Origin of the sequence: Haloferula sargassicola (assembly GCF_040362925.1) — a bacterium.
Lineage (GTDB): Bacteria > Verrucomicrobiota > Verrucomicrobiia > Verrucomicrobiales > Akkermansiaceae > Haloferula > Haloferula sargassicola.
In genome coordinates, this window is record NZ_BAABRI010000030.1 from 1 (window position 1) to 52,787 (window position 52,787).

The following is a 52,787-nucleotide window of genomic DNA, read 5'->3' on the forward strand; positions in this document are numbered from 1 at the left end:
CTCACCCGTGCGCCACTAGGAACTTCTCTAGCAAGCTATCAAAGTCCCCCGTACGACTTGCATGTCTTAAACACGCCGCCAGCGTTCGTTCTGAGCCAGAATCAAACTCTCCGTAAAAAACGTAGCTCCATGTTTCCATGAAGTTTAAAAATTAATCGGACCTAGAAATGACCCGGAACAGGATTTCTCCCACTCCGCCCATTCCAACCGCGCGAATCAAAAAGCACTTTTCAGAGCCCTTTGCGCGCGGCGCACGATTCAACCTTTTCCATTCCACCCGGACTCTTGCCGTTTTTCGGAAACCCACCGAAACTTCGTCGCAAGCGACTCGTTCCCAGTGCTTTCCGAACCTCAGGCGTCCGGGCCAGTGCTTTGAAAGATCTTTTTCGAGGGGACTAAAAAGCCGATCGAACCGTCCCAGGCGACCCTCAGGCCCGACCCAGAAGCTCCGATCGACTTTCGTCTCTCGTGTCGCGCACCGTGGCGCGGCGGGCAGGAACCTACACGGGCCGACCCCCCGGTCAACACCTTTCGACACCTTTTTTCAGAAAAGTTTTTAGAGGGCTTCTGGCAGCGATTCCGAAGTTCCGCGCGGCCGGACCTTAGATACTATATTCCTAGTAAGAAGGAGGTCCGCGTTTGGCAAACGAACTGGAGGTGGCTCCATGGAAAGGGCAGGACGCCTCCTACTTCCGCCTGCCCGATGGGAGGAACGACCGATTCCCGCAGCGGCCGGCATTCCGCTTTGCGACGTGGAAGCGGCTATGCCAGCCTCTGCCCGGAGATGGCGATGGACCTTGAGTTTCGATTCCTCGGCACGGGCACCTCGGTAGGAGTGCCGGTGATCGGATGCCGGTGTGAGGTGTGCACCTCGGCCGATCGCCGCAACCGCCGGACACGGTCCTCGGCCCTGATCCGGACCCGAAGTCATGCGCTCCTGATCGATTCCGGGCCCGATCTTCGGGAACAGTCTCTGCGGGAACAACTTACGGAGATCGATGCGGTCCTCTACACGCATTCCCATGTGGACCATGTGGTTGGATTCGACGAGCTCCGTGCGTTCTGCTGGCGCCGCAGCGAGCCTCTTCCTCTTCATGCCTGTCCGGAAACGCTTGGGGTCCTGAAGCGGATGTTTTCCTGGGCCTTCCTGCCGGACAACACCTACCCGGGCTACGTCAAGCCACTGGCCGTGCCGTTCTCCGGGCCGTTCAGTTACGGCGACCTTGCGATCACGCCCCTGCCGGTCACTCATGGGTCGGTCGATACCCACGGTTTCCTGTTTGAGCATCCCATGGCTCCCTCGATCGCCTACATTCCCGACGTGAAAGCCCTGCCGCCGACCACTCGAGAGCGTCTTCAGGGTATCGACGTTCTGATCCTCGATTCGCTGCGGCCGCGCAGCCACCCGACCCACCTTTCCAACGACGAGGCGATCGCCTTGATTGAAGATCTCGAAGCCGGCCGGGCATGGCTGACCCACCTCGGCCACGAAAACGACCACGCCGCCTTCGAGGCCATCCTTCCCGACCATATCCGCATCGCCCACGACGGCCTGACCCTTCCCCTTTGAACCATGTTCCGTTTGCTCGCCCTGCTCGCTTTCCTCGCCACGCTCGTCTCGGCGGACGAGATCGACGTCAACCGCGTGGTGGTGCTTTTCAACAGCCGCCTTCCCGAATCCCGCGAACTCGCGAAATACTACGCCGCGCAGCGAGACATCCCGGCCGAGCAGCTGCTGGGGCTGGAGCTGCCCGACAAGGAGCAGATCTCACGAGACGAGTTCAATTCCCTGCTGCGCGACCCGCTCATCAAGGAGTTCGACCGCCACGCCTGGTGGACACGGCGGCGGCTTCCCAGCGGGGAAAAGCAATTCGTCGCCACACGGGTCCGGATCATCGCGTGCATGCGCGGCGTGCCGAGCCGGATTTTCCAACCGGAACCCAAGGAACCCGAGCGGAAGGCGGGTGAAAAGCCCGATCCCCAAGCCAACCAGCGGCGGATGATGATGACTTCCAGCGCGGCGGTGGACTCGGAACTGACCCTGCTCGGCATCCCCGAGGCGCGCCTCGAAGGCCCGCTCGACAATCCCTACTTCAAGAGCATGTCCCCTATCGGCGTCGCGCAGGTGCCGATCCTCCTCGTGGGCCGCATCGACGGGCCCAGCTTCGACCTCTGCCGCCGCATGATCGACGACGCCGTGGCCGTCGAAAAGACCGGCCTCTGGGGATTCGGCGTGGTCGACATCGCCAACAAGTCCGATCCGCGCGATCCCAGCGGCGACCCGTGGTTCCGCACCGCGGCGGAGGATCTGGAGAGCAAGGGCATCCCGGTGCTTGTCGATCGTTTCAACCAAACCCTTCCGGACCGCTTTCCCCTCCCGCCCACCGCCATCTACTACGGCTGGTATGCCTGGAACGTGGACGGCCCCTTCGCCAGCAAGGATTTCCGCTTCAAGCGCGGCGCCGTGGCCGTCCATCTCCACTCCTTCAGCGCCGCCCAGCTCCGCAAGGGAAACGCCAACTGGTGCGCCCCGCTGCTCGCCCGCGGAGCCGCGGCCACGCTCGGCAACGTGTTCGAGCCCTTCCTTCACCTCACCCACCACCTCGACATCTTCAACGACCGGCTGCTCGCTGGAAACACCCTCATCGAGTCCGCCTACATGGCCATGCCCGCGCTTTCATGGCAGGGCGTGGTGCTGGGCGATCCGCTCTACCGGCCGTTCGCCCACCTTGACGGATCCGGGGAAAAGCAGGACGCCGACCGGGTTTTCCGCGCCCTGCGGATTGCCAAGATGCGCTGGAAGGACGACGCCGAACGCCGGCTGGAGCTGAAAAAGGCCGCCGTCCGCATGAAGAGCGGCGAGATGACCGAGGCACTGGCCCTCGAGTGCGCCGAAAGCTCATCCGAGAACCTCGCCGCGACCCTGTTTCGCGATGCGGGCAATCTCTACAAGGATCGCTCCGACCAACTGAGGATGGAGCTGATGGTGGTGAAGCTGGATCGGGAACGGAAGCTCGACGACGCCGCCAAACAGGGCCTGCGCATCGCCATCGAGCGCTACCCCGACCTGCCCGGCAGAGCTGCCGCCCAAGCTTGGCTGAACGTCCTCGATCCGCCGCCGAAGCCGGCCGGGAAAAAGTAGCCGCCCCGGTTTCCCGCACCGCAAGCCGCACTCCGGCATTGCTCATGCGAACAGTTTGAGATCACCATCGCGCCGCCATGGGCGACTATCTCCAACTGCTCCGGGAAATCCGCGGTGGCATCGCCGAAACTCCCCCGCTGCCCCTGCCCGCCGAGCTCGAACTCCAGGCCATCTGGTTCGCTGGCGGCTTCGGGCGCGATTTCACCACCACCGAAGGGAAGCGCGCGCGCATCGTCCAGTTCGGCGAGTGGAACCGCTCGGCGGGCCCGGATTTCCTCCATGCCGTGGTCGAACTCGAGGGCATCGCCCACGTCGGAGCCATCGAGCTCGACCCCGATCCGACCGACTGGGAAACGCACGGCCACGGTGCCGACCCTGCCTTCACCGGCGTGGTCCTGCACGTCGCCTTCCATTCGCCGCGGCTCGATGTCTTCACGCGGGATGCCGAACACCGGCGCATCCCGCAGGTCATCATCGGCCCCACCGACCTCGCCGAGGCGCTGCAACGGCCGTTGCGAGCCACCGCCATCGCCCGGCCCGGGCGCTGCGTGCACCCGCTGGCCCACCTGCCGGAAGCCGCCACCCGCGCACTTCTCGAACAAGCCGCCCGCCACCGTGCCGCCCTCAAAGCCGCCCGTTTCCTCCGCACGGCGGATGCCCACGGTCGCGATGCCGCCCTGTTCCAGGCCACCGCCGAAACCCTCGGCTACCGCGCCAACGCGCTGCCCATGCGCCTGCTCTCCCAGCGCGCCGCCATCACCCCCCTGCGCGAGTCCGGTGCCGGAGATGCCATCCTTTTCGGCATCGCCGGCTTCCTCGCCCCCGGCCTCCACCACACGGCCCCACCCGACACCCGCGACCACCTCCGCCAGCTGTGGGACCTGTGGTGGAAACACCGCGCCACCTGGGAAACACGGCATCTCATCCCGTGGAAGATGCACGGCCAGCGCCCTGCCAACCACCCCCACCGCCGGGTCGCCGCCCTCGCCGCGCTGGTGAAACAATGGCCCACCTTCCGCCGGCGCGCCCTCGCCCGGCCCTTCCACCCGCGGCCGCTGGTCGAGTTCCTCGACCAGCTCGACGATCCCTTCTGGTCCCACCGGCATACCCTTTCCTCGATCCGCTCAGCCAAACCCATTGCCCTCTTCGGCAAGGCCCGCGCCACCGAGCTGCTGGCCAACCACCTGATCCCGCTCGCCCTCCACGAGGATGACCGGTTCGGCTTCGACGCCTACCTGCAGCTTCCCGCCGGCGCCAAAAACGAGAAAGTCCGGCGTTGTGCCATCCGCCTCTTCGGCAGTGAGGAAAAGGCCCGCCCATGGCTGAAAAAAGCCGCCCATCACCAAGCCCTGCTGCAGATTTACCATGACTTCTGCCTCGAGGATCTGACCGACTGCCACGACTGCCCCTTCCCCGAGCAGCTCTCGCAATGGCAGTAATGCTTCCCTTGTCCGACCGCCCGATGATCGAACCCCTCCTCTCCCTCAACGCCCTCCCGAAGATCGGTCCCGTCCGCATCCGGCGGCTCCTCGACCACTTCGGCTCCGCCGAAAAAACACTCGCCGCCTCCAAGGACTCGCTGCTGCGGGTCGATGGCATCGGACCCGAGCTCGCCGAGATCATCCGCCAGCACGCCTCCCTCACCGACCCCGCCGCCGAGCTGCGCGAACTGGCCGACCGCGGGCTTTCCGTTCTCACGCCGGTCGATTCCGTCTTTCCCGCCGCCCTCCGGGATTCCTACGACTGTCCCATCCTCCTCTACGTCTGGGGCGAGATTCGCGAAAGCGACCGCCATGCCATCGGCATCGTCGGCACCCGCCGCGCCTCCATGTACGGAAAGAATAGTACCAAGAAGATCGCCTTCCAGCTCGCCCGCTCCGGCTTCACCATCCTTTCCGGGCTCGCCCGCGGGATCGATACCGTCGCCCACGAGGCCGCCATCGCCGCCGGCGGGCGCACCGTGGCGGTGATCGGCTCCGGCCTTGCCCGCGTCTACCCGGCGGAAAACCTCGGCCTCGCCGAAAAGATTGCCGACGGCAACGGGGCCGTCGTTTCCGAGTTCCCGCTCCACACCAAGCCGGACAAGCAGACCTTTCCCCAGCGCAACCGCATCGTCGCCGCCTGGTCGCGCGCCCTCGTCGTCACCGAGAGCCCCGCCTGGTCCGGCTCGCTCATCACTGCCAACCTGGCCGCCGAATACGGTCGACCCGTGTATGCCGTGCCCGGCCCGATCGACAAGCCCACTTCCGGCGGCTGCAACAAGCTGATCCGCGAAGGAGCCACGCTGCTCACCGAGGCCGGCGAACTGCTCGACGACCTCGGCGGCCTCGGCCTGCCAAAATCGGAGCGCCGGCCGCAGCCGGCATGCGCGACAGAAAAGCCCGACCTCCCCGATCTTCCTCCCGATGAACAGCAGATCTTCGACGCCCTCGGTGACGGTGAGTCCGGCATCGACCGCCTGGTCGATCTCACCGGCCTCAGCGCCCCCGTTGTTTCCACCACGCTGCTCAAGCTGGAGATGAAGCGGCTCGTCCAAGCCCTTCCCGGTTTCCGCTACATCCGGAGATCATAGCGGGAAACGCTGAAAAGTTCATGCGAGCCATCCTCTCCCTGTTCCTTTCGCTCCATGGAGTTCTCCTTGCCGGACCCGCTCTCCTCGCGCAGGTTTTGATCGTCTCCGTCGGGGTCGCCACCCCGTGGCATCAAGCACCCGGTGTGCTGCATGCTCTTTACCTGCTCGTCGGATACCCGCTGGCAATTCTGCTCCAGGCCTTCGGGCACCTGATGATCCGATTTGCGAACCCAATGGCCCAAGAGGGCGCTCGTGCTTTTCCATGCGAAAAGCCTGTCCTCTGGTTCATTGTCTCCAATCTCAAGGTCTCCATCCTTGCGTTCACAGCAGGAGCCTTCTTGAGGTTGATGATCTCATTGACTCTCCCTGGAGAGGGGATTCCATGGTTGCTGGCTTTGCTCTGTCTGATCCTTATCGTCGTTTCGGCGAGAGCGGCCTTTCTCATCGATAGAATCATCGATTCCCTCGAAAATTCCGCTGCCTGGGGACTCACGGATTGGACGTGACTTGCACCTTCGAGATCGCCACCTCTCCGGTGACACCGGTGAATTCCAGCACTTGTCTGGCGGACCCGGCGACGAAAGCCCAATCCAGCGTCTTTCCATCGGACCTCGCCCCCTTGCCGGCCACCGCCGAACCATCGCATCCTCCGGCCTTGAAACCATTGCCATCGCCCAGCCCCTGAAACGTCCGACTATCGCCGTTGTCGAATGCCTGGCAGTGGTCGAAGGTGACGGCGCTGGCCGCGCTGATGCAGTCGAAGCCGTCATCGCTGTTGAACCAGGCCCGGCAGCCGCGGAAAACGTTGCCGGGACCGATCGCGTAGTGGCAACCGAAGCCATCGACATTCCTCCCGGTCCCGTCCTCGGAAGTGAAGTCCCAGTTCCGGAAGGCGTCGCAGTTCAAAACCAGATTGTCGCGCCCGCCGGCGATCCGCATGCCGATCGCCTGATTGTCGCGCATCACCAGACGTTCGAAGACATTGTGACTGCCCAGGTTCTCGAAGCAGATCGACTGCGTGTGCGTCGTGATATTCACCGGCACCCCGTCACGGTGAGGCCGCGGAAATGGAGCCAATCGCCGGTGATGTGGAACGCGTAGACCCGGTAGCCCGCCGGGTTGACGGCCGAGAAGTCGAACACCGGTTGCTCGCCCGGATACGCCCAGTAGCGGATCGGGCTCAGCTCGGTGCCGCTTTTTCCGAGCCCGAAGACCCGGGCGACGACTCCGGAAAGCTCGGTGATCTCCGTTTCCTGGATCGAATAAACGCCGCCGCGAAAAAAGACGGTGTCGCCCGCCGAGGCCTTCTCCCGGGCCCGCCCGAAGGTGCCGAACGGTTCGCGGACGGAGCCCGCACCCGCATCGCTGCCGGCGGGCGAAACATAATAGATCTCCGCACGGACGACCTCGAAACAGAAGACACCGACCACCAGGAAAAACAGAGCGGGAATCGGGCGCACCATCCCCGCCACCATGAAGAAGCGCGGGCGTTTCCTGAGATAACCCGTACGGGGAAAATGAAGCGGGATTCCGAGGCCTGAATCGCCCTGCATCCCGGGGGTCGATCATTTTCATCCCCTACGGGGATTGGTCCTGTTCATCCTGAAAGCCCTTGCCAAGCGGGCCTCGGCACGTCTAGTGCGTCGCCACCTCGACATGGGCAAGACTCTCATCATCGCCGAAAAACCGTCCGTCATGACCGACCTCTCGAAGGCCCTCGCGAAGGTCTTCGGCAAGTTCGACAAGAAAGGCCAGGGGCGTGACACATGGTTCGAAAACGATGACGCCGTGATCACCTCGGCCGTCGGCCACCTCGTCGAGCTGCGCATGCCCACCGGGCCCAGCGGGAAAAAGTTGCCCTGGAAGTTCGACGTGCTGCCGGCCATTCCGGACAAGTTCGAGCTGGATCCCATCGAGCAATCCGCCAGCCGCCTCAAACAGGTCGTCAAGCTCGCCAAGCGCAAGGACGTCGACCTCATCGTCAACGCCTGCGACGCCGGCCGCGAGGGCGAGCTGATTTTCCGCTACATCATGGACATCGGTGGCATCGACAAACCGTCCAAGCGGCTGTGGATGCAATCGATGACCCAGGGCGCGATCCTCCAGGCCTGGGAGAGGCTGCGCTCCGACGACGAAATGCAGCCGCTGGCCGATGCCGCGCGCTGCCGCTCCGAGTCCGACTGGCTGGTCGGCCTCAATGCGACCCGTGCGCTCACCTGTTTCCGCTCCCGCCACGGCGGCTTCAACATCACCTCCGCCGGCCGCGTGCAGACGCCCACGCTGGCCATCCTCGCCAAACGCGAGGCCGAGATCCAGGCCTTCAAGCCGGACGACTACCATGAGGTCCACGCCACTTTCGGCGTCGCCGCCGGCGACTACCTCGGCAAGTGGATCGACGAAGCTTTCAAGCGCGATCCCGCCAACCCGCACGCCCGCGCCGAGCGCATCTGGGATCGCTCGCTGGCCGAGCAGATCAAGGCCCGCTGCGAGGGCATGCCCGGGATCATCGAGGAAACCAAGAAACCCTCCACCCAGATCGCGCCGCAGCTCTACGACCTCACCACGCTGCAACGCGAAGCCCCTTTTTCCGCCAAGGGCACCCTGGCCCTCGCCCAGGCGCTCTATGAGAAGCACAAAATGATCACCTACCCGCGGACCGACTCCCGCTACCTGCCGGAGGACTACACCGGCACGGTCCGCAGCACCATGGGCGACATCGCCTCCTCCGACCTGCTGGTGGCCGACTACGCCCGCAAGGTGCTCGATGAGAAGGACGGGGCGAAGCTGGTGAAATCGAAACGCGTGTTCGACTCCTCCAAGGTTTCCGATCACTTCGCGATCATCCCGACCGGCCGCGTGGTGAAGCTCAGCGATGCCGAGGAAAAGCTCTACGACATGATCGTGAAGCGCTTCATCGCCGTCTTTTTCCCGAACGCCGAGTTCGAGCAGACGACGCGCCTGACGAAGATCCTCAGCTCGGGAAACACCGACGTTTTCAAAACCGAAGGCCGCGTGCTGGTCAAACCCGGCTGGCTCGCCGTCTACGGCCGCAAGCCCGGCGTTTCCTCCGGCAAGGACGATCTCACCGCCGTCGCCGAGGGCGAAAAGGCCGACACCAGGGAAATCGAGATCCTCGACGAGCAGACCAAGCCGCCCGCCCGCTACAACGAATCGACCCTGCTCTCCGCCATGGAGGGCGCCGGCAAGCTGGTCGACGACGAAGCGCTCGCCGAAGCCATGTCCGAGCGCGGCCTCGGCACACCGGCCACCCGCGCGGCGATCATTGAGGCGCTGATCCGGCAGAAATACATCGCCCGCGATGGCGATGGCGGCCGCTCGCCGCTCCACGTCACGCCCAACGGCATGCGGCTCATCCAGCTCGTCACCGAGATGGACATCGCCGGTCTCGCCTCGCCGCAGATGACCGGCGATTGGGAATACAAGCTGCGCCAGATGGAACACGGGCTCCTCGATCGGGACACCTTCATGACGGAGATCAAGAAGTACACCGGCGAGATCGTTCACAAGGCCAAGGGTCTGGCCTCCGAGATGAAAAGCCGCACCTTCCCGGATCTCGACGTCGCCTGCCCCGCCTGCGGGGCCTCGCCGCTCAAACAGACGGACGCCACCTTCGAGTGCCGCGAAAGTGGCTGCAAATTCCAGATCAAGAAGCACATCGCCGGCCGCACCCTGACCGGCGACGAGGCCAGGCAGCTCATCACGACCAAGTTCGTCGGCCCGCTGCAGGGCTTCAAATCCCGCTTCAACCAGCCCTTCGAGGCCGGCCTGGAGCTGACCGACAAGTTCAAGGTCAACTTCGTCTTCGACGAGTCCGACAAGGAAACCGCCGACGACCTCACCGACGATCAGATCATCGGCACCTTCCCGCTGGCCGATGGCCGCAAGGTCACCGTCTACGAAACCGAAAAGGCCTGGTTCATTCCCGAGCTGAAGACCAAGAAGGACGCGGATGGCATCCGTGTCGGCCGCACCATCCTGCAAAAGGAGATCCACCAGGACGAATTCGTGAAACTCCTCGGCGAGGGAAAAACCGGGCTGATCAAGGGCTTCATCTCGAACCGCACCAAGCGCCCCTTCGACGCCTTTCTCACCTTCGATCCCGCCACGGGAAAAGTGGGCTTCGAATTCCCTCCGCGCCCCGCCAAGAAAGCGGCGAAGAAGGACTGATCGCCAAGCCCTGGCATCCACAATCTATTGATTTCCATATACTAAAGAAATCCTAACTAACGACATTTTTGCGTGGGCGGTGGCCGATTTTGCTTGGAGCAACCCCCATGTTTGCGTAGGTTCCCCCCGTCCCCCCGCAAGGGAGCTTCCCCCGAGAAGGTCACCCCCAAAACGACCGACTCCCCAAGAAGTGCAGGACACCGTTTTCCCCCTAACGTGTGTGTGTGTGAGCCGCCCGGCAGGTCGTCCCCCGATCCGCCGGGCGGCTTCTTTTCAAGGCCTCCGAAAACCGGCTGGCGTGCCGCGGGCCCGACCGCCGCTGTTCCCACAAGAGCGCGGTTTCCTCAGGAAAACCATCGGGAGACCGCCTCGGCTGCCCGACGATGGGCGCCGGGGCCCCCAAGCGACTCGATGACCTCCGCCAGCCGCACCTGAAGGGCGGCCACCTCGGCGGGGTCCGTCAGCAACCGCTCCAGCTCGCGGGAAAGGTTGCACGAGTCGGCATCCGATTGGATGAACTCCTGCACCACCGTTTCTCGGGCGAGGATGTTGATCAGGCCGATGTGCTCGATCTTCACCACCATGCGGGCGATCAGGTAGGTCGGCCAGGCGAGCTTGTAGACGAGGCAGTAGGGCAGGCCGAAAAACGCCGCCTCGACCGTGGCGGTGCCGCTGGCCACCACGCCGCAGGCCGCCTCCTGCATCAACCGGTGGGCTCCGCCGTCGCGGATCTCGAGAGCCCCGCCGAGCCGGGTGGCATCCGCCATTTCCCGGATGCGGAGGGCCAGCCTCGTATTGGCGGCCGGCACGGCGAAACGCAGGTCCTTGCGCTGATAGAGCATGCGCTCGGCCGTTTCGAGCATGACCGGAAACAGCTTTTCAATCTCGGGCAGCCGGCTGCCGGGCAGCAGCGCGATGAGGCCGGGATCGCGCTCGATGTCCTGCTTCTCATCGATGAGTTCATCCACGATGGGATTGCCGGTGAAGGTGGCCTGGAGCCCCGAGCCGGCGAATACCTCCGGCTCGAAGGGCAGCAGGCAGAGCACCTCGTCGAGCACCGCCGCCATCTTCGGGATGCGACCTTTTTTCCAGGCCCAGACCTGCGGACAGACGAACTGCACGATGCGGATCTCCGGCATTTCCCGGCGCACCGCGGCGGCAAAGCGGAGGTTGAACCCAGGGTAATCAACCAGCAACAGCACCTGCGGGCGCCACTCGCGGACCTCGGCCAGCATCTCATCGAAGCTCCGCTTGAAAAACGAGTAGTGCTTCAGCACCTCCACCACGCCCATCACCGCCGCCTGATCCAGCCAGTCGCGAAGGGAACCACCTGCCACGGCGCGCATTTTCGGCCCGCCGGCCCCCCGGACCTCAAGGCCCGGACGAAGCGCCAGCAGTTCGCGCAGCAGCCCCGCCGCATGGGCGTCGCCACTCATTTCCCCCGCGACGACATACAGGCGGTCGTTCATCGGCGGCAGGCTACGAGGATTCCGCGCCCCGGATCAACCGCCGAGCCGTGCCCATTTGTCATTGATTTCCCACTAGTGGGCTCCTTAATCGCCGCCCAACCTCAGCCCCGCGCTCATGGACGAATCCCACGCCGATCCCAAACCCATCGCCGAAATCTCGCACGGTCCGTCCGCGTTCGAACAGTTCCTCGACAAGAACCAGAAGCTGCTGATCGCCATCGGAATCGTGCTCGCGATCGCCGCCGGCGCCTGGGTGGTGAAGGATGGAATCGACCGCGGGGCCCGCGAGGACGGTGGCCGGGCACTGGTCGATGCGGAAACCACCGACCAGCTCAAGGCCGTGATGGAGGAACATGCCGCCACCCCGGCGGCCGCCTCCGCCGCGGTGCTGCTTTCCGACCGCCAGTGGGAAGAGGGCCAGCAATCTTCCTCGCTCGAAACCCTGCGCGCCGAGATCGCCGGTCATCCCGATCATCCCGCGACCATTCCGGCCAAGGCCCGCCTCGCCGCCCGTCTGCACGAGATGGGGGAAACCGACGAAGCCAAGTCCACTTACGAGAGCCTCGTTTCCGACCCCCAGGCCGACTGGATCGCGCCTTACGCGCTGGTCTCGCTGGCGGAAATTGCCCGCGAGGGGGGCGACATCGATGCCGCCAAGAGCTACCTCGACGACGCCCGCGAGAAATACCCGCTGAGCGCGTTTTCCTCGACCATCCAGAGCGCGACGCGCTTCGTGGACTTCACGATGCCCAAGGAAATCGATCCGCCGGCCCCCGCGGCCACCGAGGACGCCGCGCTGCCGGACACCTCCTCGCTCCAGACGCCACCAAATCCGATGCTCGAGAACCTGACCTCTCCGTCATCCATCGAAATGCCTGCTCCGGAGGTGGAGGAATCCGCGCCCGCTGCCGAAGGCACCCCCGCGGATGAAAACGCCGCCGAGCCCGCTCCAGCCGGGGAATGACATTGACATCGCGCACCCCGAAAGGTCCTTGTTGAGCCGTGAGCGATAACATGTTCAAGAAAGTGATCGGCCGCCGCCCCGACGAGGTGCCGGAAGCCCCTGCCGCCGCGCCCGCTTCCACCCCGCCGAGCGTGTCCGCTCCCGCCGCGGGTTCACCTCCTTCCCCGGTCTCCGCGCCCGCTTCCAAGCCGGCCGCACCGGCCGGCCCGTCGCGCAACGTGCTCAGCACCGACGTCGACATCAAGGGCACCGTCAAGTTCACCAACGACCTCGTCGTCGACGGCAAGATCGAGGGTGAAATCGCCTCCTCCGGCAACCTCACCGTTGGCGAAAACGCCCGCCTGAAGGCGGAAATCAAGTGTGGCACGGTGGTCGTCTACGGCAAGGTTCACGGCAACATCGCCGCCTCCGACCGGGTCGACCTCAAGTCGAGCGCCGAAGTCGTGGGCGACATCAAGGCCAAGACGCTCGCCATCGAGGCGGGGGCGATCTTCGTCGGCAAGTCAACCGTCGGCACCCCGTCCACCCCGGCCGCCAGCGAGCCGAAGAAGGACGACAAGCCCGCCAACGCTCCGGCCAAGGCCTGATCCTACATCTTCTTTCCTCAAAACGGCGGCACCCCCCACGGGGCCGCCGTTTTTCGTTTTTGGCAAGTTCCTTGAAACTTGCAGCCCGAACCTCGAAGTTCCCGCCATGCCCGCCGCCGCCCTCGACCTCAAGGAGGCCATCCTGCAGCTCAAAAAGGAGCGCAATGCCGTCATCCTCGCCCACAATTATCAGACCGGCGACATCCAGGACCTCGCCGACTACGTGGGCGACTCACTCGGCCTCGCCTACAAGGCCAAAGAGACCGACGCCGACGTCATTGTCTTCTGCGGCGTCCATTTCATGGCGGAAACGGCCAAGATCGTGAACCCGACCAAGACCGTGGTCCTGCCCGACAAGGACGCCGGATGCTCGCTCGAGCAATCTTGCCCGGGTCCCGAGCTTGAGGCCTTCCTCAAGGACAACGCGGGCAAGAACTACTACGTCATCGCCTACATCAACTGCTCGGCCCACGTGAAGTCGCTCTGCGACGTCATCTGCACCTCCGGCAACGCCGTCCGCATCGTTGAGCAGGCGCCCGCCGAGCGGCCGATCCTTTTCGTCCCCGATGCCAACCTTGGGGCCTGGGTCATGGAGCAGACCGGCCGCAAAATGGATCTCTGGCAGGGCTCGTGTTACGTCCACGTCGAGTTCACCCGCGACTCCATCCAGCGCATCAAGGACGAGTATCCCGACGCCCTCGTCGTCGCCCACCCCGAGTGCACCCAGGCCGTCCGCCTGCTCGCCGACGAGGTCTGTTCCACCGAGAAAATGATCGCCTTCTGCAAGGAAGCGCCGGCCGACAACATCATCGTCGTCACCGAAAGCGGCATGCTCCACCGCCTGCAAAAGGAAGTCCCGGAAAAGAACCTCATCCCCGGCCCCACCGATCGGTGCGCCTGCGCCGACTGCAAATACATGAAGCTCAACACCCTGGAGAAGCTTCACGACTGCCTGGCCAAGCTCGAGCCCGAGGTCGTCCTCCCCGAGGACATCCGCGCCCGCGCCGAAGTGCCCCTGCTGCGGATGCTCGAGCAGTCGCAGTGACGCCCTCCCCGCATGGCACGCCGCATCCTGTTTCTCTGCTCTCAGAATAAACTTCGCAGCCCCACCGCGGAGGCGATCTATGCCGAACGGGCGGGCATCGAAGTGGATTCCGCCGGGCTGAACCACGATGCCGAGGTCCCGATCTCACCCGAGCAGCTCGCCTGGGCCGACCTGATCGTAGTGATGGAAAAAGAGCACCGCAGCCGCCTCACCCGACGCTTTTCCAAGCACCTCGCCGGCAAACGCATCGCAGTTCTCAACATCCCGGATGACTATGATTTCATGGATCCGGTCCTCATTGGTCTGCTCGAGAAACGCTGCCAGCCCTATCTGCCCTGAGCGGCAGGCCTTGCTCCTGCAGATCGGCTGATTTCCGCAACTTGCCACTTTGATCTTGGATGAGCGACCGCCTACGCTCCGCCCATGCCGACCGCCGATCCCCGGTTCCACGATTTCGTTCTGCTCCAAGCCCAGAATGCCGGGCTTTTCCTCGGCCAGCTGCCGAATCCGGCCACCGGCGAAAAATCGGTCAACCTGCGCGCCGCGAAGTCAGTGATCGACTCGCTCGAGATGCTCGAATCCAAAACCGCCGGCAACCTGACCGAGACCGAGGCCAAGCTGCTCCGGACCGCGCTGGACAACCTCCGCCCCCTGTACGAGAAAGTGACCGACACGCAGCACGAAGCGTGATTTCACTCAAGTCTGTCGTCTTCCCAACTGTCGTTTCCATGCACTTCGAACCTTTCCAGATCGGCTCTGTCCCCGTCGGCGGCTCGCTGCCTGTTTTCATCCTCGGCCCCTGCGCGCTGGAAAGCGAGGAGTTCGCCTGGGACATGGCGCGCTCGCTCAAGGAGATCGCCGGGAAAACCGGCATTCCGTTCATTTTCAAGGCCTCCTATGACAAGGCCAACCGCACCTCGGTGACCTCCTTCCGTGGTCCGGGCGTTGAAGAGGGGTGCCGGATCCTCGGCGAAATCGGCAAGGCGCTGCAGGTGCCCGTGACGACCGACGTCCACACCGCCGAGCAGGCGGAGATCGCCTCCGAGCACATCGACCTGCTCCAGATCCCCGCCTTCCTCTGCCGCCAGACCGACCTGCTCGAAGCCGCCGCCAAGACCGGCCGTGCGGTGAACGTCAAGAAGGGCCAGTTCCTCGCCCCGTGGGACACGGTGAACATCGCGGAAAAGCTGCGCGCGTTCGACTGCCACAGCTTTTTCATCACCGAGCGAGGCACCACCTTCGGCTACAACAATCTGGTCGCCGACATGCGCTCGCTCTACTGGATCCGCAAGGAGGGCATCCCGGTCATCTTCGATGCCACCCACTCCGTCCAGCGCCCCGGCGGCCTCGGCGGCACGACCGGCGGCGATGGCGAACTGGCCCCGGTTCTCGCCCGCGCCGCGGTCGCCACCGGCATCGACGGGCTTTTCATGGAAACCCACTCGGATCCCGCCAATGCCATGTCCGACGGGCCCAACCAGATTCCCCTTGAATTCATGGAGGATCTGCTCGTCCGATTGATCGCCGTGCACCACGCCGCGCACGGGGCCTGATCCGCCATGAACGCCCTTCCCCGGACTCCTCCCTTGCCCGCATCCCGGCTTGCCGGGCTGGCGGCGCTGGGTTTGGTCGCCGGCCTTTCCGCCCAAGGCCTCGGTTTCGCGACGCCCGAGGAAGAGGACGACTCCCCGGTTCAGCTTCCCGGCATGGAGATGCTGGTCGATGGCAGCATTTTGGAAAAGGTGCTCATTCCGCGCTACGACGACCAGGACCGGCTGATCTCCACCCTGCGCGCGGACAAGCTGGTGCTGATCGACAAGAACCACATCGACGCCACCACCGCGCGGATTCGATTTTACCACGAGGATGAAACGCCGCGTGGCAGCATCGACCTGGCATCAGCGGAGCTTGAAAACGCGGACATCCTTCGTTCGGGCGAGCCCGTCACCATCCGGTCGGACGACTTCGAAGCTCACGGCACGGGCCTGGTGTTCCAACTCCGCAAGAGCCGCGGCCTGCTTCTCGGGCCCGCCACGGCGACCTTCATGATGCCCGAGAAATCCAAGGAGACTTCCATGAACCGACGCACTCCCCTCCTTTCCGCCGCCGGCGCGCTGATGCTCGTCACGGCCCCGGTCCCGGCGCAAACCGAGGATGCCCGCCTCAGCCCCGAGGAGATCGAGGGCATGAACCGGCTGGCCGTTTCGGCGGAGCCGGAAATGGAGGCCAAGGAGGGTGCCGCCGCGGCCGGGATCGAGGAAGCGGAAGTCCAGCTCACCGGAGCCGACAAGTCGCTGAAGACCTTCCTGGCGAAAGCGTCCGTCGACCTGCCCGAGGGCTCGACGCCGGACCTGCAGAAGACCGTGCCCGCTCCGGACCCGCAACCCTTCGCAAAGCCGGCCAAGGTGACCGCCAAGGACGGCATCTTCGTCGATTCCCAAAAGGGGGTCATGGTCCTCCTGAAGGACGTCACCTTCGACCATCCGGACTTCAAGCTCCAGGGGGCGGACGAGGTGAAGGTGTTCTTCCCCGACAAGCCGCAGAACGGAAATGGCGGTGCGAAAAAGGACGACCTCAAGATCGACTTCGGAAAACCCTCGAAGGTGGTCGCGGTGGGCACCCTGGTGTTGGAGAAAAAGGCCACCGGGGAGGACAACCGGCAGGGCAAGGCCTCCGGCCGCCAGATGATCTACGACGTGGACAACGATACCTTCATCATCCGCGGCGGCCAGCCCTGGGCCATCACCCAAGGCTTCAGCGGCCGTGTGACCGATCCCGACGGCTACATCATCTTCAACATCAAGACGGGCGATGCCTCGGCCGTCGGCACCACCGAAACCCTGCTGGAAGGGGAGAATCTCAAGCGCAAACAATGACCAGCCCCATGGTTTCCCGCTCCCCGATCCTCAACGCGGACTCGCTGCGCAAGTGCTACGGCGGCCGGGCCGTCGTGGATGGCGTTTCGATCGCCGTCTGTCCTGGTGAAATCGTCGGCCTGCTCGGACCGAACGGAGCTGGCAAGACCACGTCCTTCTACATGATCGCCGGCATCGTCCCGCCCGACGACGGCGCGGTAACCTTCGCCGACAGCGACATCACCTCGCTGCCCATGCACCGCCGTGCCCGCCTCGGCCTCGGCTACCTGCCGCAGGAGGAGTCGATTTTCCGCAAGCTGTCGGTCATCGACAACCTGCTGGCCGTGCTGGAAACGCGCAAGGATCTCCACCGCAAACAACGCATCGAGCGGGCCGAGGAGTTGCTCGAGCGCTTCAAGATCACCAAGGTCCGCAAGTCGCAGGCGATCACGCTTTCCGGGGGTGAAAAACGCCGCCTCGCCATCGCCCGCACCCTCTGCACCGAGCCACGCCTGCTGATGCTCGACGAGCCCTTTGCCGGCATTGATCCGATCGCCGTCGAGGACATCCAGAGCATCGTCCGCGAGCTGCGCGAACGCGACGGCCTGGCCATTCTCATCACCGACCACTCGGTGCGCGAGACGCTGTCGATCGTCGACCGCGCCTTCCTCATCCACGATGGAAAGGTGATCCTCGAGGGTGCCTCGGAAGCGTTGGTGAACGACCCCGTCGCCCGCAAGCACTACCTCGGCGAGGACTTCCGGATGTAGCCAAGGAGCGGCGGCTTCGGCCGGGGCGGCAGGCATCGATCGGGGCGGCGGGCATCGACCGCCGGGCAGGTGGGTGGACGGGTCTTCACGGTCGAGTCCCTCCGAGGTCCCACGTGCCGTCTTCAGAAATCCCCGCTGCGAGGAACTCGACGTGGCACGCCCCGCGGGCCGACTGCAACCTCCCCGCCCGGCGGTCGATGCCCGCCGCCCCAATCGAGTCCCTCCGAGGTCCCGCGTGCCGTCTTCAGAAATCCCCGCTGCAAGGACCTCGACGCAGCACACCCCGCGGGCCGACTGCAACCTCCCCGCCCGGCGGTCGATGCCCGCCGCCCCAATCGAATCCCTCCGAGGTCCCACGTGCCGTCCTCAGAGGTCCCCGCTGCAAGGAACTCCACGCAGCACACCCCGCGGGCCGACTGCAACCTCCCAGCCCGGCGGTCGATGCCCGCCGCCCCAATCGAGTCCCTCCGAGGTCCCGCGTGCCGTCTTCAGAGGTCCCCGCTGCGAGGAACTCGACACAGCACGCCCCGCGGGCCGACTGCAACCTCCCCGCCCGGCGGTCGATGCCCGCCGCCCCCGATGCCCGCCGCCCCAGGTCGATGCCCGTCCTGTTTATCGCCCAACCCCCTATTTCGGAATCGCGACTACCCCAGCTTCAGCCGCTCGTCGCTCTCGAGCTTCGCTTCCAGCGTCGGCCAGCCGCCGGGTTTCTGGAGGTTGAAGAAGCGCAGGTAAACCGAGACCACCTGCGGGTCGAACTTGCCCACCAGCGAATCCACCGCGGCATCCAACTTCGTGGCCTCGAATTCGTCCGGCAGGTCGCCGCTGACCGAGCCCTTGCCGTCGTGCTCGATGTCCATCGCATCGCAAAAGGCCGCCAGCATGTCCTGGTTGCCCGCCATCAGCCAGGCCTGCATCAGATGCTCGCCGATGGTCTCCGAGGTCTTGAGCTGGAGCGTCTTGCGGATCCACGCATACTGCTCCGGCAACGGCTTTTTCTGAATGAAGACCGCCCTCAGCTTGCGCGACTGGGCCAGCGTCGAAACGGCGGTCTTGTAGACGTTGCGGTCGTTGTCGCGGAACCAGTCCAGCATGGAGTTCACGACGGACGGATCGACGGCGGAGTAGATTTCGTAGGATTTCACGGCGGACTTGGAGCGCGATTCCATCGGCCGGCCGGTCCGATGCCAAGCCCCAAACGAGCCCCGGCGATTTCACCGGAAAATCCCATCGCCCTCGATTTCATCCGGCATACAATGGCCCTGATGAGCACCGGAACGAAATCCCATCGCGACACTTGGATGCTCGCCGCCGCCCGCACCGCCCGCGGAGTGAACTTCGGCTGGTGGCTGCAGGTGCTCGCCGGCCCGCTGGTGATCGGCTCCGCAGCCGGTGCCGCTGCCCTGCTCCTGCTGCGCCATCGTTTTCCCGCGGGTCCGGCGTGGTCGTGGCCCGCCGGTGCGGGTGGGCTGCTGCTGGTGCTCGCCTTGGTCGCATGGCTCGTCGCCCGCCGCCGGTTTGAATCACCCGAGCGCTCGATGGTCCGCATCGAGGACTCGATGCGTCTGCGCAACGCCCTCTCCGCCGCCCATGCCGGCGTGGCGCCCTGGCCCGAGCCGCCGGCACAGATCGATGCCGGCCTCGGCTGGCGCTGGCAACGCGTGGCCGCCCCGCCGCTGGCCGCGCTCTGCCTGCTGCTGGCCGGCCTTTTCGTCCCGGTCGGGGCCCTTCCCGGTGCCAACGAGGCCCCGTCCGAGGAGCCGATCGCGTGGGAAAAAATCGACGCCGACCTGGAACGGCTCGACCAGGAGGATGTGGTCGACGAGTCCTACCTCGAGGAGATGCGCAAGAAGCTCGAGGAAATGCGGGCCAAAGACGAGGAGGAATGGTTCAGCCACTCCTCGCTCGAGGCCACCGATTCACTGAAAAAGCGGCATGAAAACGAGCTCCAGCGGCTCGAACGCGAGGCGGGCCGCGCCGACCGCGCGCTCGGCAACTTGCAGAAGAACGCCGGCAGTCTCTCCCAGGAACGCAAGGAGCAGCTGCTCCAGCAATTCGACGACGCCCTGCAGGGCATGCAAAACGGCGCGCTGCGACCCAACCAGGAACTCCTCCAGCAGCTCCAGCAGCTCAACCCCAACGACCTCGGGCAGCTCAATCCCGATCAACTCCAACAGCTTCGCGAAAACCTCCAGAAATGCGGGCAGGCCTGCCAAGACTGCCAAGGAGGCGGCGAGGGTGAGGACTGGATGGATGAACTGATGGCCGGCGAGGGCGACCAACCGGGCGAAGGTGAGGGCGACCGACCCGGCAAAGGCGGTATCGACCGCGGCCCCGGCGAAGCCGGCGGCGTGCTCGGCAAGGAGGGCGAGTCCCTGAAGACCGGCGACCTTGAAACGCTCGAAGCCAAGGACCTCTCCCGCGCCCTGCCCGGCGACCTGCTCCAAATCCAGGACGGCGAGCACCAGGTCGATGAAACCGCCACCACCGACCACGCCGGCGGCGCGGTCGGCACCACCGGCTCCGGCGGCGACCGCGTCTGGCGAGAATCTCTCGACCCCGACGAGCAACGGGCGCTGAAGAGGTTTTTCGAGTGATTCAAAACCGCTGTCTCTCGTGTGAAATCCAAACTTATTTCGGTCGGTATCGCCGGCATCATTTGCTTCTGCCTTGGATGGCTGTCATCACCGGGTAGATCACCCTCCGAGTCGATCGACCCGCCCGCTGCTGCAGAGCGCTTTGGCACCCTCGATGCCACACGCAATGGAGACGAACGCCCGGACGTGCAACGTCTACGAAGCATCTTGGCGTCGGGCGAAGAGAGCTATCCGGACGCGGTCAAAGCCGTTGATGAGCTGTCCCGTGAGGACATCCCGACCGCCTTGGATTCCATCTCGTCAACAGCGGGGATCCGAGGACTCCAGTGGCCTGAAAAGAACATCCTCAATAAGCTCGTGAATCGGTGGTACGAGGAGGACTCCGAAGCCGCTTTGGCTTGGATTCAGTCACTCGACCATCCGGGAAATCGGCAATTTTTCCTCGAGCAGATCGCTTCTTCCATGGCGATCGCCGATGTCAGCAAGGCGGTCGAGTTCATGGAAACCCATTTCGATGCGAGCAGCTCTCCCGTCGATTTCCCCAACAATCTTTTCGACCTTGCGGCCAAGGTGAACCCGGACCTCCTTGTGAGAGCCTGCGCTCTCTCGATCAGGAAGGGAAGCTCGGGTAGTGCCATGTTGGTCCAATTCCCCATCGACTTTGATTTCGCAGGCTGTCTCGGGGGCTTCGAGGACCTCGCGAAAAGGATGCAGCCAGGCGAGTCCATTTCCAACATGCCGTCCAACCTTCTTTCAAGTTGGGCAAAAGCTGATCCTCAGGCGGCCTATGAATGGACGACCTCAATAAGAAAGGAAGAGTGGGCTTCCAGATTGCCGTTTCACTTTGGCGTCAACGACTTCTTCGAAGGGTATGCGGAGGCATCGTCGCCGGAAACCTACGGCAACTTTGTTGCGGAGGTTTTGGAGATCCATCAGGCGGATCCCGAAACCCTGACCGATAGCTGGTATGCCCTCGCGGCGAAATCGGACACTGCAACCATCGATTCCTTCTTGAACGCGGCAAGCCGAGAGGTTCCAGAAGCTTCGGTCATCAAATCGATTCTCAGCAAGTCATTTGCTTGCTCGGGAGGGAGCTATGATTCACTCCGTTCGGAACTCTTCAGCCGGCTTTCCCCCGAAGTCCGGATGGAGTTCCTTCAAGAGTCCATCGCGCTTGGGAACGATAACCCGGGACCCTTCAATGACCTGGCCCGAAGCATGATAAGCCTCGGCTACAGTGAGGAAGAGCTCAAATCCCTGCTCAAGCAGCCTTGATAGGTCGAAAGGATCCCGTCCCTTCCTCGTGAAAGCACACGCTCTCAACACCCTGTTCTCCGTTTCGCTCGGGATCGTCATCGGCTGGCTCCTGATCGGTCGCGACTCCCACTCCGACAACGGTCGGGCAGCCGACGTCCTCGGGCGAAATCAGGGAGAGTCCGCGGCACGAATCGTCGAGAGCGGCGCGGCCAGGCATCTTCGCAGCCTTTTGGCGTCGGACGAAATCGACAACGAAGCCTTCAGCAAGGCCGAGGCCGAACTCGACCCTTCTGAGATCGGGGAAGTGGTGGAGTGGTTGTCCATGCAAGGCGGACTTCAAGGGCTGGACTTCAAGAAGAAGAGCTATCTTCGAAACCTCATCTTTCGGTGGCACCAACTCGACCCGGAAGCAGCTCTGGCTTGGATCGCATCCAGAGAACACCCCGGTGACCGGCAGTTCTACTACCGTCAGATCACCGCGGTGATGGGCTTGGACGATCTTCCGGCCGCCATCGATTTCCTCGAAAAACACGTCGATCCCAATGCGCCCACCGAAGATTTCCCTTACGATCTCTTCTCTTTGGCGGCGAAAGAAGATCCCGACCTGCTGGTGCGGCTGTGTGGCTTGTCCGTCAATTCAGGTTCATCCATGTTCAGTCTCCCGATCGATTTTCCCGAGGGCTTTGATTTCCGCCGCTGTGTGGAGGGCTTTGCATCCCTCGCCGCCGGGCTTTCCGACGGACAGCGGATCTCCAATATGCCGGTGAATCTGGTGACGGAATGGAGCAAGATCGATCCGCAAGCTGCTTTCGAATGGGCGATCACCACCGATGCAGCAGTTTGGGAGCGACGGGCCAGCGGGCCCGATCCGCTCACCCAATTCTTCTCAGGCTTCGCCAGCGCTTCCGATACCCGGACCTACGGATCGTTTGTCGCGGACTTCTATCGCAGCCGGTCCGACGCCGAAACGACAGCGTCGCAGACTCTCGACGCGCTGTCCGCCAAACCAGACAGCGCCACCATCGACGCATTTCTGGCGGAAGTTTCACCCGAGGGAAATTCGGATGTCGTGATCAGCCAAATCCTTCCCACGGCGTTCCATCAGTATGGCCAAGCTCCTGAGTCGCTACGCTCCGAACTATTTGCCCGCATGACCCCGGCGGGACGGCTGGCGTTTATCAAGGACCTGACTTCCCAGCCTGGAACGACACGAGCCTACATCGACTTGGTCCGCAGCCTCCCCCAGCTCGGTCACACGGAAGAGGAAATCCGTCAGGCGACGGCAAAGTGAGGATTCCACCCACCCCTCAAACCGCGGTGTCCTCGTAAAGATCTGCCAAGGCCAGCGAGGCCTCGATTTCCGGCAGCTCGATGACCTGCGAGCGATCCTGATAATCTTCCGACCGAAAACCCTCGTCGGGCTGGCGCCGGTGAACCACGACATGGCAACTCTCGGAATCGACGAGGAGAAGCACCTTGAGCGAGGGGAGATGAAAATAGCCTTGGCGCTTCTCCGTCTGATCGATCCGACGGATGGATTCGCTGAGCACCTCGATCACCACGACAGGATTCCGCGCGTAGCGGGGGTCATCGGATTCCGGCGAACCGATCACCGACACATCGGGATAGTAAAAGCGGACATATCCGGAAAATCGATCCGGACCTTCAAGTCGCTGGTGAAAGGTCGGCAGGGCTTTCCCCGAAGTAGCCCGAACAATGAGCCGATCGCATTCGCAGCAATCGCCGAGTGATCCCTCGTCCCACCCGCCATCGCATGCACCTCGCCGCCGATGTACTCGTGCTTCGTCTCGGCGATCTCTTCGCCATGGAGGTAGTCGTCCACGGAAATCGCTACGGCTTTCGGAAGCGCGATCATGATCGCCACCCTAGACAACCCCAACGTCGAAGCAAGTCGCCCGGAAGCCCCTCCAAAAACCGCTATCGACGCGCGCCCGGCTTTCCTCTAATCCCGCGCGGCGCAGCGGCGGTGTCTTCCCACTGATCACTGCTCACCGATCACTTTCCACTTCCCACCATGTCCGCTCCCAAGACCGCCATCACGCCCACCCGTGCCGAGGATTTTCCCGAATGGTACCAGCAGGTCATCAAGGCCGCCGACCTCGCGGAAAACTCGGAGACCCGCGGCTGCATGGTCATCAAGCCGTGGGGCTACGGCATCTGGGAACTCATCCAGCAGCAGCTCGACCGCCGCTTCAAGGAGACCGGCCACCAGAACGCCTACTTCCCGCTGCTGATCCCGCTTTCCTACCTCGAAAAGGAAGCCGAGCACGCGGAAGGCTTCGCGACCGAGTGCGCGGTGGTCACCCACCACCGGCTTGAGGCGGTGAAGGACGAGGAAACGGGGAAGACGAAGATGATTCCCACCGGCGAACTGGCCGAGCCCTACGTGATCCGGCCGACTTCCGAAACCATCATCGGGGCTGCGTTTTCCCGCTGGGTCCAGAGCTACCGCGACCTGCCGCTGCTGATCAACCAATGGGCTAACGTGATGCGCTGGGAGATGCGCCCGCGGCTGTTTCTGCGGACGGCCGAGTTCCTCTGGCAGGAAGGCCACACCGCGCACGAGACGGCCGAGGAGGCGATCGCCGAGACGCGGCTGATGCACCAGGTCTATGCCGAGTTCCTGCGCGACCACCTCGCGATCCCGGTGATTCCCGGGGAAAAAACCGAGAACGAGCGTTTCCCCGGCGCCGACATGACCCTCACCGTCGAGGCCATGGTGCAGGACCGGAAGGCCATCCAGGCCGGCACCTCGCACTTCCTTGGCCAGAATTTCTCGAAGGCCCAGGACATTTCCTTCACCGGCCGCGATGGCAAGGTGGAGCACGCCTTCACCACCTCGTGGGGCGTCTCGACCCGGATGATCGGCACGCTGATCATGGCGCACTCGGACGACGACGGCTTGGTGCTGCCGCCGCGGGTGGCGACGCAGCAGGTCGTCATCATCCCGGTCACACCGAAGGAGGACAGCAAACAGGCCGTGATCGACAGCTGCCACGCCCTCGCCGAAACCCTGCGCGGCCACCGTTTCCACGGCGATCCGCTGCGCGTGCTGGTCGATGACCGCGACCTGCAGGGCGGCGTAAAGAAGTGGGAGTGGGTGAAAAAAGGCACTCCGATCCGGATCGAGATCGGCCCGCGCGACGTCGAAAGCCGCAAGGTTTGCCTCAACCGCCGCGACCGCGCCGCCAACGAAAAGGCCTTCATCGACAAGGAGGAATTCATCCGCGACGCCGCCGATCTGCTTCAGGAAATCCACGATGCGCTGCTGGAGAAAGCGGTCGCCTTCCGCGACGCCAACATCACCGAGTGCGGCGAACTGGCGGCCTTCGATGCCCATTGGGCCCAGGACAATCCGGGCTGGCTGCTCACTCCGTGGGCCGGCACGCCGGAGGAGGAGGACGAGCTGAGCAAGAAGCACAAGATCACGATCCGCTGCCTGCCGCTCGACGGCCAGGATGGTGCCGAGGCACCCTGCCTGCTGACCGGAAAGCCGACGCAGCAGCGTGCGATCTGGGGTCGTAGCTACTGAACGGATCGGCCGAGACGCCCTTCCACCGTGGATGAGCGACTCGAAAAGTCGCTCTCCCTATTGCTCTTCGAGCTTCTTCACCCGCTTGAGCAGCTCCGGCGTCTTGCGCAGGGCGGCGCGCAGACGCTGTTCTTCGATGTAGCCGTGGGCCGGGTTGCCGCCGTAGGTCTTGTCGCCTTCGAGCGACTGCGTGACGCCGGTCCGGGCGGTGAGCACCGCGCGGTCGCCGACCTTGATGTGGCCGACCATGCCGACCTGGGCGGCCACGACCACGTGGCTGCCGGTCTTCGAGCTGCCGGCGATGCCGCTTTGGGAAACGATGATGTTGTGGGGCCCGACCTGCACGTTGTGGCCGAGCTGGACCAAGTTGTCGATCTTGCTGCCGGTGCCGATCACCGTGCGGCCGAAACGCGCGCGGTCGATGGTCGTGTTGGCGCCGATTTCGACGTCGTCCTGCAGCTCGACGATTCCGATCTGGTCGATCTTGATGTGGCGGCCCTTCACCGTTTCGTAGCCGAATCCATCCGAGCCGATGACCGCCCCGGGCTGCAGGATCACCCGGTCACCCAGGAGGCAGCGCTCGCGGATGGAGACGTTGGCATGGATGAGGCAGTCGCGGCCCATCACCACGCCCTCGCCGATGACCGCGTTGGGGCCGATTTCCGAGCCATCGCCGATGACCGCGCCGGCCATCACCACCGCGCCGGCATGGACGCGGACTTTCTCCGGATCGAGCTGCGCGGTCGGATCGACGCAGGCCTTTTCATGGACGCCCGGCACGAAGCGACGGGCCAGGCCCTCGGTGAAGGATTTCACCACGATGCCGAAGGCAAAGGACGGGTTCTCCGCCGCGACGAGGGCCACGCCCCCGGGCCCCTCGGTCAACCCGCGCGGCACGATCACCGCGCCGGCCTTGGTTTCCAGGAACTGCTGGCGGTATTTCTCGTTTCCCAGAAACGATATGTCGGACGGCCCCGCCTCATCGAGCGCGGCGATGCCCTCCAGAACGAGATCGAGCCCGCCCCGGACGACGTCTCCGTCGATCCTCTGGGCGAGCTCGGAAAGTGTGAGCCGGCTCACGTGCGTGAGGTTTACTCGGTGGCCTCGTCGCCCTCGGGAGCTTCTTCAGCAGGCTTGGCGCCGTCCTTCGGTGCGTCCTTGTTGAGGTCGACGAGCAGCGTCGGGGTGATGTCGGTGGCGTCCTTGGTGTAGAGGAGCACCGGCACCTGCGAGGTGCTCAGGCCGGACTTGTCGAAGACGAAATCGAAGTCCTCCTTCTTGGCCTGCTCCTCGACCAGCTTGCGGATTTCCTCGAGGATGCCCTTCATGCGCTGGACCATCTTTTCGTTGAGGGCCTGCGTGCGGCGCTGCTGGAATTCGCGGCGCTCGCGGTCGAGGGCGATGCCCTCCTGCTGCTTCATCTGCCAGTCGCGGTGGACTTCCTGCTTCTTGGAGTCGCTCACCGACGGATCATCGAGCATTTTGCGCAGCTTCTTCAGCTCTTCGTCGATCTCCTGGATGCGGGCGTAGCGCTCGTTGAGTTCCTTCTGGATGCGGGCCCGCTCGACGTTGACCTGCTGCTGCGCCTCTTCCGTGCGGTAGTATTCCTTGAACAGCTGCTGCATGTCGACCGTGGCGATTTTGAGCGCGTCCTGGGCAAGAGAAGTGCCACACAGGACAGCGGCCACGGCGAAGGGGATAAGGCGACGAATCATAAGAATGGATGGGATTTCCCGCTAGGGTTCGGGGGCACCCTGAACGGATTTCCGGGACTCGTCAACGCCCACTCCCCGCCCTTGCGGGCAAAAAGCCGGCCCTCCATGCTGGCCGTCATGCGCGTCGTCCACACCGTCCCCGAACTGCGACAGGCCCTGGCCCGCCCGCCGGTCCTCGTGCCCACCATGGGCGCCCTGCACGCGGGCCACCTCGCGCTGATCGATCGTGCCCGCGCCGCCGCCGGGCCGGAGGGCTGCGTGGCCGTCTCCATCTTCGTCAACCCGATCCAGTTCGACCGCGCCGCCGACCTCGAGGCCTACCCCCGCACGCTGGAGTCCGATCTGGAAAAATGCCGCGCCGCCGGGGTCGATGTGGTCTTCGCGCCAGCGGCCGACGCCATGTATTTCCCGGACCGCTCGGTCACTGTGCTGGAGCACTCGCTTTCCAAGACCCTCTGCGGCGCCACCCGGCCGGGGCATTTCGACGGCGTCTGCACCGTCGTCCTGAAGCTCTTCCACCAGTTCCGGCCCGCCGCTGCGGTGTTCGGGGAAAAAGACTTCCAGCAGCTCGCCATCATCCGCCGCATGGTGCGCGATCTCGACGTGCCGGTGGAAATCATCGCCGCTCCGACCGTGCGCGAGCCCGACGGCCTGGCCATGTCGTCGCGCAACGTCCGCCTGACGCCCGAGCAGCGCGCCGATGCCCCCCGCATCCGCCAGGCCCTCGTGGCGGCCGATTCCATCCGCCAAGCCCAGCCCGGCCCCACCGCCGTGCTCGAACGCACCCGCGCCGCCATCGCCTCCCCCCTCAACCGCATCGACTACCTTGAACTCGTCGATGCCGAGACCCTTCAACCCGCCCCCGGTTTCTCCCGTCCCACCGTCCTCGCCACCGCCGTCTTCTACGGGGATGTCCGGCTGATCGATAACATCCGCCTGTGACCGATGCCGACCGTGATCCGCCTCGTGATCCTCGGAAACAGCGGTTCCGGGAAGTCCACCTTGGCCCGCCATCTGTCGCAGCACCTCGGCATGGAGTCGACTCACCTGGATGAGCTTTACTGGATGCCGGGCGGATTTGAATGCAGGCGTCCTCAGGAAGAGATAGCGGAACGCCTCGACGTTTTGAGCCAGTCGGAGGGCTGGGTTGTCGAAGGTGTTTGGGGAGAAATGATCGCCCCTCTCCTGCCTGTCGCCACCCACTTCATGTTCCTGGATCTGCCATGGACCGTCTGCCTTCAGGGATTGAAAGAAAGGGGGCCGGATCCCTCCGTTCCCCACTCCCATCAGCGCTTTTATGAACTGCTGTCGTGGGCGGAGGCTTATTTCAGCCGGGGCGGATCGTGTTCAAGGACCTGCCACCTGACGCTCTTCAACTCCTTTGACGGAAGAAAACTGAGATGCGAAGCACGGCTTCCGGTGGAGCAGGTTCTCCGATGGCTGGTCTCGGGCCGCGCATAATTCCTTGGCCTTCCGCTTACGAAGTCAGTTCAATCCCCGCCCACCCCAGGCTTTCAGCCTTTCAGCTTTTCAGCTTTTCAGCATCCACCCCGTGACCTCCGACTTCCTCGTCCTCGGCTCCGGCATCGCCGGGCTGTCCTTCGCCATCCGCGCCGCGGCCCACGGGTCGGTCACGGTCATCGCCAAAGGCAGCGCGCTCGAATCGAACACCGCCTGGGCGCAGGGCGGCATCGCTTCGGTCCTACCGGAGGGTTTGCGGGACCCGAAGGACTCGGTCGAGTCCCACGTGGCCGATACCCTCGACGCCGGCGCCGGCCTGTGCGACGAAAACGCGGTCCGGACCATCATTTCCGAAGGCGCGGCCACCATCGAGGACCTCGTTTCCCTGGGCTCCGACTTCGACCGTGAGGGCGACCGCTACGCGCTCGGCAAGGAAGGCGGCCACAGCCACCGCCGCATCCTCCACTCCAAGGACACCACCGGCCTGGAGATCGCCACCTCGCTGGTCGAGACCGCCCGGAAGACGCCGAACCTGAAGCTGCTGGAAAACCATTTCGCGATCGACCTGATCACCACCGGCAAGCTCGGCAGCGTCACCGACGACCGCATCCTCGGCGCCTATGTGCTCGATCGCTCCACCGGCGACGTCCGCGTCTACCGCTCGGACCGGGTCATTCTGGCTACCGGGGGCTGCGGAAAAGTCTATCTCTACACGACCAATCCCGACTCCGCGACCGGGGACGGCGTGGCGATGGCGTGGCGCGCGGGCGCGGCGATCGAGAACATGGAGTTCATCCAGTTCCACCCCACCTGCTTCTATAATCCCGCTGCCAGCGGCCCCGAGGCCCGCTCGTTTCTCGTCTCCGAGGCGGTCCGCGGCGAGGGCGCGGTGCTGATCAACGGCAAGGGCGAGGATTTCGTCAAAAACGCCGACCCCCGGGGCTCCCTCGCCCCGCGCGACATCGTCGCCCGCGCCATCGACCGCGAGATCAAGCGCACCGGCGCACCCTGCGTTTACCTCGACATCACCCACAAGCCGCCCGGCTTTTTCCGCGACCGCTTTCCCTTCATCCACGACAAGCTGCTGTCCTTCGGGCTCGATGCCGAAAAGCAGCCGATCCCGGTCGTCCCCGCCGCCCACTACCAGTGCGGCGGCGTGAAGACCGACCTCGACGGCCGCACCACCATCCGCGGGCTGCACGCCATCGGCGAGGTCGCCTGCACCGGCCTCCACGGCGCCAACCGCCTGGCCTCGAACTCGTTGCTGGAGGCCAACGTGCTCGCCCGCCGGGCGCTCGACCGGATCCTGCGCCATCATCCGCCGGAAAAACCCAGCCCGGAAGCCCCTGCGATCCCGCCTTGGGAACACGGCGACACCACCCCGCCGGACGAACAGGTCGTCATTTACCACAACTGGGACGAGCTGCGCCGGCTGATGTGGGACTACGTTTCCATCGTCCGCACCAACAACCGCCTGCGGCGCGCCGGCACGCGTTTGCGCAACCTCAAGAAGGAGGTCCACGAGTTCTACTGGGGGCACCGTGTCAATGCGGACATCCTGGAATTGCGCAACCTCGTGGATGTTGCTTCACTCGTTGTCGACAGTGCGATCCGCCGCCGCGAATCGAGGGGCTTGCACCATACGCTAGACTATCCGCAGAGCGACGAGGCATTCGCCCGCAACACCATGCTTCGTCGCTTCTGATCTTCCCCGTCCCGAATGCCGAACGTTCACCCCACCCTTGCGCTTGCGATGACCCTCGTCGCGACGTCGCTTGGTGTACAGGCGCAGACGGCGGCCAGCAGCTCGGCCATGCCGCGGGTCATCATCCCGACCGCCCGCCAGCCGATCCGGACGACCCGCACGCCGTCCACGCCGAACGGCCAGCTCTACCCCTGGCGGCAGAACATCACCGCCACCGTGTTCTGGATCGGCGAGCAGCCCACGCAGAACAACCCCGTCCCCAACTGCAAGTCTTCCTGGGACCAGAACTGGATGGCGAACTACGGCGGCTACGACAACCCCGACCCCCGCGCCCGCGTGGCGGACCACCGGACGTCCGACTTCCGGCCGAAGGGCTTCATCCCGCGGCTCAACCCCTTCTACATCGCCCTGCCCTACAACGACGTGCTCCGCCACGGCGTTCACAAGTCCGAGGCCTCGCGGGTGATTCCGTGGTTCCGGCGCTTCAATCCCAAGCCGGGCAAGACCGTTCTCAAGGGCCGCTGGGTCCAGATCTACCACGGCGGCCGTAGTTGTTACGCCCAATGGGAGGATTGCGGCCCGTTCGTCACCGACGACTGGTCCTACGTCTTCGGCAACTCCCGCCCGAAGAACCACAACAACAAGGACGCCGCGATCGACATCTCGCCCTCGATCCGGGATTACCTCGACCTCCAGTCCGGGGAAAAATGTCACTGGCGCTTCGTCGAGGCCGCCCAGGTCCCCTACGGGCCGTGGAAAAAATACGGCAACGCCAACCAGGTCGCCGCCGACGGCACCGACTTCGAGGCCAAACGCCGCTACCTCGAATACCTGCGCAAACTACGGGACCAGCAGTACCAGCAGAAGTCGCTGGACCAGCTGCAGGGCCGCTGATCGTCAGTTCCGCGCCCAGGCCAGCGCCTGCCTCGCCAGCTCCCGCTCTTTCCGGGAATCGCGCGCACTTTCCTCGTAGCGGACACCGTAGTGATACCGCACCAGGTCCGCCGCGAAGTCGGGCCGTTCGTCCAGCCGCGTGAGGAGAGCTTTGAGGGTCACACCCGGCTCCACCGCCACACCCCGTCGCGCACAGCCCTGCCGGAAAAGCCGGTCATAGCGCGCGAGGCCGTTTTTCGATCCGGAAACAAAGCCCGCGCCGACCTCGCGTCTGCGGCGGGCGATTCCCACGGCCGCCAGGACCGCCAGCAAGCCCGCCAGCGCCGGCCCCAGCCAGCTTTCCCCCCTGTGACGCCCGGGCAGGGGCGCGATGTCCTCGTCGTCCGTGCCACGGACCGGTGCCAGCTCGTCCGCCGAGGCCAGCTTCGGCCGGCCGCCGCCGACCGCCTGCGGCGGGGTCGGATCCATCACCACCCAGCCGCGGCCCTCCAGCCAAACCTCGGCCCACGCATGGGCGTCGCGCGCGCGAAAGACGAACCATTTACCGGACTCATAGTAGGTCCCTCCGGCCCAGCCGTAGGCGATCCTCGACGGCACCCCGAGGCAGCGCGCCGCCAGCGCCCCGGCCGTGGCGAACAGCTCGCAGTGGCCCCGCCGCTCCTCGAACAGGAAGTTTTCCAGCGGATCCAGGCCCCGCGGGTTGTCGAAGCTCAGCGAATAGTCGGCGTGCTCCCGCAGCCGGTCGCGCAAGCGCCGCAGGCGGTCCTCGATGGGTCCCTCGCCCGCGTAGCGGAGCGCCAGCTCGCGCAGGCCGGGCGCGATCCTGCCCTCCGGTCGCCGCATGAAATCGCCGCCCGGAGGGATTTGCGGAGCATCATCCGCAGCCCCCGGCTGGTCGAGCGTGCGCGGCCGCGAAACCGCGAGGTAGTTCGTCGCGCCCGCATCCGGCAGCAGCAGCAGGCCCTGCCGGCGGCGCAGCTCGTCGCGGTTCACCGCTTGCAGGCCTTGCAGCACCACCAGCGGCTGGCCGGACGACTGGCTCGCGCCGAGCCAGATGCGGTGGGCGATCCCGCCCTGCTGATTGTTAAAGCGGATCCAGCCATCGTTTCCCGCCGTGATCCTGCCGCCCGGTTCCGCCGCGCCGGACCAGACTCCGTCCGCATAGCGCCCCAGCGAGAAGGCCTCGACATACAGTCGCTGGCCCAACAGCGGGCCCTCGTCGCCCTCCGCCTGCAGGAACACCTCCGGCCGGTTCGCGGGCTGCAGGTTCGCACGCCGCGGCAGCTCGCGGCGGCCGGCCTCGTCCCACAGCCAATTGCCCGACCGCGCCTCGGGCGCCGGGCCGGAGATTTCGGCCGGCTCCGTCGCGGGTCCCGACTTCCACAGCGTTTCGAGACGCGCGGCGACGGCCTCGGCCGGTGCCGGGACCAGCGACAGCACGGAAAACAAGCCCGCCACCAAGGCCACCCCGCCGAGCGCCAGCGCCGCCCGATCCAGCCAGGCGACCGGCCTCCGCGCATGGCCCGGCGTGCCCTCCGGCCCCCGGCGCCGCGACCACCCGCCGAGCCCCAGCGCCAGCGCCAGCGCAGCGGCCAGCACGCTCCAGGGCTCGCCCGGCCGGCCCTGCATCAGGCTCACGGCGGCGGCCACCGCGCCCAGCAACGCCGCGGCGGCGATCCAACGCATCCGCTTCACCGCAGGCCTCCTTTCTCGAATCGCACCACGTCCACCGCCGACTCCGGGTCGCTCAGCCAGGCCTGCCAGTGGGCCGCCGCCTGGTCGGAGAACACGCGGATCGGCCCGCGGGTTTCGGCCAGGCGGCCGAGCACCTCGTGCTTCTGCGTGCCGCTCGCCCGCCGCGCCCGGGCCAGGATTTCACCGGCTTCCGCCAGGTCGCTGCGCCGCGCCATCCGCTGCGGCACCCACTCCAGAAAGTCCGCCAGCCACACCACCGTCCGCCCCATTCCCACCAGGCGCTCCGTTTCGCCCCACAGGAGCGACACCGCCCGCTCGAAGCGCGCCGGCCGGATCAGCCCGCCATCGCCGCACGAGTGAAACACCAGCCATACCTCCTCGTCCCGCCCGCCCGGCGGATCCGGCTCCGCCACCATCAGCCCGCCGCCACGCGCAGCCGATCGGACGCTCGCCGGCCAGCGGATCGTTTTCACCCGGTCCCCGGCCATGTAACCGCGCAGTCCACGCCGGTCACCCGGCTCCTCGAGCCACGACCGGGCCGGCGTTTCCCCGCCGCGCTCCCAGCCCCAAGCCCGCGCCGGCGGCCGGATCGGGCGCGGCAGCACGATCATTTCCTGCTCCAAGCGCCACTCGCTGCGGAACTCGAACAAGCCCCAGGGAAAGTCCGACCTGGCCTCCACGGACAACGCCTCGGCGAGGCCCCGATCCGGTGCCTGAAAAGCCAGCCCGCCCCCAGCCTGCGACCCCGCCGGCACCCACGGCACCGCCATTTCCAGCGCCATCCGGCCTGGTCCGCTGATCGAAATCCCGAGCCGGAATCCGTCCAGCCAACGCCGCCGGTTCGAAAGCGTTAGCCGCGCCCGCGCCGGGCTCTCCGCCACCACCGCCCGCGGTCCTTCCAGCCTGGCAGCGAGCTGGGAAACATTCGCCCGACCGAGGACCCACGCCACCCCGAGCAGCAGCAGCCCGGCCGCCGAGACGGCCAGCAGGGCGCCATCGACCCGCAGCAGCCCGGCCACCGCCAGCGCCGCCGAGGTGCCCGCCACCCAGTGGCCGCGCGTGCCGATCCTTCCGCGTGTCATTTCCCGCAGCCACCAGACACCGCCGGCCGGCGCGCGGCAACTTTTCCTTGGCATCCGCGCGGTCCCGCGTCGCACTGCCGCCATGCACGTCCGCACCCGCTTCGCTCCCTCGCCGACCGGCTACCTCCACGTCGGCGGCGCGCGCACCGCCCTCTTCAACTACCTCTTCGCCCGCAAGCACGACGGCACGTTCGTGCTGCGCGTCGAGGATACCGACCAGGCCCGCAACACCGACGAAGCCCGCGCCGCGATCTTCGACGGCATGAGCTGGCTCGGCCTCGACTGGGATGAGGGCGAGGGAAAAGGCGGCGATTTCGGCCCCTACAACCAGTCCCAGCGCACCGCCCATTACGACAAGTGGTTCGACGTGCTGAAACAGAAGGACCGCGTCTATGAAGACGACGGCGCTTGGCGTTTCCGCTTCGAGCGCAAGCCGATCACCATGACCGACCTCGTCTGCGGCGAGGTCACCATCGACTACACCAACCTCGACAACACGCCGGACATGGTCGTGCGCCGCTCCGACGGCAGTTACGTGTTTCACTTCGTCAACGTGGTCGACGACCTGGAAATGCAGATCACCCACGTGATCCGCGGCGAGGACCACCTCATGAACACGCCGAAGCACCTCCAACTGTTCGAGGCCTTCGGCGTGGAGCCGCCGCAGTATGCGCACATTCCCCTGATCCTGAATGCCGACGGCTCCAAGATGTCGAAGCGCGACACCGGCGCCGCGGTCGGCGACTACTCGCGGCAGGGCTACCTGCCGGAGGGCGTGGTCAATTTCCTCGCGCTCCTCGGCTGGAACCCGAAGACCGACGAGGAGGTCTTCACCCTGGCCGAGCTGGTCGACCGGTTTTCCCTGGAAAACGTCAACCGCTCACCCGCCCGCTTCGACCTCGAAAAGTGCGCCTGGCTCAACCAGCAGCACCTGCTCAAGCTCTCGCCCGACGACTTCGCCGCCGCGGCCAAGCCCTTCGTCGAGGCCGCCGGACTGCCCATCACCGACCGCTACCCCGCCGCCGCCGCCGCGGTGCGGGAAAAGGTCCGCCTGCTCCCCGAGGTGCCGGCGGCGCTCGATTTCCTCCTGCTCGACGAGATCGCGATCGAGGACGAGCCGCTGGCCAAGGTGAAGAACAACGCCGCGGCCAAGGAACTCCTCGCCGCCTTGGCCGAGAGTTTCGCCGGCATCCAGAACTGGTCCGCCGACACCGCCAAGCAGGCCATCGGCGAAACCGCCCAGGCGAACGGCGCGAAGCCCGGCCAGCTCATGTTTCCCACCCGCGTCGCCCTCAGCGGCAAGGCCGGCGGACCCGACCTCGGCGACATCCTCGCCATCCTCGGAAAGGATGAGAGCGTGAAGCGCCTGCGCTCGTTCGCCGAGAAGCTCTGAACAGAGTGCCTCCAGATGGAGCGCCGATTATGAAATCGGCATCGCCTGTTCGTTGACATCCCCATTTCTCGATAGACAGCCCCCCAAGCCTTCTACCCCAGCCGGATTCCGGCACACCAGTCACCGCGATGCCGATTTCATAATCGGCGCTCCATCATGCCCTTCACTCTCGCCAACCTCCCCGAAGCCTCCGCCGCGCGCCTTGCCGTCATCGGCCAGCCGGTCGCGCACTCGCTTTCACCCCAGATGCACCAGCCGGCGCTCGATGAAGCCGGCATCGACGCCCGCTACATCGCGCTGGAAGTCGGGCCCGGGCAAGTGAAGGAAGCCTTCATCCGCATGCGGGAACTCGGTTTCATCGGCTGCAATGTCACCGTGCCGCACAAGTTCGACGCGCTGGAGGCCTGCGATGAAATCGACGACACCGCCCGCGACCTCGGCGCGGTGAACACGGTGCGCTTCGATGACGACGCGACCCGCGGCACCAACACCGACGGTTACGGCTTCGAACATGCCGTGAAAGAATCGCTGGGCCTCAAGCTGCCCGGTCTTTCCGTGATGATCGTGGGTGCCGGCGGCGGAGCGGGAGGCGCGATCGCCGCCCATTGCGCGCGGGCCGGCGTGGCGCGGCTGATTCTGGTCAACCGCACCGAGTCGAAGATCGAAGTGCTGGGTCGCACGCTGCGCGAGCGCCACCCGCGGCTCGACCTCGCCACGCTCGGCACGCAGGACACCGTGCTGCCGGCCTTGGCCGCCGCCTGCACCTTGATCGTCAACACCACCTCGCTCGGGCTGAAGGAAAGCGACCCTTCGCCGCTGCCGGCGGGCTACCTGCACTCGAACCACCATGTGTTCGATACCATCTACAAGCCGACCGCTCTGATCCGCGCGGCCGAGGCGGCGGGCGCGCACCATGCCAACGGCCACCTGATGCTCCTGCACCAAGGCATCGCCGCGTTCCGGTTCTGGTTCCCGGGAAGCGACCCGGATGCCGCCATGCGCCGCGGTCTCGGGCTTTGAGGCCTACTGCTTTTTCGGCTCCGGCCGACCGCGGTCGTCGATGTCCATCCAGTGGCAGGCCACCACCTTGTCGAGGATCAGCGTCAGGCGGCCGTTCTCGTCCTTCGGCCCGAGGTGCAGCCGCACCCGGACCCGGATCATGCCGAGTGGATCATCCTGGGTGAGGCCCGCATTGAACGGCGAGCCGCCGGCATCGCGCAGCTCGAAGGCCTCGGCGAGCTTGACGCCATCCTCGGAGCTTGGATCGACCTGCACCTCCGGCGAAGCGGGGCCGAATTCGCCGGGCCGCCGGGTGGACGGCTGGTGGAGGATGATCCGGGAAACGTCGCCCACGCCCAGGCTCGCGCTCGCCCGGCGCCGGGCGAGCAGCCGGAATTCCCCCGACTCATCGCCCAGTCCGCTGACGAACACCGGCCAGGTTTCCGTGGAGTAGCGCACCATTTGCTCCCAGTCGATCGCCCACGCGCCTTCCTCGTTGTGGCGGAAAACGGCCTCCAACCGATCGCCGTTTTCCAGCTCCCACAGGCTGCCGGCCGATTGGCCTTCCGAGGTCCCGAACACCGTGAAGGACCGGTTCCGCACCAGGGTGTTGCGATCGATCAGGACCAGCTCCTCAGGCCACCGGCTCATGCGTTCCAGGGAGCGCGTGGGATGGAGCGTCAGCGGAGCCCGGATCTCCGGCGCCACGCTGGAATAATAGCCGCGCAGCAGCGGATAACACCGCGTGTAGGCGTCGTTCAGCTCGCGCATGCTTTCGCTGCTCTCCCCGATGTCGATCGTCGCCTGCGTGTCCTCGTTGCTGCTGAAAAGACGGGCCAGCGCGATGATGCCGGCGATCACCGACAGGAACCCGACCCAAGCCACCGTGAACTTCAGCAGGCCGCCGGAATCCTTCGCCTGAGCGGCCGTTTTTTCCACCCGGCCGGCCCCTTCGGCTTCGGCTGGCGCGGACAGTGCCATGTGGTAGGCCATCTCCGAATCGCTCACCACCGGGTTCTGGCCGCAGACGGGACAACGCCCGTCCTCGGACTCCTCGAAAAGGTGCCCGCAGCGACCGCAGTGATACCATCCATCGGTTTGTTCCGTCATCGGCTGATGGCGCGATCCAACGCGCCGGGGTTCCCTCGGTCAATGCGAACTACCCGCCCATTCTTCGGGCGAGCGCCTCTTCCATCGCTTTTTCCACCACCCGCGCCGCCACCGCCTCGGTCGCCTTGTCCAGCTCCTGCACCGCGGCCTTGAGCGGATTTGCCTCGCCGGCCCGCACCGCCGCGCGGACTTTCTCCGCGGCCGCGCGGATCTCGTTTTCCTCCTCCGGAGAAACCAGCCCGCCGCCTTGGGCGAGCACCTGCTCGACCGCCGGCAGCAGCTCGTCCGCCTTCATCTTCGCCTCGGTGAAAATCCGCTCCGCCATGTCGTCGAAGGCGTAGTCGATCGACTCGCTGACCATTTTTTCCACCCGCGCATCGTCCACGTCCACCGCCGCGCTCTGGATTTCCAGCAGCGTGTCCTTGCCCGTCGCGGTGTCGCGCGCCAGCACCTCGAGGATGCCGTTTTCATCGATCCGGAACTGCACGCCCACCCGCGCCCGGCCTTTTTCCGAAGGCTCGAACTCGACCTCGAACTCGCCGAGCTGCCAGTTGTCGCGCGCCATTTCCCGCTCGCCCTGCAGCACGCGGATCCGCATCGACCGCTGCCCCGCCGCCGCGTTGGTGAACATCTCGCCCGCCTTGCACGGGATCGTCGTGTTGCGGGAAATCAGGACATTCATGAGCCCGCCGAAAGTCTCAATGCCGAGGCTCAGCGGCGTCACGTCGAGCAGCACCATCTTTTTCATCGCCCCGCTCAGCACGCCCGCCTGGATCGTCGCCCCGAGCGCCACCGCCTCGTCGGGGTGCTGGGAAAGATCCGGCTCGCGGCCGAACCACGCCTTCACCGCCGCGCGCACCGCCGGGATCCGCGTCGAGCCGCCCACCAGCAGCACCGCATCCAGGTCTTCCGGTCCAACCTTCGCGTCGGCCAGTGCCATCCGGCAGCAAGCCAGCGTGCGGTCGATCAGCGGCTTCGCCAGCCGGTCCAGATCGCCGCGGGTCACCTCGATCTCGATGCTGCGGGATCCCTCGTAAAACGGCAGCCGGAAGGTCTCGGCATCCTTTTCGGACAAGGCCCGCTTCACCCGCTCCGCTTCTTCAAGCCAGCGCACATCCGGCTTTTCCACCCCGGCCTGCTCCGCGCACCACGCGACCAGCGCCGCGTCCAGGTCATCGCCGCCGAGCCGCGTGTCGCCGCGCGTCGAAAGCACCTGAAACACCCCGTCCTGCATCTCCAGCACCGACAAATCGAAAGTTCCGCCGCCGAAATCATACACCGCCACCCGCGACTTCTCCTCCAGCCGGTCCAAGCCGTAGGCCAGCGCCGCCGCGGTCGGCTCGTTGACGATCCGCACCACCTCCAGCCCCGCCAACTCGCCCGCCTTCTTCGTCGCGTTCCGCTGAGCATCGTTGAAATACGCCGGCACGGTGATCACCGCCTTTTCCACCGGCGTTTCGAGCCGCCATTCGGCGATCCGTTTCAGCTCCCGCAGGATCTCGGCGCTCACCTCCTCCGGCGAGCGACCCTCCACCTGCGGCAGGCCGTTTCCGTCATCGGTCACCGGCAGGGGAAAATCCTCCACCTCGCCGATCCGTCGGCCCATCAGCCGCTTCACGCTCGTCACCACCGGCCGAATCGACCGCAGCCGCAGCGCCTTCGCTCCGACCAAAACCTCTTCGCTCCCCGCTCCCTGCTCGCCGCTCCCTGCTCCGAACGCCACCGCACTCGGCGTGATGCGTTTTCCATCCTCATTGGCCAACAAGATCGGAAACCCGCTCTCGACGACTCCAATGGCCGAATTCGTGGTCCCGAGGTCGATTCCAACTATCACCTCTCCTGCCTTCCGTTCGTCGCTCTTCATCTCACTTTTCACCCGGCACTCCTGCGAAGCGGGTCAATCCTCCCCGCCCTTCACCGCCACCACATAGGCCAGCACCGCCTTCTCGTCTTCCTTATCAAGGCCAGCGTGAGTGATCATCTTCGGCATCGCGTCCTCCCACTCATCAATGAAAAGATCCTTTGGCAACTGGTAGGCATGGCACTCGCCGCATTTCAGCATGTAGATGACGTGCCCGTGCTGCAGCGTCTCGAGCGGCGTCCCGCTGGCTTTCGCCATTTCCGGGCTGGGATTGGGAACTTCCGAAATCCCGCCCACCGAACCGTCCTCGGTCTGGATGTCTCCCATTTCGCCGGACGAAGCCCCGGCCGGCCCGCCGGCACACCCGGCCAATCCCAAAACCGCCGCCATTCCGGCGACCAAATACGTGCGATGCATTCGTCAAGCCTATCGGACCGGCTCGCGACAGCAAGAGCCGGATTCCCTCAGAAAAACGGATCGCAGGGAGATTGAAATCGGGACGAATAGACCAGTCATCATCAATGGCATGCGACCCCCTCCACAACCCTTCCCGAATCCCATTCATCCCGGAAATCCCATTCATCCTGATCCAAAAAACCCCGGCACTCCGCCTCCCGCGAAAGGCTGTCAGCTTCGCCCGAAATCCCCGCCCCGGCGCGACTCCTGCTAGACGGCCAACATTCTTTACAAGAATCACCCCCCCGGTAATCTCCGCGCCCGTCGGACAGACCCCGGAGATCGCTGAAATCCAAGACCTCCCGACCAAAACACCCACTTTCCAAACCAACGACGCCCCGCTGAAATGAGCCTCTATCAGGAATACCTCCAGGAAATCGCCGAGCGCCAGGAACAAGGCCTCCACCCGAAGCCCATCGATGGTGCCGACCTGCTCGCCGAGATCATTTCCCAGATCAAAACTCCCGGCCACGAAGCCCGCGCGGACTCGCTCAACTTCCTGATCTACAACACCCTTCCGGGCACCACCAGCGCCGCCGGCGAAAAGGCCCGCTTCCTCGAAGAGATCATCCTCGGCCAGACGGTCGTCGAGGAAATCCCCCCCGCCTTCGCTTTCGAGCTGCTCTCCCACATGAAGGGCGGGCCGTCGATCGAGGTCCTGCTCAATCTCGCGCTCGGCGACGACGCCGACATCGCCAGCCAGGCCGCCGAGGTCCTCAAGACCCAGGTCTTCCTCTACGATGCCGACCTCGCCCGCCTCGCCGACGCCCACCAGGCCGGCAACGCCGTTGCCAGGGACATCCTCGAAAGCTACGCCAAGGCCGAGTTTTTCACCCAGCTCCCGGACGTTCCGGAGGAAATCCAAGTCGTCACCTACATCGCGGCCGAGGGCGACATCTCCACCGACCTCCTTTCCCCGGGGAATCAGGCCCACTCGCGCTCCGACCGCGAGCTGCATGGCAAGTGCATGATTTCGCCGCAGGCCCAGGAAGCGATCCGGGCGCTGCAAAAGATCCACCCGGACAAGAGCGTCATGCTCATCGCCGAAAAGGGCACCATGGGCGTCGGCTCGTCGCGCATGTCCGGCGTCAACAACGTCGCCCTGTGGACCGGCAAACAGGCCAGCAAATACGTCCCCTTCGTCAACATCGCCCCCATCGTCGCCGGCACCAACGGCATCTCGCCGATCTTCCTCACCACCGTGGACGTCACCGGCGGCATCGGCCTCGACCTCCAGAACTGGGTCAAAAAGAAGGACGCCGACGGCAAGGTCGTCCTCGACGCCAACGGCGACCCGGTCCTCGAGCAGGTCTATTCGGTCGAAACCGGTACCGTCCTCACCATCAACACCCGGAGCAAAAAGCTCCTCCTCGACGGCAAGGAAGTCCACGACATCGCCAAGGCCTTCACCCCGCAGAAGCTTGAGTTCATGAAGGCCGGCGGCTCCTACGCCATCGTCTTCGGGAAAAAACTCCAGACCTTCGCAGCCAAGACGCTCGGCATCACGGCACCGGTCGTTTTCGCCCCGTCCAAGGAAATCTCCCACGAAGGCCAGGGCCTCACCGCCGTCGAAAAGATCTTCAACCGCAACGCCGTCGGCACCACGCCGGGCGTCACGCTGCATGCCGGCTCCGATGTCCGGGTTACGGTAAACATCGTAGGCTCACAGGACACCACTGGCCTGATGACCATGCAGGAGCTGGAGGCGATGGCGGCCACCGTCATTTCCCCGATCGTCGATGCGGGCTACCAGTCCGGCTGCCACACCGCCTCCGTCTGGGACAAGAAGGCCCAGACCAACATCCCGAAGCTCATGGCCTTCATGAACGGCTTCGGGCTCATCACCGCGCGCGATCCCAAGGACGGCTACCACGCCATGACCGACGTCATCCACAAGGTCCTCAACGACCTCACCGTGGACGACTGGGACATCATCATCGGCGGCGACTCGCACACCCGCATGTCCAAGGGCGTCGCCTTCGGGGCCGACTCCGGCACCGTCGCGTTGGCGCTCGCCACCGGCGAGGCCACCATGCCGATCCCGCAGTCGGTGAAAGTCACCTTCAAGGGCGAGCTCAAGCCACACGTCGATTTCCGCGACGTCGTCCACGCCACCCAAGCGCAGATGCTGAAGAAGTTCGGCGAGAACGTTTTCCAAGGCCGCATCATCGAGGTCCACATCGGCACCCTGCCCGCCGACCAGGCCTTCACCTTCACCGACTGGACCGCGGAAATGAAGGCCAAGGCCTCGATCTGCATCTCCCAGCCGGAGGCCCTCATCGAGTCTCTCGAAATCGCCAAGGCCCGCATTCAAATCATGATCGAGAAGGGCATGGACAACGCAAAGGGCGTGCTTCAGGGCCTCATCGACAAGGCCGACAAGCGCATCGCCCAAATCCGTTCCGGCGAGAAACCACCGCTCGCGCCCGATGCCAACGCGAAGTACCACGCCGAGTTCGTCGTCGATCTCGACCTTATCGACGAGCCGATGATCGCCGACCCCGACGTCCACAACGAGGACGTCTCCAAGCGCTACACCCACGACGTCATCCGCGGTCTCTCCTACTACGGTGGGGAAAAGACCATCGACCTCGGCTTTGTCGGTTCCTGCATGGTCCACAAGGGCGACCTCAAGATCGTCTCCCAGATACTCAAGAACCTCGAGCAGGCCGTGGGCAAGGTCGAGTTCCGCGCCCCGCTCGTCGTCGCCGCGCCGACCTACAACATCATCGACGAGCTGAAGGCCGAAGGCGACTGGGAAACCTTGGAAAAATATTCCGGCTTCGAGTTCGACGACAACGCGCCCAAGAACACCGCCCGCACCGAATACGAGAACATGATGTATCTCGAGCGCCCCGGTTGTAACCTCTGCATGGGCAACCAGGAAAAGGCCGCCAAGGGCGACACCGTCATGGCCACCTCCACCCGCCTCTTCCAAGGCCGCGTCGTGGAAGACTCCGAGCGGAAAAAAGGCGAGTCGCTCCTGAGTTCCACCCCCGTCGTCGTCCTCTCCGCCATCCTCGGCCGCACGCCGACCTTGGACGAATACAAGCTCGCCGTCCAAGGCATCCCCCTCACCCAGTTCGCCCCGCCTGTGGGTGAGATGGTGGCCCAATAGGGAGAAGGAGTTTTCAACTCCTTCATTCAAACCAAGGACTTAAAAAGTCCTTCTCCAAAGTCCCCCATATGTTCCTCGATCCCGACAAAGCCATCGAGAAACACCGCGGCAACCTCCCCCACTGGCAACAAGGCGAGGCCTGGCTCTTCGTCACCTGGCGCCTCGCCGACTCCCTCCCCGCATCCGTCGTCAAAGATCTCCTCCTAGAAAAACTACGCTGGGAACAATCTCACCCAAAACCCTGGAACGACGCCACCCGCAAAGAGCACAACCGCCTCTTCACCCTCCGCTTCGAAGCGTTGCTCGACAACGCCCACGGCAACTGCGTCCTCCGGGACCCCGACATCGCCACCATTGTCGCCGACGGCTTCCACCACTTCGACGGCCAGCGCTACCGCCTCGACTCCTACGTCGTGATGCCGAACCACGTCCACGTCCTCTTCCACCCCCTCGGCGACCATCTGGCAGAAGACATCCTTCACACCTGGAAACGCTTCACCGCTCGCGAGATCAACACCGCCCTCGGCCAAAGCGGCCAACTCTGGCAGCACGAATCCTGGGACCGCCTCATCCGCTCCTACAAGCACTTCGCCTGGGTGCGCCGTTACATCGCGAAAAACCCCGCCAAGCTCCCACCGGATACTTTCAAGCTGTGGCAATACGGAGAAGGAGTTTAAAACTCCTTCCCCAAATTCGACGCCCCGCCATTTCTGTTATAGTCTGGCCGCATGGACACCCTCCGCACCTTTAAAACCGGCTCTGGAACCGACGGCTACTTCCACTCCCTCCCCGCCCTCGCCGAGCAAGGCTTCCCGAACCTCTCCAAGCTTCCCGTTTCCATCCGCATCGTCCTCGAGTCCGTCCTCCGCAACGTCGACGGCCGCAAGGTCACCGAGGAGGACGTGAAAAACCTCGCCCGCTACAACGCCAAGTCGCCCGGCGATTACGAGATCCCCTTCACCGTCGCCCGCATCGTACTCCAGGACTTCACCGGCGTGCCGCTGCTCGTCGATATCGCCGCCATGCGCGATGCCGCCGTCGCCCGCGGCGCGTCCGCGGAAAAGGTCGAGCCGCTCGTCCCCGTGGACCTCGTCGTCGATCACTCCGTCCAAGTCGATTTCGCCGGCTCGCAGCTCGCGCTCGACCGCAACATGGCCATCGAGTTCATCCGCAACCGCGAGCGCTACGAGTTCCTCAAATGGGGCCAGCAGGCCTTCGACACCTTCGCCGTCGTCCCCCCCGGCATCGGCATCGTCCACCAGGTGAACCTCGAATACCTCGCCAAGGGCGTGCTTTCCAAATCTTCAATCGACAATCCCCAATCGGAAATCTTCTACCCCGACACCCTCGTCGGCACCGACTCCCACACCACCATGATCAACGGCCTCGGCGTCGTCGGCTGGGGCGTCGGCGGCATCGAGGCGGAGGCCGGCATGCTCGGCCAGCCGGTCACGTTCCTCGTCCCGGAAGTCGTCGGCGTTTACCTCCACGGCCAGCTCGCCGAGGGCGTCACCGCCACCGACCTCACCCTGCGCGTCACCGAAATGCTCCGCGCCCACGGCGTCGTCGGCAAGTTCGTCGAGTTCTACGGCCCCGGCGCCAGGGCACTTTCGCTCCCCGACCGCGCCACCATCGCCAACATGGCCCCGGAGTACGGCGCGACCATGGGCTTCTTCCCCGTCGATGACGAAACGATCCGCTACCTCCGCGGCACCGGTCGTTCCGAGGAACTTTGCGCCACCGTCGAAAACTACTTCCGCGCCCAGGAAATGTTCGGCATCCCCGACAAGGGCGACTGCGAATACTCCGCCGACCTCGAGCTCGACCTCTCCTCGGTCGTGCCCGCCGTTTCCGGACCGAAGCGACCGCAGGACCGCATCGACGTCCCCGCGCTGCGCGAAAAGTTTGACGAGCTTTTCACCGCGCCCACCTCGACCGGCGGCTACGGGCTTTCCCCGGATCAGCGGAAAACGATGGTGCCGGTGAAAATGCCCGAGCCCGCCGGCTACGCGGTCGGCTCGCTGCTTGAGCAGACCGAGCCCGGCTCCGCCATGGACAAGGCGGAAATGACCACCAACCGCCCCTCGCCGAACCTTGTCGCCGCCGATGAAGCCTTCGAGCCCATCGATACCGAGCTGCGCCACGGCGCCGTCCTCATCGCCGCCATCACCTCCTGCACGAATACTAGCAACCCGAGCGTCATGCTCGCCGCCGGCCTCGTTGCGAAGAAAGCCAACGAGCTCGGCCTGACCATCGCGCCCTATGTGAAAACCTCGCTCGGCCCCGGATCGCGCGTCGTCACCGATTACCTCCGGGCCACCGGGCTCCAGGACGAGCTCGACCGCCTCGGCTTCCAGACCGTCGGCTACGGCTGCACCACCTGCATCGGCAATTCCGGCCCGCTCCACCCCGCGATCGAGGCCGCCATCAAGGAAGGCGACCTCGTCTGCGCGTCCGTCCTTTCCGGCAACCGCAACTTCGAGGCCCGCGTCCACGGCTCGATCAAGGCGAACTTCCTCATGTCGCCGCCGCTCGTCGTCGCCTATGCCCTCGCCGGCCGCGTCGATCTCGACCTCACCACCGAACCGCTCGGCCACGACCGCGACGGCAAGCCCGTCTTTCTCAAGGACCTCTGGCCCTCGCAGGGCGAAATCAAGGCCCAGCTCGAAACCGCGCTGAAGCCCGCCGTTTACGAAAAACTCTACGGCAACGTCGCCACCGCCAACCCCAAGTGGGGCGAAATCAAGGGCTCCACCGGCGACACCTACGATTGGGACCCGGAATCCACCTACATCCAGTCGCCGCCCTTTTTCGAGGGTGCCGCCGGCCTCAGCGAGGACATCCGGGGCGCGCGCCCGCTCGGCATCTTCGGCGACTCCGTCACCACCGACCACATCTCGCCCGCCGGCGCCATCAAGCCGACCTCGCCCGCTGGCCAGTATCTCCTCGAGCACGGCGTCGAAAAGGCCCAGTTCAACTCCTACGGCGCGCGCCGTGGCAACGACCGCGTCATGACCCGCGGCACCTTCGCCAACGTCCGCATCAAGAACCTCATGTGCCCCGGCATTGAGGGCGGCTACACCCGGTATTTCGGGAAAAAAGACGTGCCCGCCCCCGACCTCGACATTTCGCCCGTCGGCACCGCCAAGCCCACCTTCATCTACCACGCCTCCATGGCCTACCAGGAGGAAGGCACTCCCCTCATCGTCATCGGCGGCGAGGACTACGGCATGGGCAGTAGTCGCGACTGGGCCGCCAAGGGCACCCGCCTGCTCGGCGTGAAGGCCGTCATCACCAAAAGCTTCGAGCGCATCCACCGCTCCAACCTCATCGGCATGGGCGTGCTGCCACTCAACTTCATCGACAAGGCCGACTACGAAAAGGTTAAGGACCTCAGCGACGCCACCTTCGACCTCACCGGTATCGCCGGCGAACTCAAGCCTGGCCAACCCGCGACCCTCATCGTCCACCAAGGGAACCCAGGCGCCCCGCCTGAGTCCTCCCCACAGATCATGGAGATCCCTCTCAAGGTCCGCCTCGATACCCCGGCCGAGGTCGATTACTACACTGCCGGCGGGATCCTCCCCTACGTCCTCGACCAAATCCTCGCCTAGGGAGAGCGGGCAATCTGCCCGCGCGTGCTTTCGCTCCAAAAGAATCGGGGCCAAAACAGCCTCTCGATCGGATCGAAAAAAATCCGACTTTTTTGGAAAGACCGCCAAAAAGCCCCGATTGATGAAATATAAGCAGGTCCGTTTGAGATTTTCAGAGCTGCCAGTCGGGGGACTGGCCCTCCGATTCAGGTGAAAGCCGATCTCGCGAGGCCGACAAAACAAGAGCGCACGTTTCCGGGGGGATTCGTGCGCTCTGTCTTTTCCGACCGGACGGTTGCGGAAAAAGCGAAGGCGCGCGGCTGTCCCGAGCCACGCGCCTTCTGATTCCACACCCGGTTTTTCACTCCGGGCCATGTTAGAGAGTCGATGATCACCTCCTTCCGGACCCCGGTCCTTCCGTCGCAGGGGGGAGAACGAACGGACCGGAGCCATGTTTGGGGGGAATGATCTGGAGGAGGCGTCTCATGAACGGAAGCGAGCGCGCCCGCATCTGTTGAGAATCATGATCAACAAAATCAGCTTCTAACCCATAACGAGATGACGCACCCGCCATCAGGCGGGATTCCCCCCAAGCTGCCGCTCAGCTCTTTCCCTGCGTTCGTTCCTTCCCTTCCTTTCCTAAATTCAGCGCCCTTCTCCGATTTCACCCCGTTCGTCGATTTCGTTGTTCCGCACAACCCAGCAAGAACACCGCCCTAACATGGATTCCCCCCATCCCCGAACCAACGCCGTCATTTCCTACCCCCCGTCCGTGTTTTCCGTGCCTTCCGTGGTTCCCCATCCTCCCCGGATTCGGCGCATGGCACGAACCCCGAGGTTCCCCCCTTCACATTTCCCTTCTCAGCTTTCGCCCCTTTCGCCGATTTCGTTGTTCCCCATCTCATCCGTGGTCTCCCTTCCGCTTCACCGAACCGCATCCTCCTCGGTGGTCGCCCAAGCGGCCGCGGGGGCGAATCCTCCCAGCTGAAGCAGGTATTCCTCGCCCACCTCGGAGGGATCCCTGCCGCCTTGGCACGAGACGCTGATCATCGCCAGCGGTAACGCCGTCCGCGCCACCTCGAAGGTGAAGGTGAACACCCCATCCCGGGCCACCGACTCCATCCTGGAGAGGGCCAGCGACTTCCCACCGCTCCCCGCCCGGATTTCGCCCGCGGCTTTCAGACCGTCCCGGGAGAGATTCCGATCCCTCGGTCTCACGCTCACCGTGATCGTGAGAAAATCCGCTTGGCGGGCAGACACCCGCGCTTGGAACCCCACGCAGTCCCCACAATCCTCGGGGCCGCGGATGCGATAAAGCACGCTCAGACCGGCTCCGGGCGTCACGGTCATTACCCCCATCACGAGGAAAAGCAGGATCGCCTTCATACTCATCCGACACCGCCGCGGACCTTTCCTTGGAAAAAACTCCCCGAACTTTCCCGGACGACCGCACCGTCCCCTCTGCCCTGGAGGCCTGCCGCGGTGTTCACCCTTCTTGCCACTTCCGTGCCTCCCGTGGTTCCCCTTCCCCAGATTTCGCCCCTTTCGCCGATTTCGTTGTTCCCAGTCAGGATAGAAAAGGAGTTTGGAACTCCTTCCTCCCCCACCAGGGCTCCTTTCCCACTCTCCACCACGGACTTGAAAAGTCCTTCTCCCCACTCTCCCGGCCCCCTTCCGTGTTTTGTGCCTTCCGTGGTTCCCCTTCTCCAGTTTTGTTCCTTTCGCCGTTTTCTTCCACCTTCCAAATCGCTTGCCCGCGACGGTTCCGGTGGCATCGCTTCCCATGGACGAAAACCAACGCGCCCCGCTTGAAACCCTCGCCACCGCCCTCCTCGACCGCCTCACCGGCCATCCCGCCGGCATCACTTACCAGGCGGAGAATCTGGAAGTCGTCATCCCCGGAAAAGAGGGTGCTGCCTCGACCTGGAAGATCCACGGCACCCTGAAGATCCGCACCGGCGATGCCGACCGCTGACTCCATCCCCCGCGTCCGCGGAAAGCTCGCCGCCAGCACCGGTTCGCGAAGCATCGCCCTCGAAGGCGCCGGCGATCGCGTCGTCATCCGCTTCAACTCCCTCGCCACCCTTAACGAGGTCCTTCAGCTTCGTGCCCTGTTTCAGCGGAAACGATACCCTTCCCGCCAGCCGGTCGCTGACACCCCGCCTCGCGTCCCGTCCCTCCGCTATCCCGAGGTCATCATCGCCATCGGCACCCGACCCATGGCCGAAGTCTCCTTTGCCGATGGGAAGCCCCGCTTCCGTCCCACTCCGTGGAAAGCCCTCACCTCAAGGATCTGACCGAGTCACCGCCACGGAACCCAGTGGTCGGAGATAAAGATTCCCCGCCGCAAAACACGCGAATGAACGCAAAACTGAGAGATGAGCAACCCATCCCCCTCAGCCCAGCCCCCTTTCGTGGATTCCGTGCCTTCCGTGGTTCCTCCTCTTAAGGTCGAGCGTATGTCGCGACCAGCCCGTCCACCGGCAACCGCGGCCCTCACTTCACCTCCAGAAAGATCCGGAAATCCATCGCCTTGTCCGTCGGGTTCGACACATCCACCCGCTGCTGGCGATCCTGCTCGAAGGTGATGGAGATGCCGTTCTCGGTCCCTTCCTCCACCGAGTACTTGCCCATGTCCATTTGGCCCTGCCGGGTGTCCTCGAGGTACGAGAGCTTCATCGTCTGCCCCTTCTTGCCCGGGACCTGATAGATCTTCGACTCGCCGGCACCCAGCTTCAGATCCCACACGACCGAGGGCGTTCCTTCCTCCATCACGATCACCTCCTCACCGGGAGGCGTTTGGTTGAAGACCTCCAGCAGCTTGTCGGCCGCCTTTTTCGCCCCCTTCAGGTCGTAGGTGCCGGAATAGTTGCCCAGCTTCAGGTGAAATGCCTTCGCCCCTGCGATCGCTGCCAGGATGTCCGGGTCCTCCTGCACGTCGATCGAGATTAGCGCGTCCTGCTCGCTGGTCAGGCCATTGTCGGTCGTGGCCGGAGCCTCGGTCGGCGGCGTATCGCCCGACTCCAGCCCGGAGAACCAATAGGTCGCCTTCTTTACCGGCAGCTCCTTCAGCGCGCTGTTGTCATAGATCATCAGGGTCGAGGTGCCGTTGCCCAGGAAGTACCGGAAGATCCTGCCGTCATCGCCGCCGCGCTCCATCATCACATGCTTGAACACCCCGCCGATGCGGAAGGAAGACACCGTCCACCCCGCTATTTCGGCCTCATGGGTGACCTTGTAGGAGGGGCCCGCCTCCAGATCGGGCTCATCCTGGGCCCGGACGCTGGGAGCAATGACGGACAGACCGAGGAGTCCGGTCGCGAGGATGGCGAGGGAATGCGTGGGGATCATGGTGTGGATGGGGTGGGAGATGGGAAAAACATGGCCCGGAGCGGATCGCCACCGGCCTCGGCAGGGCGGCGGAGTGGGAAATCCCGGGTGCCTGCCGGCGAAGCGGCCGTCCCGGGCGAGCTCGGGCAGGGCTGCAGTCCGTTCCCGGATGCCAACGCGGCCTCCGGTCTTCGAAGCACGAAATCAAGCGATGAATGCCGGCCGGTCCAGCCTGGGGGGCGCTTCATAAACGGTGATCCGTCCTCTATCCGCTCCCCCGAGCCGCTGTCGAGGAAATTGGTGAAAGCGCGCAGCCAGCCGTTTATCGGCGTCCTCTGTCTCGGCTTCAGGTTCCGCCATTCCAGCGCCCGCCTTATCCGCACTCCGGCACCTTGAAGGCCTTGCTATAGAATCCGGAGGGATCGAAGCAGCACACCCGCTTCTTCCCCTTTGCCAGCATATCGCAGGCGCCCGCCACGCGCTTCGCCCGCGTCTTCGCCTGCTTCGCCGTCTCGATCCAGTGGATCCAGTCCACCCGCGCCAGCGTCGTCGTCGCGTCCCACACCTCTCTTGCTTCCGGTGCCTCGGCCAAGGCCGCCGCCAGGTCATCCGGCACCGCTGGCTCCGGCTCCGGATCCATCGGGGAAATCCTCACCTCCACCTGGTCGCCGGGACTCACCCCGGCTGCATCCAGCCAACCGGCATCCAGCCTCAACCAATGACTCAGCTGCCCGTCCGGCTCCAGCGTCGCCGCTACCGGCTTTCCCGCCACCGTTCCCTCCACGCTCGTCCGGCCCCGCCTTGGCAAGCTCTCGCTCACCTCCTTCGGCAGCACCAGAAACGCCCACCCATCCGACCCCGCCGGCCGCAGCAGTTCTGCTTCGAACTTGGAAACCTCGCCCTTCATCGTCATCCCGACCTCCATCCGGTCCCGGCAAACCTGCAACAGAGGAGTTCACCAATCAACTCCCCGAGCGGAAATCGAAAATCGAAAATCGGCAATCGGCAATCGGCAATCGGCAATCGGCAATCGGCAATCGAAAAGCTGAGAGCAAAAATGAATGCCAACTGCCGGGTCTGATTCGCTTCCGTGCCTTCCGTGGTTCCCCCTCTTCAGATTTCGATCTTTTCGATGTCCCGCCTTTCCCCCGTGCTGTCAGGGAAGACGGACCGTGATGGATCGTCACGAGCCGACAGAACGGCGGCGGCGCCGGAACGCGCCCATGAGGCAGGAGGACAGGATCAACAGACATGGGTTGGCTTCCGGAATCACCGAAAGTCGGATGGCTCCATCGGCTCCCGAATGGAACAGTCGATCATAGCTTGGATCCTCAAATCCATCGAGCAGATGCAAGTTCGTGTTCGATTCAATGCCGTTCTGGGACTCGGAAACGTAGTCGAGGTAGTCATTCAGACTCACGTCATGCGCGTAGCCGACCAGGTAGGTATGACCTGCCTCGAGCAGAAGGTCCACCGGGCCTGAGCTCTTCCAGGTAGGAATCCCGGGCGCATCCTGGCCGAAGCCTGTCGGAGCGGTAAGAATCAGGAAATCGGGATCCGGATAGGACAGCAGAGCGAAACGCAGGTAGCCGGGCTGAAACAGCTCGTTCAAAATGCTGAACTCAGTGATGCGTGTGTCGGATGTCACGGTGATCTCAGTGAGGAGACCCTGATCTCCGGAGGAAAATCCACCCATATTGGGAGGCGTGAAGCTGTCGAAAATCACCGTGCTCCCGGCAAGGCTGGCACCACGAACCGGAAGCGCGGCGGCAAACACTGACATCGAGGCCAGGACGACGAGGACATGGGGTCGTTTTTTCATGAGAGCGAACCGGCTGGAATCTCGACTCGTGTTTCATCCTGAATCCCACGAATCGCATCTTCCCATCCCGTAAGGGTTCCGGCGGAAAGAGTCAAAGGGCAAGTCCATCACGCCAACCCCGGTTCCGCCGCCGGCTCCCTTCCCATCCCGGTCCGGCAGCAGTGCATCGCAGCATTCCAGCAAGGCCTCCGCCTCCTCCGTCCTCGCATCCCGCCCGTGGTCGCCGCAACCGTGGCTGCGGCGGCCCGCCGCAGGCCGTGGCGGAAGCGGCCCGCTTCCTCTTCCGCAGTTGCGGCTCCCAGCCCCAGACCGTTCCGGAGCGATCACGGCTCCCTCTCACCACCGCTCACTTGCCCCCTTGCCCCCTTGCCCCCTTGCCCCCTTGCCCCCTTGCCCCCTTGCCCCCTTGCCCCCTTGCCTCACTGCTCACTTGCCCACTTGCCCACTTGCCCACTTGCCCACTTGCCCACTTGCCCACTTGCCCACTTGCCCACTTGCCCCCTTGCCCCCTTGCCCCCTTGCCCCCTTGCCCCCTTGCCCACTTGCCCCCTTGCCCCCTTGCCTCACTGCTCACTGCTCACTGCTCACTGCTCACTGCTCACTGCTCACTGCTCACTGCTCACTGCTCACTTGCCCACTTGCCCACTGATCACTGCCCCCTGCTGTATCTTTTGCCCCGTTCCCTCCGTTTCCTCTCCATGACCCACCGCTGCCTTGCCCTCGCCGCCCTCATCGCCGCCTCCAGCCTACAGGCCGCGGAACCCGGAGCCTCCTTCAAGGATCATCCCCACCCGCCCGATGTGCACCTCGCCGAGCCCCCCGAACTCGAGGACCCCCGGGCCTTCTCGATGATCGTCCTCGGCGATCCCCAGAGCTACGAAAAGTTCGACATCAACCAGCCGATCTTCGAGCTGCTCACCGCATGGACCGCCGCGCAAAAGCGCCGCCTCAACGTCAAGACCGCCCTCTGCACCGGCGACCTCGTGGAGCAGAACGACCTGCTCACCGCCAACGGCGGGACCCTCTATGCCGGCATGAACAACGGCAACCAGTCCAGCACCCAGCAATGGGAAAGCGTCTCACGGGCCTTCCGGCGCCTCGATCAGGTCTACCCCTACATCCTCGCCACCGGGAATCACGATTACGGCTACGAAAGCGCCGAAAACCGCAACTCCCGCTTCCCCGACTATTTCCCTCCCGCCAGAAACCCCCTCTGGGCCAGCACGCTCGTGGCCACCGCCCCGAATGCCTTCGGCCGCCCCACCCTCGAAAACGCCGCCTATGCCTTCACCGACGAGATCTGGGGAGACCTCCTCGTCGTGGTCCTGGAGTTCGCCCCGCGCGATGAGGCCATCGCTTGGGCCGCCGAGCTGATCTCCTCCGAAAAATATGCCGGTCACCAGGTCATCCTCCTCACCCATTCCGTCCTCGATACCCAGGGAAACCTCATCGCCACCTCCCCCTACCGCATGTCTCCCCGCAATGAGGGCGCGGCGCTGATGGAAAAACTCATCAAGCCCTCCACCAACATCAAGCTCGTCATCTGCGGCCACT

At 64.7% G+C, this 52,787-nt stretch carries 47 protein-coding genes and 1 rRNA gene; 30 read left to right on the top strand and 18 right to left on the bottom strand.

All coding sequences use genetic code 11. The features are described from left to right. Nucleotides 1-117 (bottom strand): 16S ribosomal RNA (locus ABXH26_RS19205); the annotation flags it as partial. Nucleotides 118-790: 673 nt separating this feature from the next. Between ABXH26_RS19205 and ABXH26_RS19210 the strand changes: the two genes are divergently transcribed. The 5 genes from ABXH26_RS19210 (at nt 791) to ABXH26_RS19230 (ending at nt 6,220) form a co-directional block, all read left to right on the top strand. Continuing rightward, nucleotides 791-1,570, top strand: a complete 780-nt coding sequence (locus ABXH26_RS19210; RefSeq protein ID WP_353568771.1) for an MBL fold metallo-hydrolase — start codon at nt 791-793, stop codon at nt 1,568-1,570. A 3-nt stretch (nt 1,571-1,573) separates the two neighbouring features. Continuing rightward, nucleotides 1,574-3,142: a TIGR03790 family protein gene (locus tag ABXH26_RS19215; protein WP_353568725.1), complete on the top strand. Its 1,569-nt coding sequence runs from the start codon at nt 1,574-1,576 to the stop codon at nt 3,140-3,142. A 77-nt stretch (nt 3,143-3,219) separates the two neighbouring features. Beyond that, complete coding sequence (locus tag ABXH26_RS19220; RefSeq protein ID WP_353568726.1) at nt 3,220-4,581, top strand: DUF2851 family protein; 1,362 nt, start codon at nt 3,220-3,222, stop codon at nt 4,579-4,581. A 23-nt stretch (nt 4,582-4,604) separates the two neighbouring features. Beyond that, entirely contained in the window at nt 4,605-5,714 is a 1,110-nt protein-coding gene (gene dprA / locus ABXH26_RS19225; RefSeq protein ID WP_353568727.1) for a DNA-processing protein DprA, read from the top strand. Between the two features lie 20 nt (nt 5,715-5,734). Further along, nucleotides 5,735-6,220: a hypothetical protein gene (locus tag ABXH26_RS19230; RefSeq protein ID WP_353568728.1), complete on the top strand. Its 486-nt coding sequence runs from the start codon at nt 5,735-5,737 to the stop codon at nt 6,218-6,220. Here ABXH26_RS19230 and ABXH26_RS20640 read toward each other — a convergent pair. Continuing rightward, on the bottom strand, nt 6,204-6,752 hold the full coding sequence (locus tag ABXH26_RS20640; RefSeq protein WP_353568729.1) for a right-handed parallel beta-helix repeat-containing protein: 549 nt from the start codon (nt 6,750-6,752) through the stop codon (nt 6,204-6,206). The two genes, ABXH26_RS19230 and ABXH26_RS20640, sit on opposite strands and share 17 nt — an antisense overlap. Continuing rightward, nucleotides 6,749-7,267, bottom strand: coding sequence for a right-handed parallel beta-helix repeat-containing protein (locus ABXH26_RS20645; protein ID WP_353568730.1), 519 nt, complete (start codon nt 7,265-7,267; stop codon nt 6,749-6,751). Before ABXH26_RS20645 ends, ABXH26_RS20640 begins: the two co-directional genes overlap by 4 nt. 34 nt (nt 7,268-7,301) lie before the next feature. On the opposite strand from ABXH26_RS20645, the gene topB reads away from it, so the two are divergent. After that, nucleotides 7,302-9,902, top strand: a complete 2,601-nt coding sequence (topB, locus tag ABXH26_RS19245; protein WP_353568731.1) for a DNA topoisomerase III — start codon at nt 7,302-7,304, stop codon at nt 9,900-9,902. Nucleotides 9,903-10,246: 344 nt separating this feature from the next. On the opposite strand, the gene lpxB is transcribed toward topB, so the two are convergent. After that, nucleotides 10,247-11,371 (bottom strand): lipid-A-disaccharide synthase, encoded by a 1,125-nt coding sequence (lpxB, locus tag ABXH26_RS19250; protein ID WP_353568732.1) that lies wholly within the window; start codon nt 11,369-11,371, stop codon nt 10,247-10,249. A 115-nt stretch (nt 11,372-11,486) separates the two neighbouring features. Here lpxB and ABXH26_RS19255 point away from each other — a divergent pair, with 115 nt between their 5' ends. The 8 genes from ABXH26_RS19255 (at nt 11,487) to lptB (ending at nt 17,592) form a co-directional block, all read left to right on the top strand. Beyond that, entirely contained in the window at nt 11,487-12,335 is an 849-nt protein-coding gene (locus ABXH26_RS19255) for a tetratricopeptide repeat protein (protein WP_353568733.1), read from the top strand. 38 nt (nt 12,336-12,373) lie between these two features. Next, nucleotides 12,374-12,922, top strand: a complete 549-nt coding sequence (locus ABXH26_RS19260) for a bactofilin family protein (RefSeq protein ID WP_353568734.1) — start codon at nt 12,374-12,376, stop codon at nt 12,920-12,922. 106 nt (nt 12,923-13,028) lie between these two features. Beyond that, nucleotides 13,029-13,967 (top strand): quinolinate synthase NadA, encoded by a 939-nt coding sequence (gene nadA / locus ABXH26_RS19265; RefSeq protein ID WP_353568735.1) that lies wholly within the window; start codon nt 13,029-13,031, stop codon nt 13,965-13,967. Between the two features lie 12 nt (nt 13,968-13,979). Further along, nucleotides 13,980-14,306, top strand: a complete 327-nt coding sequence (locus ABXH26_RS19270; RefSeq protein WP_353568736.1) for a low molecular weight protein tyrosine phosphatase family protein — start codon at nt 13,980-13,982, stop codon at nt 14,304-14,306. 84 nt (nt 14,307-14,390) lie between these two features. After that, complete coding sequence (locus tag ABXH26_RS19275) at nt 14,391-14,657, top strand: DUF1844 domain-containing protein (RefSeq protein WP_353568737.1); 267 nt, start codon at nt 14,391-14,393, stop codon at nt 14,655-14,657. 38 nt (nt 14,658-14,695) lie between these two features. Beyond that, a complete protein-coding gene (kdsA, locus tag ABXH26_RS19280) occupies nt 14,696-15,520 on the top strand; it encodes a 3-deoxy-8-phosphooctulonate synthase (RefSeq protein WP_353568738.1) in 825 nt (274 codons plus the stop codon). 6 nt (nt 15,521-15,526) lie between these two features. Next, entirely contained in the window at nt 15,527-16,843 is a 1,317-nt protein-coding gene (locus tag ABXH26_RS19285) for a hypothetical protein (protein ID WP_353568739.1), read from the top strand. Between the two features lie 8 nt (nt 16,844-16,851). Further along, nucleotides 16,852-17,592 (top strand): LPS export ABC transporter ATP-binding protein, encoded by a 741-nt coding sequence (gene lptB / locus ABXH26_RS19290; RefSeq protein ID WP_353568740.1) that lies wholly within the window; start codon nt 16,852-16,854, stop codon nt 17,590-17,592. Nucleotides 17,593-18,236: 644 nt separating this feature from the next. Here lptB and ABXH26_RS19295 read toward each other — a convergent pair. Beyond that, nucleotides 18,237-18,761, bottom strand: a complete 525-nt coding sequence (locus tag ABXH26_RS19295) for a hypothetical protein (RefSeq protein ID WP_353568741.1) — start codon at nt 18,759-18,761, stop codon at nt 18,237-18,239. 96 nt (nt 18,762-18,857) lie between these two features. On the opposite strand from ABXH26_RS19295, the gene ABXH26_RS19300 reads away from it, so the two are divergent. The 3 genes from ABXH26_RS19300 to ABXH26_RS19310 are packed head-to-tail and all read left to right on the top strand — an operon-like array spanning nt 18,858 to nt 22,737. Continuing rightward, complete coding sequence (locus tag ABXH26_RS19300; protein ID WP_353568742.1) at nt 18,858-20,189, top strand: OmpH family outer membrane protein; 1,332 nt, start codon at nt 18,858-18,860, stop codon at nt 20,187-20,189. Between the two features lie 21 nt (nt 20,190-20,210). Next, nucleotides 20,211-21,464 carry a hypothetical protein gene (locus tag ABXH26_RS19305; RefSeq protein ID WP_353568743.1) on the top strand — a complete coding sequence of 418 codons (1,254 nt, stop codon included), beginning with the start codon at nt 20,211-20,213 and terminating at the stop codon, nt 21,462-21,464. Between the two features lie 28 nt (nt 21,465-21,492). Further along, nucleotides 21,493-22,737 carry a hypothetical protein gene (locus tag ABXH26_RS19310; RefSeq protein WP_353568744.1) on the top strand — a complete coding sequence of 415 codons (1,245 nt, stop codon included), beginning with the start codon at nt 21,493-21,495 and terminating at the stop codon, nt 22,735-22,737. A 16-nt stretch (nt 22,738-22,753) separates the two neighbouring features. Here the strand turns inward: ABXH26_RS19310 and ABXH26_RS19315 are convergent, their stop codons facing one another. Together ABXH26_RS19315 and ABXH26_RS19320 are read right to left on the bottom strand one after the other, a co-directional pair. After that, the gene (locus ABXH26_RS19315) at nt 22,754-23,065 is read right to left on the bottom strand and encodes a Uma2 family endonuclease (RefSeq protein WP_353568745.1); all 312 of its coding nucleotides are present in this window, start codon (nt 23,063-23,065) and stop codon (nt 22,754-22,756) included. Continuing rightward, nucleotides 23,056-23,322: a Uma2 family endonuclease gene (locus tag ABXH26_RS19320; RefSeq protein ID WP_353568746.1), complete on the bottom strand. Its 267-nt coding sequence runs from the start codon at nt 23,320-23,322 to the stop codon at nt 23,056-23,058. Before ABXH26_RS19320 ends, ABXH26_RS19315 begins: the two co-directional genes overlap by 10 nt. Nucleotides 23,323-23,481: 159 nt before the next feature. On the opposite strand from ABXH26_RS19320, the gene proS reads away from it, so the two are divergent. Next, nucleotides 23,482-24,999: a proline--tRNA ligase gene (proS, locus tag ABXH26_RS19325; protein ID WP_353568747.1), complete on the top strand. Its 1,518-nt coding sequence runs from the start codon at nt 23,482-23,484 to the stop codon at nt 24,997-24,999. Between the two features lie 57 nt (nt 25,000-25,056). On the opposite strand, the gene lpxD is transcribed toward proS, so the two are convergent. Together lpxD and ABXH26_RS19335 are read right to left on the bottom strand one after the other, a co-directional pair. Further along, complete coding sequence (gene lpxD / locus ABXH26_RS19330; RefSeq protein WP_353568748.1) at nt 25,057-26,079, bottom strand: UDP-3-O-(3-hydroxymyristoyl)glucosamine N-acyltransferase; 1,023 nt, start codon at nt 26,077-26,079, stop codon at nt 25,057-25,059. 11 nt (nt 26,080-26,090) lie between these two features. Then, entirely contained in the window at nt 26,091-26,714 is a 624-nt protein-coding gene (locus tag ABXH26_RS19335; RefSeq protein WP_353568749.1) for an OmpH/Skp family outer membrane protein, read from the bottom strand. Nucleotides 26,715-26,831: 117 nt separating this feature from the next. On the opposite strand from ABXH26_RS19335, the gene panC reads away from it, so the two are divergent. From panC to ABXH26_RS19355, 4 genes are all read left to right on the top strand, one after another. Further along, nucleotides 26,832-27,656 carry a pantoate--beta-alanine ligase gene (gene panC, locus ABXH26_RS19340; RefSeq protein WP_353568750.1) on the top strand — a complete coding sequence of 275 codons (825 nt, stop codon included), beginning with the start codon at nt 26,832-26,834 and terminating at the stop codon, nt 27,654-27,656. Nucleotides 27,657-27,659: 3 nt separating this feature from the next. Next, nucleotides 27,660-28,175: a P-loop NTPase family protein gene (locus ABXH26_RS19345; protein ID WP_353568751.1), complete on the top strand. Its 516-nt coding sequence runs from the start codon at nt 27,660-27,662 to the stop codon at nt 28,173-28,175. 91 nt (nt 28,176-28,266) lie between these two features. Then, nucleotides 28,267-29,880 carry an L-aspartate oxidase gene (gene nadB, locus ABXH26_RS19350; protein WP_353568752.1) on the top strand — a complete coding sequence of 538 codons (1,614 nt, stop codon included), beginning with the start codon at nt 28,267-28,269 and terminating at the stop codon, nt 29,878-29,880. Nucleotides 29,881-29,895: 15 nt separating this feature from the next. Beyond that, on the top strand, nt 29,896-30,774 hold the full coding sequence (locus tag ABXH26_RS19355; RefSeq protein ID WP_353568753.1) for a hypothetical protein: 879 nt from the start codon (nt 29,896-29,898) through the stop codon (nt 30,772-30,774). Nucleotides 30,775-30,777: 3 nt separating this feature from the next. On the opposite strand, the gene ABXH26_RS19360 is transcribed toward ABXH26_RS19355, so the two are convergent. Continuing rightward, on the bottom strand, nt 30,778-32,460 hold the full coding sequence (locus ABXH26_RS19360; protein ID WP_353568754.1) for a transglutaminase-like domain-containing protein: 1,683 nt from the start codon (nt 32,458-32,460) through the stop codon (nt 30,778-30,780). Nucleotides 32,461-32,465: 5 nt separating this feature from the next. Beyond that, complete coding sequence (locus tag ABXH26_RS19365) at nt 32,466-33,551, bottom strand: DUF58 domain-containing protein (protein WP_353568755.1); 1,086 nt, start codon at nt 33,549-33,551, stop codon at nt 32,466-32,468. A gap of 82 nt (nt 33,552-33,633) precedes the next feature. On the opposite strand from ABXH26_RS19365, the gene gltX reads away from it, so the two are divergent. Further along, nucleotides 33,634-34,944: a glutamate--tRNA ligase gene (gene gltX / locus ABXH26_RS19370; protein ID WP_353568756.1), complete on the top strand. Its 1,311-nt coding sequence runs from the start codon at nt 33,634-33,636 to the stop codon at nt 34,942-34,944. 156 nt (nt 34,945-35,100) lie between these two features. Then, nucleotides 35,101-35,964, top strand: coding sequence for a shikimate dehydrogenase (gene aroE / locus ABXH26_RS19375; RefSeq protein WP_353568757.1), 864 nt, complete (start codon nt 35,101-35,103; stop codon nt 35,962-35,964). A 3-nt stretch (nt 35,965-35,967) separates the two neighbouring features. Here the strand turns inward: aroE and ABXH26_RS19380 are convergent, their stop codons facing one another. Genes ABXH26_RS19380 through ABXH26_RS19390 form a run of 3 tightly spaced genes read right to left on the bottom strand, consistent with a single transcriptional unit; the run spans nt 35,968 to nt 39,241 of the window. After that, entirely contained in the window at nt 35,968-37,053 is a 1,086-nt protein-coding gene (locus tag ABXH26_RS19380) for a zinc ribbon domain-containing protein (RefSeq protein WP_353568758.1), read from the bottom strand. 49 nt (nt 37,054-37,102) lie between these two features. Further along, the gene (locus ABXH26_RS19385) at nt 37,103-38,917 is read right to left on the bottom strand and encodes an Hsp70 family protein (RefSeq protein ID WP_353568759.1); all 1,815 of its coding nucleotides are present in this window, start codon (nt 38,915-38,917) and stop codon (nt 37,103-37,105) included. A gap of 33 nt (nt 38,918-38,950) precedes the next feature. Further along, nucleotides 38,951-39,241 (bottom strand): hypothetical protein, encoded by a 291-nt coding sequence (locus ABXH26_RS19390; protein ID WP_353568760.1) that lies wholly within the window; start codon nt 39,239-39,241, stop codon nt 38,951-38,953. 475 nt (nt 39,242-39,716) lie between these two features. Between ABXH26_RS19390 and ABXH26_RS19395 the strand changes: the two genes are divergently transcribed. From ABXH26_RS19395 to ABXH26_RS19405, 3 genes are all read left to right on the top strand, one after another. Beyond that, nucleotides 39,717-42,488, top strand: a complete 2,772-nt coding sequence (locus tag ABXH26_RS19395; protein ID WP_353568761.1) for a bifunctional aconitate hydratase 2/2-methylisocitrate dehydratase — start codon at nt 39,717-39,719, stop codon at nt 42,486-42,488. A gap of 68 nt (nt 42,489-42,556) precedes the next feature. After that, nucleotides 42,557-43,165: a transposase gene (locus ABXH26_RS19400; RefSeq protein ID WP_353568762.1), complete on the top strand. Its 609-nt coding sequence runs from the start codon at nt 42,557-42,559 to the stop codon at nt 43,163-43,165. A 51-nt stretch (nt 43,166-43,216) separates the two neighbouring features. Next, nucleotides 43,217-46,102 (top strand): aconitate hydratase, encoded by a 2,886-nt coding sequence (locus tag ABXH26_RS19405; protein WP_353568763.1) that lies wholly within the window; start codon nt 43,217-43,219, stop codon nt 46,100-46,102. A 903-nt stretch (nt 46,103-47,005) separates the two neighbouring features. Here ABXH26_RS19405 and ABXH26_RS19410 read toward each other — a convergent pair. Then, nucleotides 47,006-47,473, bottom strand: a complete 468-nt coding sequence (locus ABXH26_RS19410) for a hypothetical protein (RefSeq protein WP_353568764.1) — start codon at nt 47,471-47,473, stop codon at nt 47,006-47,008. Nucleotides 47,474-47,864: 391 nt separating this feature from the next. Between ABXH26_RS19410 and ABXH26_RS19415 the strand changes: the two genes are divergently transcribed. Both ABXH26_RS19415 and ABXH26_RS19420 read left to right on the top strand, forming a co-directional pair. Further along, nucleotides 47,865-48,056, top strand: coding sequence for a hypothetical protein (locus ABXH26_RS19415; protein ID WP_353568765.1), 192 nt, complete (start codon nt 47,865-47,867; stop codon nt 48,054-48,056). Further along, entirely contained in the window at nt 48,043-48,378 is a 336-nt protein-coding gene (locus tag ABXH26_RS19420; RefSeq protein WP_353568766.1) for a hypothetical protein, read from the top strand. Before ABXH26_RS19415 ends, ABXH26_RS19420 begins: the two co-directional genes overlap by 14 nt. A gap of 199 nt (nt 48,379-48,577) precedes the next feature. On the opposite strand, the gene ABXH26_RS19425 is transcribed toward ABXH26_RS19420, so the two are convergent. The 3 genes from ABXH26_RS19425 to ABXH26_RS19435 all read right to left on the bottom strand — a co-directional run bounded on the left by ABXH26_RS19425 (nt 48,578) and on the right by ABXH26_RS19435 (nt 51,233). Continuing rightward, a complete protein-coding gene (locus ABXH26_RS19425) occupies nt 48,578-49,432 on the bottom strand; it encodes a hypothetical protein (protein WP_353568767.1) in 855 nt (284 codons plus the stop codon). A 352-nt stretch (nt 49,433-49,784) separates the two neighbouring features. Continuing rightward, nucleotides 49,785-50,324 (bottom strand): YdeI/OmpD-associated family protein, encoded by a 540-nt coding sequence (locus tag ABXH26_RS19430; protein WP_434783439.1) that lies wholly within the window; start codon nt 50,322-50,324, stop codon nt 49,785-49,787. A 270-nt stretch (nt 50,325-50,594) separates the two neighbouring features. Then, nucleotides 50,595-51,233, bottom strand: a complete 639-nt coding sequence (locus tag ABXH26_RS19435; protein WP_353568769.1) for a hypothetical protein — start codon at nt 51,231-51,233, stop codon at nt 50,595-50,597. Nucleotides 51,234-51,931: 698 nt separating this feature from the next. Between ABXH26_RS19435 and ABXH26_RS19440 the strand changes: the two genes are divergently transcribed. Then, nucleotides 51,932-52,787: metallophosphoesterase (locus ABXH26_RS19440; RefSeq protein ID WP_353568770.1), on the top strand; the 856-nt coding region annotated here is incomplete at its 3' end.

Bases quoted from the DNA above. Each gene is read 5' to 3' on its own strand.
- ABXH26_RS19210 (WP_353568771.1), top strand. From the start codon at position 791: ATGGACCTTGAGTTTCGATTCCTCGGCACGGGCACCTCGGTAGGAGTG.
- ABXH26_RS19215 (WP_353568725.1), top strand. From the start codon at position 1,574: ATGTTCCGTTTGCTCGCCCTGCTCGCTTTCCTCGCCACGCTCGTCTCG.
- ABXH26_RS19220 (WP_353568726.1), top strand. From the start codon at position 3,220: ATGGGCGACTATCTCCAACTGCTCCGGGAAATCCGCGGTGGCATCGCC.
- dprA (WP_353568727.1), top strand. From the start codon at position 4,605: ATGATCGAACCCCTCCTCTCCCTCAACGCCCTCCCGAAGATCGGTCCC.
- ABXH26_RS19230 (WP_353568728.1), top strand. From the start codon at position 5,735: ATGCGAGCCATCCTCTCCCTGTTCCTTTCGCTCCATGGAGTTCTCCTT.
- ABXH26_RS20645 (WP_353568730.1), bottom strand. From the start codon at position 7,267: ATGCAGGGCGATTCAGGCCTCGGAATCCCGCTTCATTTTCCCCGTACG.
- lpxB (WP_353568732.1), bottom strand. From the start codon at position 11,371: ATGAACGACCGCCTGTATGTCGTCGCGGGGGAAATGAGTGGCGACGCC.
- ABXH26_RS19255 (WP_353568733.1), top strand. From the start codon at position 11,487: ATGGACGAATCCCACGCCGATCCCAAACCCATCGCCGAAATCTCGCAC.
- nadA (WP_353568735.1), top strand. From the start codon at position 13,029: ATGCCCGCCGCCGCCCTCGACCTCAAGGAGGCCATCCTGCAGCTCAAA.
- ABXH26_RS19270 (WP_353568736.1), top strand. From the start codon at position 13,980: ATGGCACGCCGCATCCTGTTTCTCTGCTCTCAGAATAAACTTCGCAGC.
- ABXH26_RS19275 (WP_353568737.1), top strand. From the start codon at position 14,391: ATGCCGACCGCCGATCCCCGGTTCCACGATTTCGTTCTGCTCCAAGCC.
- kdsA (WP_353568738.1), top strand. From the start codon at position 14,696: ATGCACTTCGAACCTTTCCAGATCGGCTCTGTCCCCGTCGGCGGCTCG.
- ABXH26_RS19285 (WP_353568739.1), top strand. From the start codon at position 15,527: ATGAACGCCCTTCCCCGGACTCCTCCCTTGCCCGCATCCCGGCTTGCC.
- lptB (WP_353568740.1), top strand. From the start codon at position 16,852: ATGGTTTCCCGCTCCCCGATCCTCAACGCGGACTCGCTGCGCAAGTGC.
- ABXH26_RS19295 (WP_353568741.1), bottom strand. From the start codon at position 18,761: ATGGAATCGCGCTCCAAGTCCGCCGTGAAATCCTACGAAATCTACTCC.
- ABXH26_RS19300 (WP_353568742.1), top strand. From the start codon at position 18,858: ATGAGCACCGGAACGAAATCCCATCGCGACACTTGGATGCTCGCCGCC.
- ABXH26_RS19320 (WP_353568746.1), bottom strand. From the start codon at position 23,322: ATGATCGCGCTTCCGAAAGCCGTAGCGATTTCCGTGGACGACTACCTC.
- proS (WP_353568747.1), top strand. From the start codon at position 23,482: ATGTCCGCTCCCAAGACCGCCATCACGCCCACCCGTGCCGAGGATTTT.
- ABXH26_RS19335 (WP_353568749.1), bottom strand. From the start codon at position 26,714: ATGATTCGTCGCCTTATCCCCTTCGCCGTGGCCGCTGTCCTGTGTGGC.
- panC (WP_353568750.1), top strand. From the start codon at position 26,832: ATGCGCGTCGTCCACACCGTCCCCGAACTGCGACAGGCCCTGGCCCGC.
- ABXH26_RS19345 (WP_353568751.1), top strand. From the start codon at position 27,660: ATGCCGACCGTGATCCGCCTCGTGATCCTCGGAAACAGCGGTTCCGGG.
- ABXH26_RS19355 (WP_353568753.1), top strand. From the start codon at position 29,896: ATGCCGAACGTTCACCCCACCCTTGCGCTTGCGATGACCCTCGTCGCG.
- ABXH26_RS19360 (WP_353568754.1), bottom strand. From the start codon at position 32,460: ATGCGTTGGATCGCCGCCGCGGCGTTGCTGGGCGCGGTGGCCGCCGCC.
- ABXH26_RS19365 (WP_353568755.1), bottom strand. From the start codon at position 33,551: ATGACACGCGGAAGGATCGGCACGCGCGGCCACTGGGTGGCGGGCACC.
- gltX (WP_353568756.1), top strand. From the start codon at position 33,634: ATGCACGTCCGCACCCGCTTCGCTCCCTCGCCGACCGGCTACCTCCAC.
- aroE (WP_353568757.1), top strand. From the start codon at position 35,101: ATGCCCTTCACTCTCGCCAACCTCCCCGAAGCCTCCGCCGCGCGCCTT.
- ABXH26_RS19380 (WP_353568758.1), bottom strand. From the start codon at position 37,053: ATGACGGAACAAACCGATGGATGGTATCACTGCGGTCGCTGCGGGCAC.
- ABXH26_RS19385 (WP_353568759.1), bottom strand. From the start codon at position 38,917: ATGAAGAGCGACGAACGGAAGGCAGGAGAGGTGATAGTTGGAATCGAC.
- ABXH26_RS19390 (WP_353568760.1), bottom strand. From the start codon at position 39,241: ATGGGAGACATCCAGACCGAGGACGGTTCGGTGGGCGGGATTTCGGAA.
- ABXH26_RS19395 (WP_353568761.1), top strand. From the start codon at position 39,717: ATGAGCCTCTATCAGGAATACCTCCAGGAAATCGCCGAGCGCCAGGAA.
- ABXH26_RS19400 (WP_353568762.1), top strand. From the start codon at position 42,557: ATGTTCCTCGATCCCGACAAAGCCATCGAGAAACACCGCGGCAACCTC.
- ABXH26_RS19405 (WP_353568763.1), top strand. From the start codon at position 43,217: ATGGACACCCTCCGCACCTTTAAAACCGGCTCTGGAACCGACGGCTAC.
- ABXH26_RS19410 (WP_353568764.1), bottom strand. From the start codon at position 47,473: ATGAGTATGAAGGCGATCCTGCTTTTCCTCGTGATGGGGGTAATGACC.
- ABXH26_RS19415 (WP_353568765.1), top strand. From the start codon at position 47,865: ATGGACGAAAACCAACGCGCCCCGCTTGAAACCCTCGCCACCGCCCTC.
- ABXH26_RS19420 (WP_353568766.1), top strand. From the start codon at position 48,043: ATGCCGACCGCTGACTCCATCCCCCGCGTCCGCGGAAAGCTCGCCGCC.
- ABXH26_RS19425 (WP_353568767.1), bottom strand. From the start codon at position 49,432: ATGATCCCCACGCATTCCCTCGCCATCCTCGCGACCGGACTCCTCGGT.
- ABXH26_RS19430 (WP_434783439.1), bottom strand. From the start codon at position 50,324: ATGACGATGAAGGGCGAGGTTTCCAAGTTCGAAGCAGAACTGCTGCGG.
- ABXH26_RS19435 (WP_353568769.1), bottom strand. From the start codon at position 51,233: ATGAAAAAACGACCCCATGTCCTCGTCGTCCTGGCCTCGATGTCAGTG.